The organism is Streptosporangium sp. NPDC000509 (assembly GCF_042898365.1).
GTDB lineage: Bacteria > Actinomycetota > Actinomycetes > Streptosporangiales > Streptosporangiaceae > Streptosporangium.
In genome coordinates, this window is record NZ_JBIAYX010000002.1 from 338,114 (window position 1) to 393,760 (window position 55,647).

Genomic DNA, 55,647 nt, shown 5'->3' on the forward strand with positions numbered 1-55,647 from the left:
TCCAGGACCTCGCCGGGAACCCGGCGAGGTGTCCGGGCGCGGAGAACCCGGGTCCGGGCGGACGCCCCGCCCAGGCGTGACCGTACGTCCCACCCGGGCGTGACGAGAACCGGCTACCGCCGTCGGCCCGGCCTAGGCCGGCTTGCCGTCGGCGGGGTGTTCGACCAGGGCGAGAATACGGCTGGACATGAAGCGGGCGGTGCGCACGGCCGTTCCGCTCCGGGTGACCTCGCTCACCTCGACAACGCCGCCTCGGGCGTTGGCCACCTCAACGCGGCGCCCCGCTCTGGTAGCGCTGACCTCGTAGGTACGGGAACTGTCTCCTGCGTCGATGACAACCTCGACTTTGTCACCTTTCATACCTGAATAAGTACCCGGTAGCAGGCAGGTTCACCCGTACACCAGTTTGACTATCGCCACGATCCCGACGCACACCACGAACCAGCGCAGCACCGGGGCCGGCAGTCGCCTGCCGATCTTCGCGCCGAGGAAACCGCCGATCGCGGCGCCCAGCGCCACCATCAGGGCCGCCAGCCAGTCGACCTCCGCGACCACGATGAACAGCAGCGCGGCGCACGCGTTGACCAGCAGCGCGAGCACGTTCTTGGCCGCGTTGATCCGCTGCAGGCCCTCGTCGAGGAAACTGCCCATCAGCCCGATGAGCAGCACCCCCTGGGCCGCGCCGAAGTAGCCGCCGTACATGCCGCACACGAGAACGCCGCCCCAGAGCCAGGGACCGCCGTGCGGATGGGGACGCTCCCGCCGGGCGCTCAGCCAGCCGTTGAGCCTCGGCTGGATCACCACCAGCACGCACGCCAGGGCGATCAGGACGGGCACGACGACGTCGAACGTCTCCGCGGGAAGGTACAGCAGGAGCACCCCGCCGATCAGCGCACCGACCAACGCGGGAACCCCTAGCCTGATCAGCCGCGGGCGCTGCCCCCTCAGCTCCTCCCGGTAGCCGAACGCGCCGGTCAGCGACCCCGGGACCAGGCCCACGGTGTTGGAGACGTTCGCGATGACCGGTGGCATGCCCAGCGCGACCATCGTCGGGAACGTGATCAGAGACCCGGAACCGACGACGGCGTTGATGCCCCCCGCCCCGACGCCGGCCACGAAGATCGCGACCGCCTCCCACGGTGTCATGCGCTTCCCCTCACTCGTCAGGCTCGCGCCCATGGGCAGGTGCACGGCCCTCACCGGATGGTAGGAGGAGATCGGGATCACCCGATGGCGGGGGTGTCCTTAACGGGACCGCCCTTGACCGAGGTTCCCTTGACCGAGGGCTCCCACGTGCCCGGCACCTCTTCCTCGCCCGAAGGTCGGTGTCCGCCCGGCCCGTCCTCCCTGACCGAACCGCCCGAAGGCACACCTCCGTCGGACTCTCCGGAGGGCTCGTCCCCGTCCGGGAGAAGGTCCGCGAGGCTTTCGAGGGTCCGTCTCAGGTCCGGCGGGACGATCCACAGCTTGCCCGCGTCCCCCTTGGCGAGCTCGGGGAGCGCCCGCAGGTATTCGTGGGCGAGAAGCTCCGGGTCGGGCCTGCCGTCACGGGCGGCGCGGAAAAGCATGTCGATCGCGTCGGCCTCCGCCCTGGCCCGCGTCGCCCTGGCTTCGGCGTCGGCCCGCGCCTTGAGCACGGTCGCCTCCGCCTCGCCGCGAGCGGCCAGTACGGCGGCCTTTCTCCGCCCCTCGGCGGCGAGGACGGCCGCCTGCTTCTCCCCCTCGGCCGCGAGCAGCGCGGCCCGCCTGTCGTGGTCGGCGCGGGAGTGCCTCTCCATCGCCTCCTGGATCGAGACGGGCGGGTCGATCGTCTTCACCTCGACCCGGCCGACCCGCAGCCCCCACCCGCCCGCCGCGTCGTCGAGCGCCCGGCGCAGCTCGGCGCCGATCTCCTCACGGGAGCCCAGCACGCGGTCCACGTCCATCCCGCCGATCACGTCGCACAGCGTGGTCGCGACGAACTGCTCGACGGCGACCAGGAAGTTGGCGATCTCGTAGGTCGCCGCGCGGGCGTCGGTCACCTGGAAGGAGACGGCCGTGTCGACCGAGACGACGAGGTTGTCGGAGGTGACGACCGCCTGCGGCGGGAAGGCGACGACCTGCTCACGAAGATCGACCATGTCCTTGATCCGGTCGATGAACGGCACCACGAGGTTCAGCCCGGGACCGAGCGTCCTGTGGTAGCGCCCCAACCGCTCCACGACACCCGCCGTGGCGTGCGGCACGACGCGAACCATCCGATGGACGGCGAACACCGCCACGACCACGATGACGAGTGCGGCGACAAGCGCTTCCATGAACCACCCCGGGCGGTCGAGTCACGTGGAACTCTTGACCCGGCAGGATATTTGCTTTTCCCTTCACCGGCCTTTGAACGACCGAAACGATCTCGGAACCTCTCGGGTCCCCCTCAGAGCTGGTGCGCCCGCGCGTACCAGCGGCCCTCGCGCCCCCGATCGAGGGTGAGCGGGACGCTGAAGGTGTGCGACAGGTTCTCCGCGGTCATCACCTGGTCGATCGGGCCCTGGGCCACCACCGAGCCGTGCCGGAGCAGCAGGGCGTGGGTGAACCCACTGGGCACCTCCTCCACGTGGTGGGTGACCAGCACCATGGTCGGCGCCTTCGGGTCGTGCGCGAAGGTCGCCAGGCGGCGCACCAGGTCTTCGCGCCCGCCCAGGTCGAGGCCCGCGGCGGGCTCGTCCAGCAGCAGCAGCTCCGGGTCGGGCATGAGCGCGCGGGCGATCTGGACCCGCTTGCGCTCCCCTTCCGACAGCGTGTTGAAGCGGCGCCGGATCAGGTGGGCGCAGCCGAGCTGGTCGATCAGCTCGACGGCACGCGTCACGTCGTGGGAGTCGTACTCCTCCGTCCAGCGGCCGAGAATGGCGTACGAGGCCGTGAGAACCAGATCGATGACCTTCTCGTCCGGTGGCACCTTCTCCGCCAGCGCGGCGCTCGCGAGCCCGATGCGGGGCCGCAGCTCGAAGACGTCACTCTGGCCGAGCCGCTCGCCCAGGATCTCGACGACGCCCTCGGTGGGGAACAGCATCGCCCCGACCACCTGCAGCAACGTCGTCTTTCCCGCGCCGTTGGGGCCGATGACGACCCACCGCTCGTCCTCGTGAACGGTCCAGTCGATCTCCCGCAACAGGACCGCTCCGTCCCTGCGGACGGTGACGTCCTGTAGCCGAAGCACCTGACCGCCCATCCCTTACGCCTCCTTGTGAATCGCTCGAACAAAACCTATTGCAGGACAAGCGCATATCGTGGATCGGTGCACCCTGATTCACCGATCTCGGCCACCCTGGTCTGCTGGGGCAACGCCTGGCTCGCCGGACAGGTCGGCCTCGACGAGGCCGCCGACCGCGTGGAGCGGCAGGCAGGCCCCCAACTCGTCGCCGGTGAGACCGGCGACCTCGCCCTCCGCGGATTCCTCGCCGACCTGCGGATCGAGGGCATGAAATCGCTGCGACTGGCCCTTCCCGTCGCGGGCGACCCACTCGGTCTCACCGGACCGCCCCCTTTCAACTCCGCGGCCATCGAGGCCGGGCAGGCGGCGACAGCCGTGCTTCCCGACAGATGTCTCGGCCTGATACCGGTAAACGACCGCCGCGGGTCATCGTACGCCGGGGTTCGCTGGACCGTGCTGGAGGCCCGTACCACGGCCCCCGACCTGCCCTCCCTCGCCGAGGCCGAGCACGAGCTGACCCGCGCGATGCGGGTGGCCACCGACGCCCTGCTCGGCGTGGAGGGTCCGGCCCAGGGCCACCGGCGGCTGAAGATCGTGGACGACGGCCTGGCCCCCGGCTACCCCGCCAGGGCCCACCGGGTCGCCGCCCTCGCCGCCCGCCTCGCCGCGGTGCTCCGCGTCGCCGACGACCGCGGGCTCACCTCGGGCCAGATCGCCGTACGCGGTGAGGCCCTGCGTGAGCTCGACCGCGCGGTGCGCCGGGCCAGGGTGGTCGCCCACCACGCCATCACCGAACTGGTCTGAGAGCCGGCCCGAGGGCCGGTCCGAGGATCCGGCCGCCGGGACACCGCCGTCAGGCCAGACCGTTTCTCACCGCGTAGAGAGCGGCCTGGGTCCTGTCCTGCACGCCCAGCTTCATCAGCACGCTGGAGACGTGGGTCTTCACCGTCTTCTCCGCCACCGCGAGCTGCCTGGCGATCTCCCGGTTGGAACGGCCCGAGGCGATCAACGCGAGCACCTCGCGCTCCCGGTCGGTCAGCGGCGCCACATACCTGTCCTCCTGTCCGCCCTCCCGCGCGGCCCGGACAGGTTCGGGACCGGCCAGCATCGCCTCGGCCGCCTCGGGGGCGAGCAGCACCTGGCCGCCGTACACCGCCCGGATCGCGCGCACGAGCGCGGCCGGTTCGATGTCCTTGTAGAGGAAGCCCGCCGCACCCGCTCGCATCGCCGGGGCCACGTCGCCCCTGTCGCTCACCGAGGTCAGCACGAGCACCCTCGGCGACAGCCCTCGCTCGTCCAGCAGCAGCAGCGCGCCGAGCCCGTCGAGCACCGGCATCTTCAGGTCGAGCAGCAGCACGTCGGGGGCGAGAGACTCCACCAGGGCGACCGCCTCGGCGCCGTCGGCGGCCTCGCCGACCACGTCGAGATCCTCCTGCAGGTCCAGGAAGGTGCGAAGGCCCTGCCGCACGACCGGGTGGTCGTCGGCGATCAGGACGCGGATCACCCGGTCGTCGCCGTCAGGACCGCGTACGGCCGACCCCGAGGACCCACCCGGGCCACGGACCGGACGACCACCGTCAGGACCGCGTACGGCCGACTCCGGCGACTCACCCGGGCGACGGACCGGACGACCATCGTCGGGACCGCCTACGGCAGACTCCCCAGGGCGACGGGTCGAACGATCATCCTTCTCCGCATCACGGGTCACGCGGGCACCTCCAGCCGGACGAGTGTGCCCCGTCCCGGCTCCGAGGTCACCCGCACGTCGCCGCCGACGGCCTCCGCCCTGTCGCCCATCGAGGCGATCCCCAGCCCTCTCCCCGCGGCGGCGGTCACGTCGAAACCGGCCCCGTCGTCACTCACCTCAAGAACCACGCGCCCGCCCTCGCAGCCCAGCCGCACCTCGACCACACGCGCAGCCGAGTGTCTTGAGGCGTTGTGCAGCGCCTCCTGGGCCACCCGCAGGACGGCCACCTCGATCACCGGTTCGAGCTCGCACACCGGGGACTCCTCGAACGAGAACGAGGCCGGGTGCAGCCGGTCGAGCAGACGGACGTGCTTGCGGAGCGTCTCGGCCAGGCCGTGCCGGTCGAGGTCGGCCGGGCGGAGCTCCACGATCACCGCGCGCAACTCGGCCAGTGCCTCCCCCGCCAGCCGTTCCACCTGGCCGAGCTCCCGCAGCGCCCGTACGGGATCGTCGACGACCAGCGACGCGGCGGCCTGCGCGGTGAGGCGCAGCGAGAACAGCTTCTGGGTCACCGCGTCGTGCAGCTCCCTCGCCATCCGGGTGCGCTCCTCCACCAGCGTGAGCTCCCGGCCGCGCTCGTACAGGCGGGCGTTGGTGAGGGCGATCGCGGCGTGCGCGGCGAACATGGTGAGCAGCCGCTGGTCGGCCTCGGTGAAGCCTCCGGGGGCCCGCTTGTTGGACAGGAAGATGATGCCGAGCACCTCGTCCCCGTCGAGTATCGGCACCCCGAGGAAGTCCTTGAGCACCGGATGGGCCCGCGGCCAGTATTCGAACCTGGGGTCCCTGCGGATGTCGGGCAGCCGGACCGGCGTGCCCTCGCGCAGCATCGCGCCGAGCATGCCGTGCTGGCGGGGCATGGGCCCGATCGCGTCCCACTGCTCGTCGGAGATGCCCTCGGCGACGAACTCGGCGAACGCCCCCTGGTCGTCGGGCACGCCCAGCGCGGCGTAGCGTGCGTCCAGCAACCGCCGCGCCGACCGCACGATCACCTGGAGCACCTCCCGCACCGACAGGTGCCTGGTGACCGCGAGGACGGCCGAGCTCACCGCGTGCAGCACGGCGTCCCTGTCCTCGCTCTCGGAGTTCACGAGACGACTCTAGGCGGCGGCGGACGCCCGCCGCCTACTCCATCGGTCCTAAGCCCATCGGCCCACCTCCGGCCAGGTCCGGCGGCCGATGTACGGCGGGCGCGCGGCTCCTAGCGTCGAGGCATGACGAAGACCGCACTCATCACCGGCGCCTCCCGCGGCCTCGGCCTGGCACTCGCCCGCTCCCTCGCCGCCGACGGCTGGCGGCTCGTCCTCACCGCGCGGGGTGAGGACGCGCTGCGATCCGCCGCGGACGAGCTCGGTGCCCTCGCCCTGGCCGGAGACGTCGCCGACCCCGCCCACCGGGATCGGCTGGCGCGGGCCGTACAGGAACACGGCGGGCTGGACCTGCTGGTCAACAACGCCTCAGGGCTGGGCGCGGTCCCGCTGCCGCCGCTGGCCGGATACCCGCTCGACACGCTCCAGGAGTTGTTCCAGGCCAACGTACTGGCCCCGCTGGCACTGATTCAGGCGAACCTGCGCGGGCTCAGGGAGCGGCGCGGCGCGATCGTGAACATCTCCTCCGACGCGGCGGTGGAGGCGTACGAGGGCTGGGGCGGATACGGCGCGACCAAGGCCGCCCTGGAGCGGCTCTCCCACGTGCTGGCCGTCGAGGAACCCGACGTCGCGGTCTGGTGGGTGGATCCGGGCGAGATGTCCACCGCCATGCTCGCCGACGCCGTCGGCGCCAAGGAGGCCGAACAGGCCCCGGCCCCGGAGAGCGTCGTTCCCACCCTGCTGCGGCTGATCGCCGACCGCCCGGACAGCGGCCGGGTGAGGCACGGATGAACGGGCGGGGCACCGAACGAGGAGGACCTGTGAGAACGGCGACGGAATCCGTGCGTGCGTACGGGGAGGGGACGTGAGCGCGCCCGCGGCGGACGCGATGGCCGCGGACTTCGTGCTCCCGCGCGAGCTGGAGGCGCACGAGCCCCCGGAGGCCCGAGGGCTGGCCCGTGACGGGGTACGCCTGCTGGTCTCGGAGCGGGGCACCGGACAGATCGGGCACCACGCGTTCGCCGACCTTCCCGGTCTGCTCGGCCCCGGCGACCTGCTCGTGGTGAACAATTCCGGCACGCTTCCCGCGGCCGTCCGGCTCGATCGGCTCGCGGTGCACTTCTCCACCGAGCGTGAGGACGGTACCTGGCTGGTCGAACTCCGCAGGCTCAGGGAGCGGACGGGCCTCGCCGGAGGCCCCGGGAGCACCGAGACGGCCGGTGAGCCCTACCGGGGCGGTGCGGACGGGGAGTGGCTGCCGCTGCCGGGTGGGGCGACCCTGCGGCTCCTGGGACGCGAGACGCCGCGGCTGTGGCGGGCGAGGCTGGACCGGGAGGTCACGGGCTACCTCCGCCGGTACGGCGTGCCGATCCGATACTCGTACGTGGACAGGGACTGGCCGCTCGCCGACTACCAGACCGTGTTCGGCGTGCGGCCGGGCAGCGCGGAGATGCCCAGCGCGGGGCGGCCGTTCACCACCGGGCTGGTGACCTCCCTGGTGTCGCGCGGGGTGGGGATCGCGCCGATCACCCTGCACACGGGGGTGGCGTCTCCGGAGAAGGACGAGCCACCGTATCCGGAGCGGTTCGAGGTGCCCGAGGCCACCGCGCGGCAGGTGGAGCTCGCTCGCGAGTCGGGCGGCCGGGTGATCGCGGTCGGCACGACCGTGGTCAGGGCGCTGGAGACGGCCGCGCTGGCCACCGGCCGTGTCCGGGCCGCGGACGGCTGGACCTCGCACATCGTCACCCCCGAGGTCGGAGTGAGGGCGGTGAACGGCCTGCTCACCGGGCTGCACGAGCCGCGCTCCAGCCACCTGCTGATGCTGTCGGCGATCGCCGGCCGCGATCTGCTCTCGCGGTCGTACGCGGAGGCGCTCGGAGAGGGCTATCTCTGGCACGAATTCGGCGATGTCCACCTGATCACCGGTTAGCGGATAGTCAATCGCAAGAGGTTTACAAGTCGGATCTCCCATGATGATCCGTAATCAACGGGACGAAATCCGACTGGAGTAAAAATGCGCCGGCACCTGGCCGCCATCGCCGCCATCGCCCTGGCGGGAGGCATGCTGCTCACCCCCGCGACCGCGAACGCCTCGGCCCCCCCGATCACCGCACCGCAGAAGGTCGCGGGCCCGCCGCTCGCGCCGCTGAAGACGACCGTCTTCTACCCGCGCAAGGCCTGGGCGGGCGACTCGTACGTCTACACGCTGAAGGTCAAGAACGTCGGCAAGTGGTACACCGACATCGCCTACGTCGGCGGCCGTCTCTCCCCGCACATCTCCAAGATCCGCATCGTCGGCAAGCCCGCCGGCTCGTACTGCGAGATCTCGGGGCGTGAGGTGGGCTGTCTGCTCGACACCCTGAACCCCGGCAAAACGGCCACCCTCAAGGTCAAGGTCTGGCTGAAGAACGGTGCCCGCGGCACCGCGACCGCCAATTTCGGCTCGGTCTCGATCGACGTCCCCGCGGGCGGGCTGGACACCTTCGACATCTACGGCATCGACATCGGCACCGACATCAAGTACGTGCGGGTGAAGACCCGAGTGCTCCGCTGACCACGCGTTCCGCGCCTCGCACCTGCTGACCGTCCGCCTCTCCCTCTCCCGCTCCCGTTCCCGGTTCCGGAACCGGTTGGTTCCGATCTCGCCACCGGTTTCGGTTCGTTCCGCTCGCTCCCGCCACCGGCTCCGTTCCCGGATCCCGACGACGGCGACGAGTGCGGGCAACCTCATGTACACGGCACCCGCGCACCGTGCAGGATCTCCCCATGGCGGTTCCGGGCGGTGCGCGATCCATGGCTGAACTGAGAGTCGTCCTGGCCGAGGACCACTACCTGGTGCGTGAGGGCACCCGCAGGCTCCTGGAGACCTCCGGCGAGATCGAGGTGGTCGCCGCCGTGGGCACCGCGGACGACCTGCTCGACGCCGCCAGACGGCTGCGCCCCGACGTGGTCGTCACCGACATCCGGATGCCGGGCTCGGCCGATCTCGTCCGCCCGGGAATGGAGGGCATCGACGCGGCGCACCGCATCCGCGCGGCCTCACGGGACATCGGGGTCGTGGTGCTCTCCCAGTTCTCCGACGCGATGTTCGCCCTGGATCTGTTCAGGGACGGCACCGAGGGGCGTGCGTACCTGCTCAAGGACCGGGTCGGTGACATCGACGAGTTGCTCGGCGCGATCAGGTCGGTGGCGGGAGGCGGCTCGGTGATCGACCCCAAGGTGGTGGAGGGCCTGCTGGCCAAGCGCGGGGTACGCGGCGGCCCCCCGCCCGCGGAGCTCACCCCCAGGGAACTGGACGTGCTCAGGGAGATGGCACACGGCCTGTCCAACGGAGGAATCGCCCGCGCCCTGCACCTGTCGGTCTCCGCCATCGAGAAACACGTCAACTCGATCTTCATGAAGCTGGCCCTGGAGAACAGTCCCGACACCCACCGCAGGGTGGCGGCCGTCATCACATACCTGGGTTCGGCCTAGCCGGGGCCAAGGCTCCGAGGTCGGATCAGGCCGCGGCGGGAACACCGTGCGCGGCCCCGGCGACCAGCACAGAGGCGACGGACGACTCGGCCGTCCAGGCCAGCTCCCCGCGGTCGCGTCCCCGTACGGGGGGCAGCATCGTCACCTCCACCGTCAACCGCCGGACGGCCACCACGCGGCGGATCGACGCCCACAGGAGGTCGTCACCGACATAGACGGGTCCGCTGGCCAGGACGTCCTCCCCCTCCAGATATCTGATCGCGACCGGTCTGACCGGGGCCCCCGCGTCCAGGGCCGCCTGGAACACGGCGGGCCTGAACGAGCCCATCCCGCGCCCGCACCAGGTCGTCCCCTCGGGGAAGGCCGCCACCGGATGGCCGGCGGCGAGCGCCGCGGCCACGTCGGCGACGGTCTCGGGCAGCGCGGAGAGCCGGTCCCTGTCGATGAACAACGCGCCCGAGCCCGTCGCGAGCAGGCCTACCACCGGCCACGCCCGGACCTCCTGCTTGGCGAGCACCCGGCACGGCAGGACCGCCGCCATCACGAGCGGGTCCAGCCACGACACGTGGTTGGCCACGACCAGCGGAGCGGCCCCGGACGATCCGTCGGCGACCGGATAGGGCCCGGCGACCGAGCCGGCCATGAACGCGAACCCCCGCCTGACCTCGATCCGTACGCCGACCGCCCGCAGCACCAGCTGGGACCAGGCGCTCGTCAGCCGGATCCTGTTCGTCGTACCGAGTCCACGGGCCACGAGCGTGAGGACCACTCCCGCCAGGACGACCAGCCCGACCGCCGCGAGTCGCAGCGCCCTGCGCGGCGCCTCGGCCCTCGATCCCGGTGGGGACAGGCAGCCGGCGGGCGTGCACGGCGCCACGGGTATCCACGGGCTCACGATGCGGCTCCCAGGAAGTGGCGCAGGTAGCGGGGGTCGGCCTCGGCCATCGAGAGCAGGACGAAGAAGTCGGCCGTACCGAAGTCGAGGTCGTGGGCGGGCGGGCCGCAGACCCAGGCGCCCAGCCGCACGTACCCGCGCAGCAGCGGCGGCAGCGTCGCCCGTCCCTGGTTGGCGGCGGGGCTCGTGGCGGCCGTACGCTTCGAGGCGTCCTCCCGCGGCGACCGCGCCGCTCCGGTGCCGATCGGGAAGACCGGCACGGACCCGGAGGCGGCCGAGGGGCCCGACCTCCCTCTCCGGCGAGGAGAGCCGGAGACCGGGCCCGCCCGCCAGGGAAGGTGCGGCGTGACGCGGTAGCCCGGCGGTGAGAGCGGCACCCGCTCCATGATCCCGGCCGCGTCGGCCACCGGCACCGAGCAGCACCCGGCCAGCCAGCCGTACCCCCCGGCCGTCATGTAGCGGGCGATGCCCGCCCACATCAACCCGAGCACCGCGCCGCCCCGGTGTTCCGGGTGTACGCAGGCCCTGCCGGTCTCGACCATGTTCCCCCGGATACCGGCCAGCGCGCTGAGATCGAACTCGGAGTCGGAGTAGAGGCGATCGGCCCTGCGGGGGCCGAGCAGCCGGTAGGTGCCGACGACCTCACCCGTGTCGTCGCACCTCACCAGGAGGTGATCGCAGTAGGCGTCGAGCGGATCGACGTCCAGGCCGGTGATGGGACTGTCCAGCCGGGCGCCCATCTCCTCGGAGAAGACGCGGTGGCGCAGGCGCTGGGCCTCGCGCATCTCGACGGCGGTAGCGGCCAGCCCGACACTGTAGCGGGCGAGGCGCGACTCCACGGGAAGGGTCGTCATGAGGTTCATGAAGACATTCGCAGATGACGCGGGACCGGAGGGCCCCGCGAACTCCAGGCGTCCGGATGATGAACCACATTCACGGTCGAATCCGGAGCCAAGTACCGTAGGAACCGATGAACCAGCGCACGCTTCTGATCACGTTGAACGGCCCCGACCGACCGGGCGTGACCTCACGCCTCTTCTCGGTCCTGGCCGGCTTCCCCGTCATCGTCGCCGACGTGGAGCAGGTCGTCATCCGCGGCCGGCTCACCCTCGGCGTCCTCGTCTCGTACGCGGGCGACACGCCGACCGGCACCGGCGGCACCCTCGGGGCCCTCTGGACCGCCGTCGAGCGGGCCGCGGAGGACCTCGGACTCCACGTGGAGCTGTCCACCGGCTCCGACTCGAAGGAGAAGCGGCGCAGGGGGCGGCTCGACGTCACCGTGCTCGGCTCACCGCTGCAGCCCGCCGCCATGGCGGGGATCGCGGGGCGGATCGCCGCGGCCGGTGCCAACATCGACCGGATCGAGCGCCTGTCCAGCTATCCGGTGACCTGCATCGAGCTCTCGCTCTCCGGCGCCGACCCCGACACCCTCAGGGCGGAGCTGGCCGTCGAGGCGCACGCCCAGCAGGTCGACGTCGCCGTGCAGCGGACCGGCCTGCACCGCAGGGCGAAGCGCCTGATCGTGATGGACGTCGACTCGACGCTCATCCAGGCCGAGGTGATCGAGCTGCTCGCGGCGCACGCCGGCTGCCTGGAGGAGGTCGCCCGGGTCACCGAGGAGGCGATGCGCGGCGAGCTCGACTTCGCCGAGTCGCTGCGCCGCCGGGTCGCGCAGCTTGAGGGCCTCTCCGAGGAGGTCTTCGAGAAGGTACGCAAGGAGCTCGTGCTGACTCCCGGCGCCCGGACGCTGGTACGGACGCTCAAGCGGCTCGACTACCGGTTCGCGATCGTCAGCGGCGGGTTCACGCAGCTCACCGACGCCCTCGTCGAGGACCTCGGGATCGACTACTCCGCGGCCAACACCCTGGAGGTCGTCGACGGCGTGCTGACCGGGCGGGTCGTCGGCGAGATCGTCGACCGGCCGGGCAAGGCGCGGGCACTGGAGCGCTTCGCCCGCGAGGCGGGGATCCCGATCAGCCAGACCGTGGCCATCGGCGACGGCGCCAACGACCTGGACATGATCGCGGCGGCCGGTCTCGGCATCGCGTTCAACGCCAAGCCGGTGGTCCGCCGCGCCGCCGACACCGCGGTCAACGTCCCCTACCTCGACTCGATCCTCTACCTGCTGGGCATCCCGCGCGCCGAGGTGGAGGACGCCGACGCCGAGGACGGTGTCACCGCCGCCGAACGTTGACCATGATCGGTGGGGTGGGCCACCCGCGAACGCGATCACCGTACGGCTGTCCCGAGGCGTCGCCGAAGAGCTGAGACGGTCACTCGTGTCTCAGCTCTCGCGTGGGTTCTCAGTGCTTCCTGGGGGTCCAGTGGACGATGCCGCGGCCGGTGTCGAGCTCGGCCCACTCGCCGTCGACCCCGATGACGGCGAACGCGCCGGGCGGGAACCCGGCGTCGCCGTCGGCCGAGGTGAGCTGCATGACAAGCTCCTGAACCCCGGGGTTGTGGCCGACCAGGACCAGCGTGCGCGCCTCGGGATCGCTCCGCCGGATCAGCGTGAGCAGCTCGTCGGGATATGCCTCGTATATGGCCGGTTCGATGAGGGTCTCCACACCGGGGAGTGCCAGGTCGGCGGTCCGCCTGGTCCGTACCGACGGCGAGCAGAGCACCAGGTCGGGGGTGAGGTTCATACCGACGAGGGCCGCGCCGACCTTGAGGGCGTCGCGCTCGCCGACATCGGTGAGGGGGCGTTCCCTGTCGGCGAGGCCGGAGGTGTGAGCCGCCTTGGCGTGGCGCAGGACGACGAGCGTGCGCGCGGTCATCGCGACGCCCACACGGCCAGACCCACGATCACCGCGAACATCGCGGCCATCGCCAGCAGGATGAGGACGAGTGTCTTGCCTCCGGAAGGCTGCTGTTCCATACGGGCCAGTTTCCCACCGGGGTGGCCCGCACACGCCGAAGGGGTGCACGTGGCCCGTGCACCCCTCCGTCGAACGTTTCCGTCGAACGTTTCCGTCGAGCGTTCGCTCAGCTGGAGACCTGCTCCGGCTCCCGGTCGGAGTTGCTCTCCTCCGTCGGGGCGATGCCCGCCGAACGACGCTTGGAGAAGACGACCGCGGCGACGACGATGCCGACCGCGACCACCGTGATGCCGATGCGCAGCGTCGGGTTGTCGGCGTAGGTCACCACGGCGGGGGCGATCAGCAGCGCCACGAGGTTCATCACCTTGAGGAGCGGGTTGATCGCCGGTCCCGCGGTGTCCTTGAACGGGTCGCCGACGGTGTCACCGATGATGGTGGCCTCGTGGGCCGGCGAGCCCTTGCCACCGTGGTGGCCGTCCTCGACCAGCTTCTTGGCGTTGTCCCAGGCACCACCGGAGTTGGCCAGGAACACCGCCATGAGCGTGCCGCAGGCGATGGCACCGGCCAGGAACGCGCCGAGCGGGGCGTACCCGAGGGCGAAACCGACGGCGATCGGGGTGAGGACGGCGAGCAGGCCGGGCGTCGCCAGCTCCCGCAGCGAGTCGCGGGTGCAGATGTCGACGACCCTGCCGTAGTCGGGGAGTTCCGTCCCCGCCATGATGCCCGGCTTGGTGCGGAACTGCTCGCGCACCTCGAAGACCACCCGTCCGGCCGCGCGGCCGACCGCCATGATCGCCAGGCCGGAGAACATGAACACCACCGCGGCGCCGATGATCAGACCGACCAGCACGTTCGGGGAGTCGACGCTCAGGCTGAACGCGCTGAACGAGCCCAGCGCCTCCTTCACGCTCGCCGTGGCACCCACCAGCTCGCCCTCGACCGCCGTACGGAACGCGCCGAACAGCGCGGTCGCGGCGAGCACGGCGGTGGCGATCGCGATGCCCTTGGTGATGGCCTTGGTGGTGTTACCGACGGCGTCCAGCGAGGTGAGGACCTGAGCGCCCTCGCCCTCGACGTCGCCGGACATCTCGGCGATGCCCTGGGCGTTGTCGGAGACGGGACCGAAGGTGTCCATCGACACGATCACGCCGACCGTGGTCAGCAGGCCGGTACCCGCCAGCGCCACGGCGAACAGCGCGATCGTGACGTTGCCGAAGCCGAGCAGGAAGGCTCCGTAGACGGCGGCTCCGATGATCAGCGCGGAGTAGACCGCCGACTCCAGACCGACGCTGATGCCGGACAGGATGACCGTGGCGGGGCCCGTACGGGAGCTCTCGCCGATGTCCTGCACCGGGCGGCGGTTCGTCTCGGTGAAGTAGCCGGTGAGGATCTGGATGGTGCTCGCCAGGACCAGGCCGATGAGCACCGCCCCGATCGCGATCAGACGCGGGTCCGAGGTGACCGCGGCGATCTCCGGGCTCACATTGGTCAGACCGGAGAAGCTGGCCGGCAGGTAGAGGTAGGCCGCGCCGGCGACGAGGACCGCCGAGATGGCCGCCGAGATGAAGAAGCCCCGGTTGATCGCGGCCATCGCGTTGCGGTCGCCGGCGCGCGGGGCGGTGACGAAGATGCCGATGATCGCCGTGATCACACCGATCATGGGCACGATCAGCGGGAACACCAGTCCCTCGACGCCGAAGGCCACCCGGCCCAGGATCAGGCTGGCGACCAGCATGACCGCGTAGGACTCGAACAGGTCGGCGGCCATGCCCGCGCAGTCACCCACGTTGTCGCCGACGTTGTCGGCGATGGTGGCGGCGTTGCGCGGGTCGTCCTCGGGAATGCCCTGCTCGACCTTGCCGACGAGGTCGGCGCCGACATCGGCGGCCTTGGTGAAAATGCCTCCGCCGACTCGCATGAACATCGCGAGCAGCGCGGCACCGAAGCCGAAGCCCTCCAGCACGGCCGGGGCTTCGCCCCCGTAGGCGATCACCACCACGGCCGCGCCGAGCAGGCCGAGGCCAACGGTGATCATTCCGGCCACGCCACCGGTGCGGAAGGCGATCCGCATGGCGACCTTCTCACCGGACGTGCGGGCGGCGGCGGCGACACGGACGTTGCCGCGGACCGCGAGCCACATGCCGATGAATCCGGTCAACGCCGAGAACAGCGCGCCGACGACGAAGAACGCCGACCTGCCGATCCTCACGCTGGTCGTCTCGGCCGGGAGAAGGTACAGCAGGAACGGGATCAAAATGACGAATAGCGCGAGCGTCCGGAACTGTCGCGCGAGATACGCGGAAGCCCCCTCCTGGACGGCTCTCGCGATGTTCTGCATACGTTCGGTGCCTTGGTCGGCGGACAGCACCTCCCGCACCAGTGTGCCGGCGACGGCGAGTGCGAGCAGGGCGACGGCGGCGACCACGATGACGATGGTGAAGTGGTGACCACTTAGGGAAACCGCTGGCTCCGCAGCGGCGAGATGGAGCACAGACATCCGACTCTCCTTGGCAAGACGGGAACACGTCCTGCCCGGAGTGCGCTGCGGTGATTGTCAGGCGGCTGAGGCGGCGCACTCCGGGATGGTGGGCAGTGCCGCTTCCAGTTGCAGACCCCCGCGGAGTACGGCTCGCGTGACGGGCCGCTCCGAAGGATAAACCTTGGCCGGTCCCGGGAGTCTACGCAGCGACGACGCGGATATGAAGCCTCTGCCCCCGCCCAATTGACGACGCGAGCGGCCCCCTTTGACAGCCGACCTGCTTATGGGGTCATTTCACCCGTCACATCCACCCCTCAGCTCCTGTTTCCTCCCAGTTTCAGTCAAGAAACAGCCACGTTAAGTTTTGACCGAAATTGAAATCTCCTCGGGGAACGACCGGGCTCGCCCACCGGACATCACGGACGATCTTCCGGGCCCCCTCCCTCCGCCCTCAACTCTCAGCCGGGTAAACGGCGGCGCAGGCCGGGATGATCTTGCCGCACCGGGTCTCGGCGGCCCCTCTCCCCACCCTCAGCCCCCAACCCACAGCCCCGGTATACGGGCGAGGCAGGCGGAACGACGTTGCCGCGCCGGGTCTCGGCGGCCTCTCTCCCCGCCTCGGCTCCCAGCCCCGGCGAACGGCGAGGCGGGCCCGGCGAGCGCCATCGGCGGCCCGTTGGCGAGGCGAGATCATCCGGCCTCCGGACACGTCTCCAACGAACACACCTCGGGTCGATGACCGCCACACCACGGACGCCACGGACGACACAGACGGATGCGACCCCGGCACGGATGTCATCACAGACGATCTTGTGGCCGCGCACTCCCAACAAAAACAGCCGGGCGTGTCCATATGGACACGCCCGGCTGTCGAAGTCTGCTTTTCAGACCGGAGACATTCCGTTCGTCGCCGCCGGCCAGCTCATGCGAATGCACATGCCCTTCTGGCTTGGGTAGACCTGAACGTCGTCGGCCAGCCCCGCGATGACCGCGATGCCGAAACCGGCCATCAGGTCATCGGGAAGCTGCCCGAACGGATCGTCGAACCCCAGAAGGGCCCGATCATGTTCCAGCTCATCACTAGGGGCGGAGTCGGTGACTGTCACCTCAAAACGCCCTAAGTCATCACGTAGCTCGATCCGGATCGGCTCTCCCGGACAGTGGAGGCGATGTGCCTCCACAGCCCGCGAGCACGCCTCTCCAACAGCGAGCCGTACCTCGTCCAGCAACGACTCCTGTACGCCGGTACGCCTGGCGATGGCCGTGGCCACCAGGCGTGCCGTCCGCACATGCGCGGGGAGAGCGCTGAACGTCAGCTCGACGGTAGCCACGACTACTTGTCTCGACCGTGAGCTTCCTTGGCCTCGTCGACCGAGGCGTAGATCCCGAAGACCTTCGTCAGTCCAGTGATCCGGAAAATCTTCAGGATGCGCTCCTGGGTGCAGACAAGCTCCAGTGAGCCATCGTGCGCCCTAACTCGCTTGAGCCCGCCGACCAGGACACCAAGGCCCGTGGAGTCAAGGAAGTCGACCTTCTCCATGTTGACGAGCAGGTGGAAATTCCCCTTGTTGACCAGGTCGATCAGGAGCTCACGCAATCTGGGCGCGGTGTAGACATCGATCTCACCCTCAACCTCAACGATGGTGAGACGGTCCTCGGAATGGTGGTCCAACTTCAGATCCACAGATCCTCCAGCGCCTTGCCTGCGAAAGTACCGATTCGAGCATGCCTTCCTGGGACCGGGTGACCCCCGGACGACAAGCCCCGACGCGCGGCATTCAACCATGCGTACGCTCAGTGTCTATACGAAATCACGATTCCCGGCGACTCTGCCCACAGATGTGAGACTGGAAACCAGTGACCCCGCCCTCATCCTCGCCCCTCAGCGCGGGCACCGCCCTCAGCCGCCTCCTCGACGTTCCCGCACGTCGGGCGCGTGTTACCCATGTGGAGCACGTTCCCGCACGTCAGGCCGGTGATACCCGATGGCCCGACTGGGTCGACCAGCGGCTGGTTACGCGCTGGGCGAACCTCGGTATTTCCGGCCTGTGGCCACATCAGGCCGAGGCCGCGGATCTGATCCACCGTGGCCAAAACGTGATCATTTCCACGGGGACGGCGTCGGGCAAGTCCCTCTCTTACCTGGTCCCGGCACTCTCCTCGACGCTCGACGGCGGCACGGTCCTCTATCTGTCGCCCAGCAAGGCACTCGCCGCCGACCAGCTCCGCGCGCTGCGCGAGCTCGACCCTCCCGGCCTCCGCGCCGCGACCTATGACGGCGACACCTCCTTCGAGGAGAGGGCATGGGTGCGCAAGCACGCCAACTACGTCCTCACCAACCCGGACATGCTTCACCGCAGCCTGCTGCCCCGTCACGCTCAGTGGTCGCTCTTCTGGCGGCGGCTCCGAATGGTCGTCGTGGACGAGTGCCACGGTTACCGAGGCGTGTTCGGCTCCCACGTCGCGCAGATCCTGCGCCGCCTACGCCGGATCTGCGCGCGTTACGGCTCCCGCCCGGCGTTTCTGCTCTCCTCGGCGACGGCCAACGAGCCCGGAGTCTTCGCGCAGCGCCTGACAGGCCTCCAGATGGCCGAGGTGACCACGGACACCTCTCCTCGGGGCGCGACCACCTTCGCACTGTGGGAGCCACCCCTGACCGATCTGCGCGGCGAGGGCGGCGCCCCGGTCCGGCGCCCCGCGACCGCCGAGAGCGCGGATCTCCTGGCCGATCTCGTCGCCTCCGACGTGCGGACCCTCGCCTTCGTCCGCTCCCGCAGGGCCGCCGAGACCGTGGCCCTCACCACCCGGGCCAAGCTCCAGGACCTCGTCATCGACGGGGAGGCGCCCCCGGAGCTGCCCGGCAAGGTCGCGGCCTATCGGGCCGGATACCTCGCCGAAGATCGCAGGAACCTGGAAAGGGCCCTGCGCTCCGGCGAACTGCTCGGTCTCGCGACGACCAACGCGCTGGAACTCGGCGTCGACGTCTCCGGGCTGGACGCCGTGCTCATCGCGGGGTGGCCCGGGACCCGCGCCTCTCTCTGGCAGCAGGCCGGGCGGGCGGGGCGAGACGGGCAGGACGCGCTGGCGGTGCTGGTCGCGAGGGACGACCCCCTGGACACCTACCTCGTCCACCATCCGGAAGCCCTGTTCGGCCGTCCCGTGGAGACGATCGTGCTCGACCCCGGCAACCCGTACGTGCTGGGGCCCCATCTGTGCGCGGCAGCGGCCGAGATCCCGCTCACCCACGACGAACTGGACATCTTCGGCCCGACCACCAAGGAGGTGCTCGCCGATCTGGTCGGGGACGGCCTGCTCAGGGAACGCGCCACAGGCTGGTTCTGGACCAGCCGGGAACGCGCCACCGACCTCGCCGACATCAGAGGGGCGGGCGCCGCGCCCATTCAGGTCGTCGAGATGTCCACCGGACGGCTGCTCGGCACCGTGGACGAACCTTCGGCCCACTCGGCCGTGCACACCGGCGCCGTCTATGTGCACCAGGGAGAGACGTTCCTGGTGGCCGAACTCGATCTGGAGGCGGGGGTCGCGCTGGTCGAGGCGGGAACCCCCGACTACACGACCTTCGCCAGGGATGTCACCGATATCTCGGTCATCGAGTCCCTTCGCTCGCACCCTCTCGGTCAGGGAGAGCTCCATTTCGGCGCGGTCGAGGTGACGAGCCAGGTCGTGGCCTATCTCAAGCGCCGAGCCCAGAGCGGTGAGCTCATGGGGGACGAACCTCTCGACCTGCCCCCGCGCACGCTACGGACCCGGGCCGTCTGGTGGACGCTGCCCACCTCGGCGATCCTTCCCCTCGCCGAGGTGGGCCTGGACCTCGGCGGCGCCGCGCACGCGGCCGAACACGCCTCCATCGGCCTGTTGCCGCTCTTCGCGACCTGCGACCGCTGGGACATCGGAGGCGTCTCCACCGAACTCCATCCCGACACCGGGGTGCTCACCGTCTTCGTCTACGACGGCCACGAGGGCGGCGCCGGCTTCGCCGAACGCGGTTACGCCCGCGCGCGCGACTGGCTCACGGCCACCCGCGAGGCCATCGCCTCCTGCGAGTGCGAGCGCGGCTGCCCGTCGTGCATCCAGTCTCCCAAGTGCGGCAACGGCAACGAACCTCTCGACAAGGCCGGAGCCCTCCGCCTTCTCGCCGTCCTGCTCTCCCCCGAGCCCACGGACACACCCCCGCTCCCGCAAGAGCCCGCGAACGCCTCCCCACTCTCCCGGGAGCACACGGACATGCCCTCGCCCCTCCCGGAACCCTCGGATACGTCCCCCCTCCCGCAACAGCCGGTGAACGTGTCCTCGCTCCCCCAGGACTCTGCGGACGTGCCCCTGCTTTCCCAGAAAACTCAGGACACTTCGGATGTGACGGGTGGGAGAGCCGCCGGGGCGGCGGACGGCGGATGAGCTCTTCCCCGCTGCTCTACTCGATGCCGCTTTACTCGATGCCCTCACCGTTGTTTTGCTCGATCCGCCGTCAAGGTCCTGGATCAGCGATGTGAACAGGTCCCGCACGTGCCCTGGAGGTGATCGCCACCGGCCCTTTCAAAGGTAGCGAGACCTCCATGACCACCTCGATGTCCGCGACGCCACCCTCGCTGAGAGAGCAGCGGGTGATCCTGGCCTTGTTGCCCGCGGCGAGCGAGGAGGCCCTCAGGCAGCTCCGGTCCGGATCCGCGAAGGCGAGCCGGGCGGCGGCGAGCGCGCTCAGGTCGGCGGCGCTCTGCGCCCGGTGGCGCGCGACCCTGGCCATGCCCGCGAACACGACCGCCACCGCGACCGCGAAGACCAGCGCCATGAGCCCGACCGTCCAGATCGTCGCCGACCCCCGCTGTGCGTTCCCCCTCCCCATACCGGCCATGCCCGGCCTACCGTTCCAGACCTGGCTCGGTGACGGACACGGCGGTCGCATGGACGATCACGCTCGGGAGCGAGGCACCCCATCGGGGTTTGACGTTCGCGGACACCTCCACCCGTGTCACCTCCGCGCTCCGGGTCACCGTGACCACGGCGCCCGGCGGAGCCACGGACAGGACACCGCCCCGAACCCGCTCAAGGGACTCGCCGCGCGAAGCGGCCCTGGCCCCGGCTCGCGCGGCGTCCACACACTCCAGTCGCGCCTCGACCGCCGCCACGGCCCACAGCCCGGCTCCCAGAACGACCATGAGGGCGGGCAGCGCGGCGGCCGTCTCCGCTGTCACCGAGCCCCTGGACCCGCGGGAATCCGACCGGCGGGAGGAGACCGACGATGTCGTGAGGATCATCCGGCCACGGTGAGCGCTCGATTGATCAGACCTGTGATCATCTGTTGGACGTCGGAACTCGTCACCACCTTGAAGAGGAGGGCGGCGAAAGCGCAGGCGGCGATCGTCCCGACCGCGTACTCGGCGGTGGACATGCCCTGATCACGGTGCGCGCCGGCGACCAGCAGCGCCCATCGGGCGCGCAACCACCGCGACCGGTCGCGCCGCGCGTGAACAGCACTCGTTCGAGCCATCTGCTCCTCCTGGAGATCTCCGCCGGACCCACCGCCCGGCATCGGTGCCGCCAGGGTTCTCCATACGCCCGAGGCACCGCTGACCCGAACCGCGTTCTGGGGAAAGAGCCTCCGGTTATCCACAGCTCGGCAAGCGAAAAATGGTGTTAGGCAGCATGAAAGGCCCCTTCAACGGATGGGATTCTTTCCAGGTCCTCAATGAGGAAATTTCCGGACGTCTATCCACAGGCGACACCGCTTTCCTGTGGATAACCCCTTCTTGCGGGGAAAACCCTGTGGATAACTTAGGGAAGCGGCGCCTCACCGGCGACCCCCGCCGCGACGAGACTGCTCGTGAGATGGGTCCTGGCGGCTTCGAGTAAGGGTGCGAGCAGACGGTTGTCATCGCCTGCGCGAGTGGCGAGGACGACCTGGCTCGGATCCACACCATGCATGGGGATGCCGGTGACGTCGGGGTGGAGGGTCTCGGCGCGCAGGCCCGCCGAGACGATGGCCACGGCCTGCCCGGCCGCGATGAGTTCGAACTTCTCCTCAGGAGCCTCGACCAGCGGGCCGTCCGGCGCGGGAACGCCACCTGGTCGGGGGTCGATCCGCCAGTAGGCGTTCCAGGCCGTATCGCGCATCCGAGGCAAGGCTTCGTCGCTGATGTCGTCGAGGGTGACGTGCTCCCTGCCGGCCAAACGGTGATCGCGGGCAACGAGCAGGACCCGCGGCTCGTCGTAGAGGATCGTCACACGGAGCCCGTCGTCGCGGAGCGGCAGCCGGCACACCGCCACGTCCACCCGGCGTTCGAGAAGCGCGGGGCGCGGTTCGTTCCAGGCCAGCTGCACGACGCGTACGTCGGCGTCGGGATGCCTGTGGCGCAGCTCTCGCACCGCGGGCACGACGGGCACGTTCAGAGTGTGCCCGATCGTGATCCTGCTGGGATGGGCCGCGGCACGGGTGACAGCCGCCGCCTGAGCCGATGATCGCAGCAGCGCCTTGGCGCGGGGCAGGAAGACCTCGCCCGCCTCGGTCAACCGGGCGCCCTGCGGGGTGCGATCCAGCAGGCGGACACCGAGTTGTCGCTCCAGGCTGCGAATCTGACGGCTCAAGGAGGGCTGGGTGATGTGAAGGGCTTCGGCCGCGCGGCCGAAGTGCCGGTGCTCGGCGACGACCGTGAAGTAGCGCACCAGCCGTAGGTCCAGGTCCGGGGCTGATTCGGACATGTTTGCAGCATAGCTCCCCAGTTGACCTTGGGTGATGCCTCAAACGTATGAGAATGCCGCACAAGCCTTGGACTTCGCGCCCTCGACGTTACGACGATGGGGATGACCCGAATCCGTAGAGGCGGACGGCATTTCGCCTGGCTCGCGCGCTTCGTGCCGCAGGATCGTCCGGCTTCCAGCGCTCTGACCTGCGAGAGGCCGGGGTGGCGGCCCGTACGGCCCGGCCTCCTCGCGGACCTCGACGCCGACCACTACTTCGCAACGTGAGGTGAGCAACGTGCCAGAAACTTCCCGGCGTACCGTGCTCAAAGCCGGTGCCGCCCTCGCGGCGGTCACGGCCGCTCCGGCGCCCGCCGCGCCCGTGACCGCCGCCGGACAGATGGCGGTCACGCTGGTGGGACCCACGCGAGTCTCGTTGAAGATCAATGGCGAGGCGCACGCCCAGGTGCTCGAACCGCGGGTGACCTTGCTCGACGCCCTGCGCGAGCGGATCGGTCTCACCGGCACCAAGAAGGGCTGCGACCGCGGTGAATGCGGCGCCTGCACCGTGCTCGTGGACGGGCGGCGGATCAAGTCGTGCCTGACCCTCGCGGTGATGTGGCAGGGCAGCGAGATCACGACCATCGAAGGCCTGGCCCACCGCGACGGGCTCCATCCCGTACAGAGCGCCTTCATCGACAACGACGGCTTGCAGTGTGGATTCTGCACGCCCGGCCAGATCATGTCGGCCGTCGCCTGCATCGAAGAGGGGCACACGGGATCCGATGAGGAGATCCGTGAGTGGATGAGCGGCAACCTGTGCCGCTGCGGTTGCTACCCGAACATCGTGGCCTCGGTACGGCAGGCGGCCAAGCATGGATGACTTCCTCTACACGCGAGCCGACCGCCCGGAGACCGCGCTCCGCCTGGCCGCCCAGCCGGGGGTACGGTTCATCGCCGGTGGCACCGATGTGCTCAACCTGATGAAAGACGGCGTGGAGCATCATGACCACCTCGTCGACATCAACGCGCTGCCGCTGTCCGGTGTGCGGGACGCCGACGGACGGATCGAACTCGGCGCGCTGAGCCGGATGAGCGACGTGGCCGGGAACCCGGCCGTACGCGACCGCATGCCTGTGTTGTCACAGGCGCTGCTCGCCGCGGCCTCACCTCAGGTGCGCAACATGGCCTCGCTCGGCGGCAACCTGATGCAGCGCACGAGGTGCTGGTATTTCAGGGACGCCTCGATGCCGTGCAACAAGCGGCAGCCGGGCAGCGGATGCTCGGCGATTCGCGGCCAGAATCGGTGGCACGCCATCCTCGGCGGCAGCGACCACTGCATCGCGGTCCACCCGTCGGATCTGGCCGTCGCCCTGACCGCGCTGGACGCGACCGTGGTGACGCACCAGCGACGTATCGCCATCGCCGACTTCTACCTGCCTCCCGGTGCCACACCGCACCTGGAGACCGTCCTGCGCCAAGGCGAGCTCATCACCAGGATCGATGTGCCCGTCACGCCCTTGGCCAAGATTTCGCGGTATCTGAAGGTGCGGGACCGCGCGACGTTCGAGTTCGCCGTTGTCTCCGTCGCGGCTCTGGTACGGCTTGACGACGGCGTGGTCCACGAGGCACGACTGGCTTTTGGTGGTATCGCCCCCCAGCCCTGGCGCTCACCGGCGGTCGAGCGGGCGTTGATCGGGCGCCCACTCGACGAGGCCTCGATCAAGGCGGCGGGCGAGGCGCTGGTGCGCGGAGCCGTGCCGCGTGAACACAACGCCTTCAAGGTCTCGCTGGTCCAGCGTGCTCTCGCGGAGGTTCTCTCATGAGCGTCGGCAAGCCGATCTCCCGAGTGGACGGCATCGCGAAGGTCACCGGTGCCGCACGGTATGTCGCGGACGCGGAAGCCTCCGGGATGACCCACGCCGTCACGGTCATGAGCACGATCGCCCGCGGACGCGTCACCGCCGTCGACACGACACGAGCCTCCGCCGCCCCGGGCGTGCTCGGGGTGTTCACGCATCGGAACATGCCCCGCATCGCCCTGCCGAGTGGAGAGGCCCGCTACGTGAAGGGCTTTCTGCCTGTGCAGGACGACCGGATCCGGCACGCGGGACAGCCCGTCGCGGTGGTGGTGGCACAGACCCTTGAGCAGGCCCAGCACGCGGCCACCCTGGTCGCGGCGAGCTACCGTGCCGAGGCACCGCAGGTCTTACTCAGTCTGGACGAGGCGTACGTGCCTGAGCCCGGCCCGTTCGGCCCACCCACCTACGCACGTGGCGACGTCACCTCCGGGCTCGCGTCCGCGCAGGTCAAGGTCGAGGCCACCTACACGACTCCGCTGCAGGAACACAACCCGATGGAGCCGACGGCCGCGGTCGCCGGCTGGGACGGCGGCAGGCTGACCGTGTACCTGTCGACCCAGTCCATCACCGATGTCCAGAACTCGCTCATGGAGGCGTTCGGGCTGCGCAGGGAGAACGTCCGGGTGATCTGCCCGTATCTGGGCGGCGGGTTCGGCGGCAAGGGACTGTCGTGGCCGCAGCCCATCCTGGCCGCGGCGGTCGCCCGGCAGATCAGGCGACCGGTCAAGCTGGTGCTGACACGGGCGGACACCTACACCAGCCACGGCCACCGCTCGGAGACCCATCACGCGCTGCGCGTGGGCGCCACCCGTGAAGGAAGGCTCACCGCGATCGACCACACCCTCACCCAGCACGTCTCGCGCACCGACGAGTCCATGTGCAACGGCACCGAACCGACCAAGATCCTCTATGCCTGCCCGAATGTGCGGACGACGATGCGGGCGGTCCGCTCCGACCTGCCGACCGCCGGCTTCGTCCGCTCGCCGGAGAGCGTCGCGAACCACGCCCTGGAGTCAGCGCTGGATGAGCTCGGTTACGCGCTGGACCTGGATCCTGTCGAGCTGAGGATTCGCAACTGGTCGGATACCAACCAGGAGACCGGTGAGCGCCACGGCAGCAGCTACCTGCGGGAATGCTACCGGCAGGGCGCGGAGCGCTTCGGGTGGTCACGACGGAATCCCCGGCCCGGCTCCATGCGCGACGGCGACGAGCTGATCGGCTGGGGAATGGCCACCGCCGCCCACGTCTCGGGTGGTCTGGCGGGAGCGGGCGCCGCCGTGACCGTCACCGTGGACGGCACCGCCAGGATCCGGTCGGGCACGCAGGACGTCGGCACCGGCACCTACACGGTGATGGCGCAGGTCGGCGCCGAGGTGCTGGGCATGCCGGTGCGGAGCGTCCGGTTCTCGCTGGGCGATTCCGTCTTCCCACGGTCGGTTCCCGCCGTGGCGTCGACGACCGTGCCGAGCGTCGGCGCCGCCGTGGCGCGCGCGGCGGCCGAGGCGCGCAAGCGGGTGATAGCCATCGCCGTGGCCGACCGCCGAGGCCCGTTACGCGGCGTGTCACCCGATGAGGTACGAACCGAGGACGGCTACCTGATCCATCGCTCCAAGCGTGTCGGCTATCGCGAGGTGATGCGCCGCCACGGCCGGCCGATCGAGGTCACCGTCGAGCCACCGGAGCAGACGCCGATGAGCTACTCGGTCGGTGCCTACTTCACCGAGGTCCGCGTCCATCCCGGTCTTGGACGGATTCGCGTGCGCCGCGTCGTCGGTGTCTTCGATCCCGGCCGGGTGCTCAACCAGAAGACCGCACGCGGCCAGGCGATCGGCGGAGCCACCTGGTGCATCGGGCTCTCGCTCACCGAGCACGCCCTGGTCGATCCGCATCTGGGCCGCATCGTCACGCCGAACCTGTCCACATACCTCATCCCGGTCAACGCCGATGTGCCCGACATCGACGTCGACTTCATCGACCGTCCCGATCCCTCCAGCGACGCGCTGGGCGCCCGCGGTTTCGGCGAGGTCCCCTCGACGGGGCTGACCGCCGCGATCGGCAACGCCGTCCACCACGCCATCGGGAAACGAATCCGCGACCTGCCCATCACTCAAGACAAGATCATCCAAGCGCTCTCGTGACCGTTGACCGCATCCGGAAACCGAGGTCCAGCCCGTCCGGTCGGACACCTGCCGTACCAGGAGATGGAGAACCGCATGTCTGAGGCAACTCGCCGCGCTGTGCTGGGAACGACGATCGGTCTGTCGGCCGTACCGCTTCTGGCGGGTACGGCACGGGCCGCGTCGACCGCCCCCGACGAGGACCAGATCCTCCAGCAGATGGCCGACGCGTTCGGCCAGCAACTCCGCTCGCCGATCATGCATTCGCCCTCCGAGGAGAACCTCGACTACGAGGACGTCACCTTCCAGGCGATCGACGGTGTGCCCATCGAAGGCTGGTTCATCCCCGCTCGGGGATCCAACAAGCTGATCATCGCCAATCACCCGATGGGGTTCAGCCGGGCCGGACTGCCCGGCCATCTGGAACCGTGGAAGTCGATCTGGAGTTCCAGCGGCAACGACATCGAGGTGAACCTCGTCCGCGACTACAAGATCCTGCACGACGCCGGATACAACGTGCTCGCCTACGACCTGCGCAACATGGGACTCAGCGGAGCCGCCAACGGCGGAATCGCCTCCAGCGGGATCTTCGAGTCGCGTGACGTCCTCGGCTCGCTGCGGTACGTCCGCGAGCGCGGGGACACTCGGCGCATGACGATCGGCCTGTTCAGCCGCTGCCTGGGCTGCAGTTCCACGTTCTACGCGATGACCAGGGACCCGCGGGCGTTCGAGGGCGTGCGCTGCCTGGTGGGGCCGCAGCCGGTCACCATGGAGGTCATCATGGCGCGGCGGCTGGTCATGGCGGGCGTGCCCGCCGACCGCATCGACGAGTTGGAAAGACTTGTCGTGTTGCGCACCGGCATCCCGTTCGCGGCGCGGCGGCCACAGCAGTGGGCGAAGGGCGTCCGAGTCCCGACACTCCTCTATCAGGTGCACGACGACGTGCTGACCCACCCGAGCGACGTGCAGACGATGTTCGACAACATCCCCGTCTCCGACAAGAGACTCCAGTGGATCCGCGGTACCAACCGCCGCTTTGACGGCTACCTGGAGTTCCAGCGGCGCCCCCAGCCGATGCTGAAGTGGTTCGAGTCCCACATGAAGTCCTGAGATCTCCTCCCCTTGTGAACACGGAAGTCGTCGGCCACCGAGATCTCACCCGAGACGATCCGGGCGCGCAGGATGTCCGCCAGCTGAAGGTAGGGCGCCTGCACCCCCCTCGTGATCAATTGTCACGGACAAGAGGTTAGGCGGCCCCAGAAGGCCGAACATAGCCCCGGTCGGCCAGGGCCAAGTTGGCATACGGTTCCGTCAAGCGCGGCGGCAAACTCCCTTCCCAGGCGTGCGCCGCCGCGCTCATCACTCCCTGGCGGCGCCCTCGGGCCAGATCACGGTCACCCGCACGCCACGGCGGCGAGCATCCTCCACAGCACCCGCCGTCCCGCCCGCATCCACAGGCGCCTCGCCATCCCACACCGCCACGAGCTCGTCGACCGAACCCAACACCGCCTCGTTGGCCGCGACGTACGCGTCCCGGCCGGCGTGGTCGAAATCCATCACACGTACCCGGGCGGCCTTGCCCAGCAGCTGATCGAACTGCTCCGCGTGATCCGGCTTGACCTTGGCCTCCCGGTAGTCTCGCGACGGCAGGACGACTTCGAGCACGCCGCCGACCTGCAGAACGGCCTCAGCGAACAGCGAGTCGGCACCGCGGGCGATGCAAGACACTCCCGTCACGTCACCGGCCACCGCTTCCAGATGCGAGCGCAGCGCATCGGACACGAGGCGAGTCGTGTCCGGAGTCAGGTTCATGTGGCCGGTCACACCGATACGCACCATCAGCGTCTCCTGATCGACAGCGATCTTCTCAGCGCGCCAGTGTCTCCTGAAGGTGCTTCCTGAGGCCAGCCATCGCGGGGTCCCGCCGTGTTGCGATCTCCGCGTGCAGCTCGCGCATCTGGACACGGACCCGAACGGACTGCACCTGGCCGGCCGTGTCCGCGGCAGCACTTCCCACCGCGACCGCCTCGTCCAGGTCGCCGTTACGCAGGTGTGCCTGGGCGAGCCCGGCCTGGTCCAGGGCGAGGCTTCGCATGCTGGTCCGTCGGCGAAGTTCCAGCGCCCGGCCGATGTGGGTCACGGCGACGGCCGCATGCTGACTGCTGCGGCGCGACATCTCCAGATAGCGCCCCCCGGTGACACCGGCGAGCTCGGCCTCGTCGAAGTAGGTGATCCAGTCGGGGGCGGGATCCCCCGCGCGGATCGCGCCGAAGGCATCCTCGGCAGCATCCGTTGCCCGCCGGAACGCCTCAGGCCTGCCCAGTGCGGCGTACGCCCACGCCTCGCGGGTGTGCAGCATGGCCCGCAGCCTGGGGGTGCCGGCCACCTGCACCCCGTCCAGCGCCAGGCGGACCAGCTCCAGCGCGTCATGCGGCCGGTCGAGGTAGAGCAGTTGGCGGGCCATGGACGCCAGGACGCTGGCCCCGAAAGGTTTGTTCTTGGCGGGCTTGGACGCTTGCAGCGCCAGGACGTAGTACTTCTGCGCCGCGGTCTGCATGCCGCAGTCCCAGCTCATCGTGGCGGCGATCTTCGCGAGTTCGGCCATCACGTGGAACAGCCGCACCGTGATGTCCTGGCGCTCGCCCGCGGCACCCTCGCCCACCACAGGGCCCGTGTCGCGGCCCGCGCGCACGAGCACGGCGCCCCGCCCCCGAGCACGGGCCGGGAGCCGACCGCCCGGCCGCCGCTCACCCTGCTGCCGGATCCTCCGGGGCAGCAACCTCAGACTCTCCGGCCGGGGCACGCCGTCGCCCCCGGCCGGGGCTACTCCCCGAACACCCCTTCACCCCGACGGCACCAGCCCCACCGCTGGAAGGTCGCAGCATGAACGCGACCTCACAGGACACCCCAATGAGCAGGCGCGGCAGTGCTCCGGTTTCCCAGGCGTATGCCGCCGCGCCGCCCACCGCGACCACGGGCGGACTGGCCGACACGCCTGGAGCCCCAATAGGCTCCTACCATGATCCGCGCTGTGGTCTTCGACGTCGGCGAGTGCCTGGTGGACGAGAGTCGCGAGTACGGCACCTGGGCCGACTGGCTCAACATCCCCCGCCACACCTTCAGCGCCGTCTTCGGTGCGACCATCGCCCGCGGCCTGGACTACCGCGAGACGTTCCAGGTGTTCCGGCCCGGCTTCGACCTCTACGAGGAACGCGGCAAACGCGCCGCCGCCGGACAGCCGGAGACCTTCAGCGAAGAGGACCTGTACGCCGACGTCCGGCCGGCCCTCGCCGCCCTACGCGACGATGGGCTCTGGCTTGGGATCGCCGGCAACCAGACCGTGCGCGCTGGCCGCATCCTGCGCGAGCTGTTCACCGCCGATGTCGACCTCATCGGCACCTCCGACGACTGGGGTGCCTCCAAGCCGGACCCGGAGTTCTTCAAGCGGGTCGCCGACGTCGTCCCCTTCGAGGCCCACGAGATCCTCTACGTCGGCGACCGTCTGGACAACGACATCCGCCCGGCGATCGCAGCCGGGATGCGCGCCGCGCTGATCCGGCGCGGCCCGTGGGGGGTAATCCAGCAGGCCGACCCGGACGCCGACCTCCTGCCCTCGCTGCGGATCGACTCCCTGGCCGAACTTCCGGACAAGGTTCGCGCGCTCAACGCCGCAGTGCGATGAGGGTCGTACGCCATTCGTACAGCCGATCGTCCAGCTGCGTGACGCACTCGCGGTCACCCCACGGCTCCAGAGCCCGCCGGACCTCGCGGATCCGCTCCATGCCCGTCGCGTACCAAGTGATCGACAGCTGATCGAGCGCCTCACCCGCGCGGGCACAGGCGGCCTCCGGATCCTCCTCGGCTGCGGCGACCGCGGCCAGGTCCCCGAGCACGACGGTGCGCTGCTTCCTGTGCTCCTCGGGCAGATTCTCCAGGGCCTGCAGCAGCGTCTGCCGGGCCTGGGGAAGGTGGCCGGCCTTAAGCTGGGTGTTGCCTTTGAAGGCGGCCAGCCGGATCGGTGAGAACCAGTCGAACCACTCCGGCAGCGGGGTCTCGTCAACGCCGACCAGGGTGTCCTCGGCGTGGTTGACGGCGCGCAGTGCCTCCCGGTGCTTGCCGCATCGCGTCTCGCACTCGGCTTCCACCGCGTACAGCCACGCCGTGAACAGGGCGGGCACCGCATCGGCGCGGCGCGCGTAAGCGCGGGCGGCACGTAGCCGCTCGGCCGCGCCGTCCCGGTCCCCTGCCCACCCGGGCACGAACGCCGAGTGCCCCAGGATGGCGGCACCGAGCAACTGGTCGTCAGCGACACCGGCCGCCTGCAGCGCCTCGATGAACCTGGAGTCGGCGTCTGCCGGCTGCCGCAGGTCGAAGAACTCGATGCGTCCCACCAGCAGCAGCGATTCGGCCAGGGCCGCCGCGAGATCTCGGCGAGGCCTGCCGCCCATCTCGCTCAGGAGCTGGATGCCGAACCTCGCGTGCTCCGCTGCGGCGGAGCGGATCAGGGGCGGCTGGACACGCCAGTACAGCCGTCGGTACGCCTTGGTCACCGATGCGTAGTCCACCGCCACTACGGCGGGCTGCGTCGCGGTCGTCGGGGTTGAGGGTGGCAGCGGCAGCACGACAGGGCGAGTGGCCGCCCCGGATCGGACCGGCGTGGCCTGGCTGGACTGTTCGCCCCAGGGTGGAGTGAACCCGAGCTGGTCGACCGGCATCCCGAGCGTGTGCTCCAGCAGGCGCTGATGGACGGCGTGCGGCCATGGTGGGGTGGCGCTCTCCCAGCGCCGTACCTGTCGAAGGCTCACCTCCGCGCCGGCCACGCCGAGCTCATTGCCGGCGCGAGCGAGCGCATCGGCAAGGGCCTGTTGTGAGGCGTATCCGGCGTGCTGGCGAGCCGCCTTGAGCTTGACGTTGCCTGACTCTCGGGACACGGCGGCCTCCACGGTTAATCCATTGAAGGACTTCAGAGTACCCAAAGGGCCTCTCCGTGGACAGAAGTGATACCTATGCGACCTATGCAGGTCCTATAGAAGTCCTCTTGGCGGCCTTCCGAAGGCCGTGTGGTAACTCCAGCATTACAGACAGCGAGTTCCATCGTCTACAAAACGAGCCCGTCCGGCGCTGCACACGACCGAACGGGCTCTTGATCAGGAAGGTTCTCCTGACCCGTGAACAACCCTAATGCTCCGGTTCTCGACCGGGTTACGGTGGGTGGCTGCGGCTGCTTCGCCGACGCGCAGCCCCTGCCGATGGGGTGCGCCGTCTGCGGACACGCCCCCTACGCCCACCACTGCCCCGACCAAGCCGCCGACCACGAGTACATGCAGCCGACCGGCACGCTGATGGCCCAGCGTCTAGAAGCGCGCCGCCGCACCGGCCCGCAGCCCTTCCCTCGCGTCGAGCGGCCCATCGCTGTGGCGCCCGCCGAGGTCATCCCCTTGGTCCCCGCGCAGCGGCGCTCCGAGCCGCCCGCTCCGGCCGCTCCCACCGCACCCACGCCGCTACCCAAGCGGACACCGCGCCCCTTCCCCCGCCCGGCAGCACGGCCCGCCGCCACCACACCGGCCCGACGCGACGACAGCCGGCGCCCCGCACCCCGCCCGGTCGAAACCACCGAAGACCGCACGGTCCGCCTGGCGCTCGCCCGCGACCCCCTCGCCCACCGCAGGGCCCGCATCGCGGCCCGCGCGCATGAACGTGGCGCCCCGCCCCCGAGCACGGGCCAGGAGCCGACCTCCCGACCGCCGCTCACTCTGCTGCCGGATCCTCCCGGGCAGCAACCTCAGACTCTCCGGCCGGGGCATGCCGTCGTCCTCGGCCGGGGTCGCTGCCCGAGTGTCCCTCCACCCCAACGGCACGAGCTCTGGCGGGAGGCTGCGGCATGAACGCGACCCCGCAGGGCGGCACCCCCACAAGCAGGCGCGGCGGCAGTCCCGTCTCCCAGGCGATCGCCGCCGCGCCGTCACCCCCAGCCGAGCAGTCGGCCGCCGTCCAGCTCGCCGAGAAACTCGCCGCCATCCTGGGCAATGTCTACGGCATCTCGGCCGACGTCCACCCCCTCGCCTCCGGCAACGCCATCGTCTCCGTCTTCCTCGGCCTGCTCGCCTACACCGACGGCGAGAACTTCTGGTGGACCAGCCCCGAACGCAGCCACTCCGGCTCACCCCTGCTCAGCTCCGCGCTGACACTGCCCGTGGCCGCGGCCCAGCTCGCCGAGCACTACCGGATCCTGCGCGCCCGCCCCGCCGCCAGCCTCCTGGAAAGTGAGCTGCCGCTGCTGGCCGACGTGATCCCGGCACAGTATGTTGTCCCGCGCTGACGCCGACGCCACCCGCGCCGCCAAGCAGGTGCAGCAGTACGCGCCGACCTGGCTGGTCATGTGGAGCCTGCGACACCGCCGGTTCGAGGCGTGGCAGTGCGCCGACCCGCGCGAATGCCGCATCATCCACGCCCAGAGCGCCGCCGAACTGTGGGACCTCATGCAGCAGGCCGACGTCGAGTTGGAGCGAATCTCGCCACCGCCGCTGCTGGCCCTGGGGCTCGTCCCCACCCCCGCATCCTGCCCATAGGGCCGGGCGAACGAGTCCCACCCTCCGGCATATCCGAAGACGCAGCGAGGCGACAGTGAAGACGTACGTCGAGGCGTTGCCTCGCAAGCCGTACATCACCCCGTACGAGGAGGAGAGCCTGGATCTGCCACTCGCTTTCGAGTGGGCGGACGGGCTGCCCCGGCTGACCTACCGTGACGCGCTCCCGCAGGAGCGAATGTTTGGGGCGCTGTGGGCTCGCTGCGGCACCGCACGGGAGGGAAGGATCCAGTGGAACCTGGTGCACACGCTGCGCCAACGCCGGTGCATGCTGAAAGGGTTGTGCCGGGTGTGCGGGAAGTCGGCGGCCGACCCCGACACCGGGCGCGTCTGGTGGATCATGCCCTCCGCGTTGGCCGGCGGCCTCCGCTCACCCTGGCCCACCGCTCACCCGCCCACGTGCAGGGCGCACGTGGGCGAGTCGCTCGCTTCCTGCCCGTACCTGCGCAGAGAGGCATCGGTCGTCTGCACAGTCGGCGACTACTCCCCAGTCGGGGTGCTGGCCAACCTGTACGGCCAGGACGACGGCGGCCGGGTGGCGGAGATCCACCACCAGACCCCTGTCCGCTTGGGTGAGCGCCACCTGCTGCAGCGGGCGCTGGCCACCCAGCTCATCGTCCAGGTCACAGACCTCCAGCTCGCGGATCGGGGCCGAGAGACATGATCATCGAAGCGTTCAGGAGAGTCTTCGACGCTGTCACTGTGACCTTCCTGCTCACCATCGCGACGTTCATCGTTGACTCGTTCATTCGGGACTGGCGCAACAGGTGGCGGCCCTGGCACTGGGACTCCTGACGCAACCCCTGAAGCTCCCCGCGGGCGGTGGTGCACCACCAGGGGCCGCTCGCGGGGGACAGGTACGAGCGCGCAACACCCGGCGGTCGATCCGTGACCTACCAGAGGAGAAGAAATGCCCTACTGCGGAAATTGCGGCGACACCGGAGTCGTCACCGTGGACGGAGAGGAAAGGACGTGCCTCTGCACGACTGAGTAAGACAACCCACCCTCTCCACCGGAGAAGCCCCGCTATCTCCGACACCCCCGCGGGCGATACACCACCAGGGACCACCCGCAGGGGCAGACGCGACCGTACGACCTCCTGCTTGGAGGGGTGTGAACCTCGGTCGAAATGATGGTGCCCCGTCAGCCCTTTCCAGCGGGGCACCATCCGATGGCAGTCAGCGTGCGCCTTCCCTCCACAGATAGTCACACTTTGCGATCAGAGTCTCACCGGAAGGAAGAGCTTCGCCGTGACCGACGTACTCCTCAACCGATTCGCCGACACCCCACTGCAGATCGGCACCCGCACCTCCACCCTGGCCAGGATCCAGGCTGGCCATGTCGCCGATATGATCATCAAGCTCGCGCCCGGCATCCCCATCGAGACTGTGCCGACGCAGGTCGGCGCCGACCTGTGGCCCGGCGACCTGGCCGAGATCGGCGGCAAGGGAGCCTTCAGCAGGGAAATCGACAGCGCCCTGACCAGTGGCCGGATCGACATCGCCGTCCACTGCATGAAGGACGTCCCTGGCGACGTCCCCCTCGCGGAGGGGACCGCGTTCGGCGCCTACCTGGAGCGCGACGACGTCCACGACGTCGTGGTTACCCGCGACGGCGTCGCCCTGGCCGAGCTGCCCGCCGGATCCCTCATCGGCACCAGCTCCGTACGGCGTCGCGCCCAGCTCAGCATCCACCGGCCCGACCTGCGTACCGAACGCATCCGCGGCAACGTCGACACCCGCCTCGCCAAGCTCGACGAGGACGGCGAGTACGCCGCGCTGATCCTGGCGCGCACCAGCCTGAGCCGCCTGGGAATCCTGGACCGCCACCACGAGGTGCTGCCCCTGGAGTTCCACAGCAGCGGCGAAGGCGTGTCCATGGTGCCGCCCGTGGGCGCCGGCGTCATCGGCATCCAGGCCCGCCGGTCCGACACCCCCGTCATGCGGCTCCTGGACGAGCTGAACCACCGGGTGACCGCCCGGTACATCCTCGCCGAGCGGACCATGCTGCACATGCTGCGTGGCCACTGCAACTCCCCGATCGCCGGACACGCCTCCACCACCGCTGACGGGCAGTTGTCCCTGTTCGGCATGGTGTTCAACCGCGACGGCAGCGCGTTCGTCCGCTCCCACGCCTGGGGAGATCACTCCGACCCCGCCACCCTCGGCGCCCGCGTCGCCGCCGACCTGCTCCACCAGGGCGCCCGCAACCTGATCACCGCCACCCGAAAATGACCTCGGCGGACGCACGGCCCGTCCCCGAGCAGGGGCCGTACGGCTGCGCTGTCACCGCCCACCTCCTTGCACTCGACGAGGTGGGCCGGTGGCTCATCCTGCGCACCACCAGCGACCACAGCCGATGGCAGCTCCCTGGCGGACGCGTCCGCCGCGGCGAGAGCCCTGCCGCTGCGGCGACCCGCGAAGCCCGCGAGGAGACCGGCTTGCTGGGTATGCAGACCCGCCGCCTTATCACCGTCGCGTGGATACCGGCCAGCAGCCCCGCCCGCCACGACCGGCTCGCCTTCGTCTTCGCCACGCGCACCCTGCTGCCCGAGGACCTAGCCGCGCTCACCCTGCAGACCGAGGAGGTTGACGACTGGCTGCTGTTGCCCGCGCAGCACGCGAGCACCTGGCTGCACCCCCTGGTCGCCGAACGACTCACCGAAGCCGGTCGGCACGGTCCAGGGCACTACATCGACCAAGACCCAGCATCGAGGCGCGAGAGGACCCTGATGCCGTGATGGCTGCGGACACCCTTACCCCCGCTCTTACCCCCGTCGACCTCGCCATGGTTCTCCTGGTCAGAGACGACCGCGACCTCACACGACGGCCCATGCCGACCATCCAGCTCAGGGAAATCAACGCCGCGATAACAGCCCTCACCCGTGGCGGGCATGTGATTGATCGGGAAACCGAACGCCGCACTGTGGATAACCCCTCCCTGTGGGGAAAAGCCTGTGGATAACTCAGGGGAGCAGCACCTCACCGGCGAGACCGGCCACGACGGGGATGATGCCCAGGAAGACGAACGCGGGCAGGAAACACAGTCCCAGGGGAGCGACGGCCTGGACCCCGACCCGTTGGGCGGCCGCCGCGGACGCGGCGCGGGCGACACGGCGGGAGTCGTCGGAGAGTCTGGTGAGGACGTCGGCCACCGGTGCGCCGCTCGACGCGGCCCGGCTCATGGCACGGGCCAAAAGGGCGAGCGGGCGCTCGGAGGCCAGAGCCCGCCAGGCGTCCTCCGGTGCGGCTCCCAGCCTCAGCTGGCCACTCACCCAGGCCAGTCTCTCGCCCAGCGGTCCCCCGATCGCCTCCACCGTGACATCGATGGCTCCGGTGATCGGCTGACCGACGCGCAGACAGGCGACCATGAGGTCGGCCGCCAGCGGCAGATCCGCGGTCAACCGCCGGCGCTCCTCACGGACTTCGGGTGGCTCCCGCCTGCGCAGGACCACCAGTGCGATCCAGAAACCGGCGACGCCCATGACCACTCCCGGCAGGCCGCCCACTGTCAGGAACGCCACCAGCCCTGGAGCCACGGCGGTCGCGAGTTCAACCCGGCCCGGCCGTCGCCTCTCCCGCGGCTCCCGGGCCGTGCCCTCTCTCGGCTCTCGGAGCATCCCCGCAGGTCCTCGGGCCACCTCCGCAGGCCCTCGGACCGTCCCCGCAGAGGAAAACGCGGGTGTTTCCGCCTCTTGCCGCACCCGAGGGAACCCAGTCGGCTGCCCCACCCCGGGGAACCCGGCCGGGTGAGGTGAACTCCGCACATGACGGAGCCGGTCGGATTGTTCTCTCCGGGTGCTCCACAGTCGGCCGGCGATTCCGGCGAGCACCACGGCCAGCAAGATGATCATCATCTTTCCTCCCCACGTCTTCACGTTCTGCCCACGTCTCCACGTCCTGGTTTTCGCCTCCGTCGGCCTCACGTCACGGCTTCCTGAACCCCCCTGGCCTCATGTCCTGCCTTCCTCACTCCTGGACACGGGCCTAACCCCTGAACACGGGCCTCGGCCAGCCCGGGGTTGCGGGTCTGGCCTTGCCCGGCAGGCGTGCTACGAAGGGCGACGAGCTCCTTCCCTGTTGGCGACCGAAAGGCGTGCTGGGACCCGGGGTGGGCGATGTGGGGGGGACCTGTGCAGGTCGAGGGTGGTGGGCAACCCGCACGGGGCACTCACCGGCCAGACCTCTGAGCACGTGGCCGTCAGATCCGCTGGGCACGAGTGACCAGACGGTGGGTCCACCACAGACCACAGGCGTCGAGCGCGAGGCCGACGACCAGGCAGCCCGCACCTGCCGGGCCGCCGAAAAGGAAGTGCAGCGGGCGCATGCCAAGACCGGCTGCCATCAGCAGACCGAGAACGGGCAGAGCCGCCAGCAGCCGGGCCGTGGCGCGGGGACCGGCGAGCTGGGCGGCGACCTCGTGACGATGAGCCTGGGCCTCTCGCAGCGAACCGGCGACACGGTCGACGAGAACGGCCAGACCCGCCCCGGCGGTCACGCTCGCCTTCCAGCAGGCGGCCAGCCCCCGGAACGCCTCGCCGCCGTGTTCGGGGGCCACGGCCAGCAGAGCGGCGGAGACGTCACCTCCGTCTCTCGCCGCCACGACCAGCGGGCGCAGGGCCACGGGCTCGGGAAAGCCCGCCGCCCCCACGGCCCGCGCCAGCGCCTCGCCCGCCGTCCGTCCCGCCGCCAGCTCGGCGGAGAGCCCCTGGCACAGCTCGATCGACGCGATCCGCCAAGCGTCCGCACGCTTGGAAGGCCGTGCCCGCGCGATGAACCTCTCGTGGAGGGAACCCTGCACGATCGGGCGGCGACGCCCCATCCGGCGCAGGCGAGCGGCGCCAAGGTCCGCCCCCATCCATAGCCACGCCGCCACAGCGGCGAGGACCAGGGCGGTCGCCATCATGTCGTCGGCCGTGACATCGACCGTGGCACCGACCACGCCCTCGGCTCGTCAAAGTCCCGATCACTCGGATCACTCGGCGCGTCCGGGGAGGCCTCCCGGCGGCGACAGGACGCGGACACCGCCTGACATGAATCGGCGACGCCGGGGGCTCGGGCCGCGAGGGCCGGCAGACCTGGGCCGGGGGTCACCTGCCCGTCCGGAGCGAAGGTGAGGGCAGATTCGGCCTCGACCAGCCCCGAAGGGCGACGGACCAGCATGCAGATCTCGGCGACCCGGCGACGTCCGTCGGCACGGTCACGAACCAGATGGACGACAACGTCCAAGGCGGCGGCGATCTGGCTGTGGACCGCCTCCCGGCTGAGACCCGCCGCGCACCCCAGCGCCTCCAGACGGGGTGGCACATCGGTCGCGGTGTTGGCGTGCAGAGTGCCACAACCTCCCTCATGACCGGTGTTCAAAGCATTAAGAAGATCAACTACCTCGGCTCCCCTCACCTCTCCGACGACAAGCCGGTCGGGGCGCATCCGCAGGGCCTGACGGACGAGATCGCGCAGGCCGACACCGCCCGCACCCTCAAGGTTGGCCGGGCGCGACTCAAGGCGGACGACGTGGGGGTGAAGCGGTCTCAGCTCCGCCGAGTCTTCGACGAGCAGCAGCCTCTCGCCGGGGTGAGCCAGGGAGAGCAGGGCGGAGAGCAGCGTCGTCTTGCCCGTACCCGTGCCGCCCGTGACCAGGAAGGCGAGCCTCGACTCGATCACCGCCGTGAGAACGGAGACGCTGTCGGCCCTGATCGCGCCCGCTTCGACCAGGTCGGTAAGGGTGAAGGTGCGTCTGGGCGGGAGCCGCAGGGAGAGACAGGTGCCGTTGGGCGCCACGGGCGGGAGGACGGCGTGCAGCCGGACACCTCCGGCGAGGCGGGCGTCGACGTACGGGCACGCGTCGTCGAGGCGCCTGCCCGCGGCGGAGGCGAGGCGCTGTGCCAGCCGCCGGAGAGCCTCTTCGCTCGGGAAGACGATCGACGTCAGGCGTAGCCCACCGCCGTCGTCGACCCACACCTCGCGCGGGCCGTTCACCAGCACGTCGGTGACCTCGGCCTCGGCCAGCAACGGCTCCAGAGGACCGGCCCCGATGAGATCGGCGCACAGGACCCGGGCCACCGCCAGGATCTCCGCGTCACCGAGCATCGCCCGCTCGGCTCGCAGCGCGACCGCGACGTGCGCGGCACTGGGCTCGACGCCCGTTCGAGCCAGTCGTACGCGGACCGCCTCCACCAGCTCCGGCGAGACCGTCACGGCTGTGTCGGCCCGCTTCACGCGTCCGGCCCGAACAACTCGTGCAGGAACGCGAAGCAGAACCGCCCGAGAGAGGTGCGGCGGCCGAGCGGGGGGACCTCCCCCCGCTCGAGCGCGACGGCCAGACGAGGCTGGTCGGGGAGGCTGCCGCCGTGCGGGATGCCGAGCGAGGCCGCCACCACGTCATCGTTCAGGACCCCGCTGCGCACGACGGCCCGCACCTCACCCGTGTGCCCGCGCAGCCCGGCGAGCACCTGGGCGGCGGCGAGCACGCCGCGCACGTCTGCGGTGACGACCAGAAGGGTCGTGGCGGCTCGTCCGAGCGCCTCCACCGCGGCCTCGTCGAGGTGGCGCGGCAGGTCGACGACGACCAGGTCGAAGCCCCTGCGGCCCGCCTCAAGAACCGAGCGCATCGCCTCGGCCGGGATCGGATCGACCTCGCCCCGGTGAAAGGAGAGCAAGGTCAGCCCGGCGAAGGTCGGCAGGGCCGCCTGGAGCGCGGTATGGCTCACCCTGCCCTCACGGGCGACCAGGTCCGACCAGCGCGCCCCGTCGGACTCCTCCTGGCCGAGGAGGAGGTCGAGACCTCCACCGAGCGGATCGGCGTCGACGAGGAGGGTGCGGATGCGCCGCCGGGACGCGGCCATTGCCAGCGAACCCGCCAGGACGCTGGCTCCCGCTCCTCCCCGCCCTCCCGCGACACACACCACGGAGCCGGGTGTCGCGGGCGGCTCGACGGCGTCGGCGAACTCGTCGACCAGCTGTCGCTCCGCGGCGGGCAACTCCAGCACGCCCTGAGCGCCGACCGCGACGCACTTGCGCCATGTGTCGGGATCCTCGGAGGTGTGGGTGGCCAGGAAGACGCGGGAGCGAGGTGGCGGGCCGGTCGCGGCCAGGGCGTCGGCCACGTCGCCCCCGACGACGACCAGCGGAGCACGGTTCCAGTAGGGCCGGGCGTGCGCGGGCACGTGGGCGACGTCGAGCTCGGCTCCGGCCGCGGCGGCGACACGAAGCAGGTCGTCGAGCAGATCGTGGTCTTCGGTGATGATCAGCGGACGGTCCACGGATGCCTCCCTGGGGTGCGGGGGCTCCACTTTCCGCGACGACCTCCCCTTCAGGGGAAACCGAACGCCGCACTGTGGATAACCCTTGCCGACAGGGAGAACCTGTGGATAACCGGTCGTCGGCCGGAAGGTCGGGGAGTCATGCCGCCGGGGCAGAGGGCGCTCGAAGAAAAGGGCGACCCCCGCCGGGGGGGGAGAGAGCGGGGGTCGCCAACCGGTCCGGCTCTGGGGGGGTAGAGCCGGTCCCGTTTCGGAAGAAAGCCTTCAACAACCGACCGGAGCACAGCGAGAGGGTCGTGTTGCGACCTGCGCAGTTACTCCGGTTTGGGGAGATAACACCTCATGCTGCCCGATCAACTTGAGTTCCGTCGAGGAGTAATCCTGGATTTCCACCAGTTTTTTTAATGCAACGGTCCAGTCTCCGGACACGGTCCCGCCGAGGCGCGCGCCACGCACACACGAACGACGGTGACGCTCGGTAATCGCCACCGAGGCGTCACGGCACCCGTCGGACGCCACACCGGGCATGCGTAGCGGAGCATAAAACGATACAAGAGGGGATTCGTCCATTAATGTCCCCTGATCCGTAAAGGTCTTGCTCCCAGGGGTTCCCATCTGCGCGGATCGGACGTACAAAGGTTTTACGGACCAGTTGTCCGGGCATGGCCGCCGAGTACCCACGTACCGTCAGCCGCGGGAGGCGCGCTGAGTCGGGCTTGCCCCGCTTCAGCGATTATCAGGTGCACGCTTGGTAACTCGGTCGGGACATGTCGGCGACGGCGCCCCCACACCAGGGGCGCCGTCGGTATGTACGGCCGATCCCGCCGGATGTCCGCAATCAGTGACGTTCGGTGATCGAACACGCGGTCAGTCGTCACTCAGCGGCACCGGTGAGTGGGTAGGCGGGCAGGCCACGGGTGCGATCGAGCCGATCCCGGGGCAGGTCGGACGCGAATGCGCGGACGGGCTCAGGGACGCGGGCAAGTGTCCTCGCGCCGCCCCGCCGACCCCACTGCCCTCGCACCGACCCGCTGAGCTCACGGCCGGTCCGAGGTCAGCCGCGCTGCATGGCCTCGCAGATCGCCGTGGCCTCTCGTACGCCCAGCGTGACCGCCGACGCGCAGTGCCGCACCCACGCGGCGACGCCCTCGGGGGTACCGCTCAGATACGACCGCAACCCCTCCCCGTAGGCGGAGCCGAGTTCGAGGTGACCCACCTCGACGGCGACCAGCGACTTCGGGTCGAGGCCGAACTCCACGAGCGTCAACCGCTCCGCCGCCCGCGCGACCACACCGTCCGCCGTGCCGAACGGGCGCAGCACGGCCAGTTCCGCGTGTACGACGGCGGCGAGCACCAGGGCGGGGGCCTTCGACGAGGCCGTCACCAGCCGGACCAGCCCGTCCACCCGTGCCACCGTCTCCTGCGGACCGGGGGCGGCCCCCAGACCGAGCGGGTCGGGCGCCTCCGCGACGGCCCTGGGGCGGCCGAGGTCCCCCGTGCCCCCGCCGTCTCCGACGAGCCCCGAGGCCGCGAGCGTATGCAGCCTGGCCAGCACCTGGCGGGGCGCCGACCGCCAGGTCGCGCCGAGTCGCCCGAGTTCGGCCGAGACCCGCAGCGCGCCCTGTACCACGGGATCGGTGACCTCGGGGATGGCTTCGAGGGGCACGTCCACGCCCTCCAGGGCTGCTGACGCGCGTGCGCCGCGCAACGCGGATCTGGCCGACACCTCCGGACTCTTACGTCGCAGCACGCGGTGCCCGTAGAGCCGGTCGACGGCCTTGCGCGCGTCGGTGACCGCCTCGGGCACTCCGGGCATTCCCGCGATGACAGCCAATGGGTCGCTCACGCTGCCCGACCCTATCGGGGCCGTTCGGCGGGACTTCGGCCAGACCATGCGGCACTTCGGGTCGCGTCTCCGCCCGTCCGGAGGAGCCTCCCCGCGGGAAACGACCCTTGAGAGGCCGTGAGATGCGTGGGAGACCGCCCGGGAAGACCCTTTCTGAGGACCTCGCCGCTGAGAGACCACCCACGGAGACCTCCTCGGGAGGCCGCCTTCGCGGGAGAAGGCGGCCTTCGCGAGACCTCCGGGAAGACACCTCCTTGGGGCACCCCGTCCTCGGGAGCCCTCACAGGGAGCCCTCTCTCAAGAGGCTCAGGAGGCTTACCGGAGGCGGCTCGGGAAACACGGCGTGCGAACCGTTCACCGAGCGCATGGCACCGTCCGGCGCACCACCTCGCCACCGCACGTTGAACAACGCCGTCCACATTCCTACGGTGTCGAAAACGCAGCGTTCCATGGGGAGAACTCCCTAGAAATGAGGCGTTTGACCGTATATGGCCCCTCATCACCGGTTGGTACAGACCTGTCTAGACCTCTTGTGGTGGACACATGTGGCCTGGTGAAGTGGGACACGACCGTCGATAGCAGTATGTGAGGAGTGCGTAGTGGCCCCGGAGAACCCTGGTTCCAAGTCGCGTGAGACCCAGGAGACGCTGTCGAACCTGCTGCAGGAGACGCGGCGGTTCGCACCTCCCGCCGACCTGGCCGCGGCCGCGAACGTGACCGCCGACGCCTACGCGGAGGCCGAACGGGACCGCCTCGCCTTCTGGGAGAAGCAGGCGGACCGCCTGACCTGGTCGAAGCGCTGGGACACCACCCTTGAGTGGAACCCGCCCTTCGCCAAGTGGTTCGTCGGCGGCGAGCTCAACATCGCCTACAACTGCGTCGACCGCCACGTGGAGGCGGGCCGCGGCGACAAGGTCGCCTACCACTGGGAGGGCGAGCCCGAGGGCGACACCCGTACGCTCACCTACTCCGACCTGCTGCGCGAGGTCTCCAAGGCCGCCAACGCACTCACCGAGCTGGGCGTCGGCAAGGGCGACCGGGTCGCGATCTACATGCCGATGATCCCCGAGCTGCCGATCACGATGCTGGCCTGCGCCCGCATCGGAGCGATCCACTCGGTGGTGTTCGGCGGATTCTCCGCGAGCGCGCTCAGCGGACGGATCCTGGACGCGGACGCCAAGCTCGTGGTCACCGCCGACGGCGGCTACCGCCGTGGCGCGCCCAGCGCGCTCAAGCCGACCGTGGACGAGGCCGTCAAGGAGTGCCCCGGCATCGAGCACGTCCTCGTCGTGCGGCGGACCGGCCAGGACGTGGAGCAGACCGACAAGGACGTCTGGTGGCACGACGTCGTGGACCGGCAGTCCGACGTCCACGAGGCACGGCCGAACGACGCCGAGGACCCGCTCTACATCCTCTACACCAGCGGGACGACCGGCAGGCCCAAGGGCATTCTGCACACCACCGGTGGCTACCTCACCCAGGCCGCCTACACCCACAACGCGGTGTTCGACCTCAAGCCCGACACCGACGTCTACTGGTGCACCGCCGACATCGGCTGGGTGACCGGCCACTCCTACATCGTGTACGGCCCCCTCGCCAACGGCGCGACGAGCGTCATCTACGAGGGCACCCCCGACACCCCGCACCGGGGCCGGTTCTGGGAGATCGTGCAGAAGTACGGGGTCACGCTGCTCTACACGGCCCCGACGGCCATCCGTACGTTCATGAAGTGGGGCGACGACATCCCCGCGAAGTACGACCTGTCGTCCCTGCGGATCCTGGGCAGCGTCGGCGAGCCGATCAACCCCGAGGCCTACATCTGGTACCGCGAGCACATCGGCGGCAACCGTACCCCGGTCGTCGACACCTGGTGGCAGACCGAGACCGGCGCCGTCATGATCAGCCCGCTGCCCGGTGTCACCGAGGGCAAGCCCGGCGCGGCCATGCGCCCGCTGCCCGGCATCACCGCCGACGTGGTCGACGACCAGGGTCAGAGCGTGGGCAACGGCGGTGGCGGCTACCTCGCGATCCGCGACCCGTGGCCGTCGATGCTCCGCACCATCTGGGGCGACGACCAGCGCTACATCGACACCTACTGGTCCCGCTTCGAGGGCATGTACTTCGCGGGCGACGGCGCCAAGAGGGACCAGGACGGCGACATCTGGCTGCTCGGCCGGGTGGACGACGTCATGCTCGTCTCCGGGCACAACATCTCCACCACCGAGGTCGAGTCGGCGCTGGTCTCCCACCCGAAGGTCGCCGAGGCGGCCGTGGTCGGCGCGACCGACCCGGTGACCGGGCAGGCCATCGTGTCGTTCGTGATCCTGCGCGGCAACGCCGAGGAGGACGAGGACATCGCGGCCGAGCTGCGCGCCCACGTGTCCAAGGCCCTCGGCCCGATCGCGAAGCCGCGCCAGATCCTCGTCGTCCCCGAGCTGCCCAAGACCCGCTCCGGAAAGATCATGCGACGCCTCCTGCGTGACGTGGCGGAGAACCGCAGCGTCGGCGACGTCACCACCCTCGCCGACAGCACGGTGATGAACCTCATCTCGGAGAAGCTGCCCAGCGCCAAGAGCGAGGACTGAGCCGACCGGAACACCCGGGTGGGCCGAAGACGCCGAAGGCGCCGAAGACACGGCCCACCCGGAGCTTTTGAGCACTCCGAGCCCTCGTGAGAAGCCCTCCCCGGGGGCCTCCGGCGAACTCACGCGGTCTCCCGGTCCCTCGCCGTCGCGGACCTTCAGTGATCTCACGTGATCTCGCCGAAAGGCTCCCCGTGGTCCCTCGACGTCGCCGGGCCTTCAACAGGCTCCGGTGACGGCGGCGTCTCCCGGTCCTCCCGCCGGTCTCCGCGGTGACGGGGTCCCTCTCGCCCGGAAGCCTTTTCTCGTCGACTCTCATCGGCCCGGCGATGTTCACCGGCCCCCCGCCGGGGTAGCACCCGGCCCGTTGAACATCATCTTCACGGCCGAAGGCCGCCGTAGCCCGCGGGAACCGGGAGCTCCTTCCCTCAGGGGACGGGAGTCGCCCCGGCGGTCGCCGTCCCGGTCAGGGGTCCGACGGTCCCGCAGCGGCTTCACGTGCCGTCCGCCCGGCGGCGGACCCGCGGTGCAGGTTCTCACCACCGAACAGCCGAGACCTCACCAAACGGGTGCAGCCCCACGCCTCCCTTCCGCCTCAGGACTAAAGTCGGAAGTCTTGATGACGCAGGTATTTGATGACACGTACGCGATCACCCCGGCGTGCTCGCGGCGCCGGTTCCGCTGCGGGTGTGCGTGCGCGACCACCTCGACGCGCAGCATGATGTTCGACAAAGGCCCTCGATAGGAGATCGTCCATGACACATATCCCGCCCGCGGAACCACAGGAGGAGTCACTGGGCGCGCTGGTCGCCGCCGCCAGCGACCACATATCCACCCTGGTACGCGCCGAGATCGAGCTCGCCAAGGCCGAGTTCAGGTTCGACGCCAAACGGGTCGGTACGGCGGCCGGGCTCTTCGGCGCCGCGGCGTTCATGGCGCACCTGTGCCTGATCCTCGCCTCCTTCACGATCGCCTACGCCCTGGTCGCCGCAGGTGTGTGGACCTGGCTCGCCTTCCTGATCGTCACCGTGTTCTACCTGCTCGTGGCCGCGTTGCTGGTCTTCGTCGGCATACGGCGGCTCAAGGGCCTGACCGGGATGAAGCGGACGCTGCGCTCGCTCAAGACCATCAAGAGCGGCGGGCACGACCCCGCTCTCGACACGGCTCCGGCCACGGCCGGCCAGACGGACGGCCATCGCGACCCGGTGAGACCGAGCCAGTGAGCAGGCCCGACGAGTCCCTGGTCAGGATCGACGGCCCGTGGACCCACCGTTCCGTCCACGCCGGCGGCACCCGCTTCCACGTCGTGGAGGCCGGTACGGGCCCTCTCGTGCTGCTGCTCCACGGGTTCCCGCAGTTCTGGTGGAGCTGGCGCAACCAGCTCGTCTCGCTCCCCGCGGCCGGCTATCGCGCCGTCGCCGTCGACCTGCGGGGCTACGGAGCCAGCGACAAGCCTCCGCGCGGCTACGACCTGCACACCCTGGCCGCCGACGCGGCAGGGCTGATCCGGGCGCTGGGCGAGACCGGTGCCGTCGTCGTCGGCCACGACTGGGGCGGGTTGCTCGCCTGGACCATGGCCGTGACGGATCCCAAGGCGGTCCTGCGGCTGGTCCCGGTCTCGGCACCGCACCCCCGGCGTCTCCGCACCACGCTGTTCACCGAGCCCTTCGGCCAGTTCAGGGCGGCCCGCTACGCGCTGGGCTTCCAGCTGCCGCTGCTCCCTGAGCGGCGTCTGACCGCCGACTCCGGCGCCAGGGTGGGGCGGCTGCTCGATCAGTGGTCGGGGCCCGGCTGGCCTGAGGAGGACGTGGCGAAGACCTATCGCGACGCGTTCCGCATTCGCAACGTCTCGCACTGCGCGCTGGAGTATCACCGCTGGTTCGGCCGCTCCCAGCTCCGCCCCGACGGGTGGCGCTACGCGAAGACCATGCGCACCCAGGTCAACGCGCCGACCTTGCAGTTGCACGGCGCGCTCGACGGGCACATCCTGCCGCGCACCGCCCAGGGCTCCGGCCGCTACGTCGCCGCCTCCTACCGGTGGCGGCTCATCGAGGGTGCCGGGCACTTCCCGCACGAGGAGCGCCCCGAGGAGTTCGACGCCGAACTCGTGGCCTGGCTGTCCGACCCGGAGCCCGACCGATGAGTGGACGCGACCGGGATCCCGACGGCAGGCCGCGCAACCAGCGCCCCCGCGACGCGTTCGGCCGCCCGCTGCCCCACGGCGCCGAGGGCGTGGAGCGCATCCCCGACGACTACGCGCCGAGCGCCGAGGAGGCGATCTCCGAGGCGCGCCGCCTGCTCGGCGAGGGGCGGCCGTTCCACGCCCACGAGGTGCTTGAGGGCCGCTGGAAGAACTCCCCTGAGGAGGAGCGCGAGCTCTGGCAGGGACTGGCGCAGATCTGCGTCGGCCTCACCCACCTGCAGCGGGGCAACCGGCGCGGGGCCGCGACGCTGTTCGTGCGGGGCGCCGACCGGATCAGCCGCTACGGGATGCCGTACGAGTTGATCGCCAGGACCGCCCACGAGCTCGACGACCTGGAGGCCGAGGTGGCCATCGCCAGGATCGAGGCCCTTCTCTGACGTCGCCCCTCCGCGCGGCGGTGAGGGCGAGGCCGTGACGGTCCGCGAAGGGCTCCGGGAGCCGTTCGCGGGTTCTCGTCGACGGGCTAGTTCTGGTCGCACTCCTGGGTGTCGACCTGGTTGAAGAGCTTGGAGCCGTCCTCGGCGTCCGGCGCGACCTCCGCGGCGGTGAGCACGTAGCCGGTCTCCTGCTGGTCGAGGGCCGCGGCGAAGACGACACCGTAGACCTTGCCGTCGGTGGTGAGCAGCGGGCCACCCGAGTTGCCCTGGCGGACCAGGCCGCGGATGGCGTACACGTCGCGGACGACGGACTTGCGCTCGTAGATGTTGAGGCCCTTCGCCTTCTGCTGCACCCGGATGCGGGCCACGTTCATGGTGTAGCCGTGGCCGTGCGGGAATCCGGCGACGATCGCGTCGTCACCCTTCTGCGCGGTGCCGTCGAAGCGCAGGATCGGCATGTTGAGCCCGGGGACGTGGAGGATGGCGATGTCCCGGTCGGGGTTGTAGAGCACGACCTTGGCCGGGTGGGTCTTGTTGAGGTAGTCGGTGACCTGCAGGCCCTGGTTGACCCCGGCGACCACGTGCGCGTTCGTCATGATCTTGTTCTGGGCGTAGACGAACCCGGTGCCCTCGATGTGCTTGCGGCAGCTCGTGGCGACGCCCTGCACCTTCACGATGCCCCGGCGTGCCCGGGTGAGCTGCTTGTTGCCCTTCGCCACGCTCTGGTCGGGCGGCGAGACGTCGACGAGCTGGCCGCCCCCGATGGCGTCGAACACCTTGGGGAAGCCGGAGGTGTTGATGAAGTTCTTGAACGGCACCTGCAGGTCCTTGGCCGCGCTGGGCAGCGTCTGGTCGACCGTGCTCAGCAGCAGGGACCTGTTGACCTGCTCGCTGATCAGCGTGAACTGCGACGACGCCACCAGCGAGCCGATCAGCCACGCGATGATCAGCACGGAGAAGGCGCTGGCGAAGGTGCCGCCGACCGCGTCGACGACCTTGGCGGGCTCCCAGGTGACATGGCTGCGGACCACCGCGCCGATCGTGGACGAGGCGAACTGCCCGACCGTGGCGGTGAGGAAGACGATGACGATCGCGAGCAGGGCACGCTCGGTCTCGCCGTCGACCACCGCCCCGGCGAGGGGTGGGGCGATGAACATGCCCAGCAGGCCGCCACCGACAAAACCGACAAAGCTCAGGGCCCCGATGATGAACCCCTGGCGGTATCCCGACACCGCGAAGGCCACCATCAGGGCGATCAGGATGAGATCGAGGAGATCACCGCTCACTCCCTTACGGTATCCAGCCACCGCCCCGCGCGTGCACCCCTTCCGTGAGCTCTCTGCGGTTATCGTGGCCAGATGGCGATGATCGGAGGGGCGGCGGTGGAGTCTCTCATCGAGACCGCGCTGCGAGAACGCGATCAGGAGGGTGCGGCACGCTGGCGCGCGATCACCCAGCTGCAGGAACGCGGCGATCTGGAGACCTTCACCGCGGCACGGAGGTTGTGCTCGGGGAAGACCGCCGCCGAGCGGATGCTCGGGGTCGACATCCTGGGACGGCTCGGCTTCGTCGACCGGACGCTGCCGGTGCTGCGGGCCATGTCCGTCCGGGAGGACGACTGCCTGGTCCTCTACTCGGTGCTGATCGCCTTCGGCCATCTCAGGGACCGCCGCGCGCTGCCGTCGGTGATCGCCCTCGCCGAGCACGACGATCCCCGGATAAGGTACGGGGCCGCGTACGCGCTGCCGAACATCATGGGCAGCCCGCCGGACCCGACGGGTCTGGCCGCGCTGCGGCGGCTCACCCTCGATCCCGACGAGGACGTGGCCGACTGGGCCCGCCTCGGCCTCGCCCTGTCAACGGGACGCGAGGTTGAGGACGTCGGGCGGGATGTCCTCGACCCGTGACCGGTCCCAGGGAAGCTCGAAGCCGGAACCGCCGAGCACCCCGTCGAGCACTCCCGCGGTGAACCCCCACACCAGCAGCCCGCGCACCCGGAACGCCGGCCCCTGGTGACCGCTCGGGTGGCGCAGGACGATCCGGTTGGCCGGGTCGACGAGCTCGCGGATCGGGACCCGCTCCACCGACTCCACCTCGTCGGGCGAGGCCGCGTGCACCGCGCAGGGGGTGTGCCACCAGCCCAGCACCGGGGTCACCCGGTTGTCGCTGTGGCTCAGGTACAGCTCGGGCATGGTCCCCAGCACCCGGACGCCCGCCGGATCGAGACCGGTCTCCTCGCCCGCCTCGCGCAGCGCGGCACCGATCGGGCCGTCGTCCTCGGGATCCACCCCGCCCCCCGGGAACGCGGGCTGTCCCGCGTGCGTACGCCCGCGCGAGCTGCGCTGGATGAGCAGCACGTCCGGGCCGAGCGGCCCTTCGCCGAAGAGCAGGAGGACCGCCGCCCGCCGCCCGCCGGACACCGGAGGGCGGAGCAGCGGTGTGGGCGACATCCCCATGACCCGCTTCGTCAGCGTTTCCAACCACCCTGGGACCTCTTCCACGGGCACACCTCCGGTTCTCTGCAACACGATGCCCCGCCCCGCGCTTCCCGGCCTTCGCGGATCCACCGACACCGGGAGACACCCAGGAGACACGGGGAGACGCAGGCCGGGCGGTCATCCGGCGACGGGCAGGGGGGAGATCACGAGAAAGGCCCTGGACGCACCAGCTTGGCGGCCTGGGCCGCGTCGACGGGGCCGATGCCGTACGACGGGCAGAGCGCGGCGAGCGGGCAGACCCCGCAGGCCGGTTTGCGCGCGTGGCAGATCCGGCGGCCGTGCCAGATCAGGCGGTGGGACATCATCGTCCAGTCGCGCTTCGGGATGAGCCCGGCGACGACCTGCTCGATCTTCACCGGGTCGGTCTCCGAGGTCCAGCGGAAGCGGTGGACGAGCCGCTGGAAGTGGGTGTCGACGGTGATCCCGGGCACCCCGAAGGCGTTTCCGAGCACGACGTTGGCGGTCTTGCGCCCGACTCCGGGCAGGGCCACCAGGTCCTTGAGGCGGCCGGGAACCTCGCCGCCGTGGCGCTCGCACAGGGCCTGGGCCATGCCGATGATGCTGGTGGTCTTGGCGCGGAAGAAGCCGGTCGGCCGGATGATCCCCTCAAGCTCGGCCCGGTCGGCACCTGCGTACTCCTCCGCCGTAGGATATTTTGCGAAAAGGGTAGGAGTGACTGTATTGACCCTTTTGTCCGTGCACTGGGCGGACAAGATCGTCGCGACCAGTAATTCGAGAGGATCACGGAAGTCGAGTTCGCAGTGGGCGTCAGGATAGGTTTCCACCAGAATCCGATCCATTCGACGAGCTCGACGGACCAGGGCAAGCTGGGATTCACCACCGGGGCTGACGTTGCGAAGCACTCCGACAGCCTACGCTCAAGGCCCTCTGGAGAGTGGCGCGGCGGGATGGGTCACAATGACTGCGTGAGCCGTGAAACAGGAGGCACTGTGAACTCCGACGACGTGCTGGGCAAGGCCCCTCTGTTCGCCGCGCTCGACCGTGAGAGCGCCGCCGCGCTGCGCACGAGCATCTCGGAGGTGGAGCTGCCCAAGGGACAGACCCTCTTCAGCGAGAACGAGACCGGAGACCGCCTCTACGTGGTGCTCGAAGGCAAGATCAAACTCTCCCGCACCTCGCCGGACGGCCGGGAGAACCTGCTCAGCGTGCTCGGCCCGGGCGAGATGTTCGGCGAGCTGTCCCTGTTCGACCCCCGTCCCCGTACGGCGTCGGCCACCGCGCTGACCGACGTCCGCCTGGCCGGGCTCGGACACGACGACCTGCGACCCTGGCTGACCGGCCGCCCCGAGGTCGCCCTCCACCTGCTGCGTGCCCTCGCCCAGCGCCTGCGCCGTACGAACGACGTGCTGGCCGACCTGGTCTTCACCGACGTGCCGGGCCGGGTGGCCAAGGCCCTGCTCGACCTGGCCGACCGCTTCGGCCAGCGGATCGACGACGGCGTACGGGTCCACCACGACCTCACCCAGGAGGAGCTCGCCCAGCTGGTCGGCGCCTCGCGGGAGACCGTGAACAAGGCGCTGGCCGACTTCGCCCAGCGAGGCTGGCTGCGCATCGAGGCCAAGGCCGTGGTCATCATGGACCTGGAGCGGCTGCACAACCGCTCGCGCTGACCCGGCGGAGACAGGAAGTGCGCGCGGAGGGTGGTTCGCCGGAAAAAGGACCGTTCCGAACGGGGTCCCCCAACGGAGCGGACCGCCCTCCGAGGCCGGTCCGACCGTCTCCGGCCGTCGAGGACCGTCTCTAGTCGTCGAGGTAGGCGAGCTGCGCGCGGACCGACATCTCGGCGTAGGGCCGGAGCGCCCTGTCCACGTCCGCGTAGACCATCTCGACGATCTCCGAGGGCGTCGTCGCGCCCCGCCGCCGCGCCTCCCGGATCTGGTCCAGTCTCCGCCGCCGGTGCGCGATGTAGCCGTCGAGGGCGCCGATCGGGTCGGGTAGCACCGGACCGTGGCCGGGCAGCAGCGCCTCGGCCCCGACCCCCTCGGCCTTCGCCCGCAGCAGGTCGAGGGAGCGCAGGTAGTCGGCCAGGTCGCCGTCCGAGGCGATCACGGTGGTACCCCGGCCGAGCACCGTGTCGCCGGTGAGGATCGCCCGGTCCTGTGGCAGCCAGAAGCAGAGCGAGTCGAACGAGTGGCCGGGTGTGCCCACGACGTGAACCTCCAGGTCCCCGGCCGTGAGCACGTCTCCGTCACCGAGCCCCTCCTCGCCCAGCCGGTGCGCGGGGTCCAGCGCCCTGACGGGCGCGCCGACCAGGCCGGCGAACGTCGCGGCGCCGCCGCTGTGGTCGTGGTGGCCGTGGGTGAGCAGGATCGCGGCGACCCGGCGGCCCGCCAGGTGCCCGGCGACCCGCGAAAGGTGCTCGTGGTCGTCCGGTCCCGGGTCGACGACGAACACCTCCTCCGCGCCCGCAGGAAGGCCGATCACCCAGGTGTTCGTACCGTCCAGGGTCATCTCGGAGGGGTTGGGGGCGAGGAGGTTGAACGCGTGGTCCGTGCCGGCGCCGTCGGGCCCCTCCAGGGGGATCCGCAACCCGCTCATCGCGCACCGAACCGGTAGTCGTCGTCGAGCACGATGCGCATCTCCCCGTCCACCTCGGCGATCTCCGGCATGAACGTCACGATCTCACGCTCGGCCGCGAGCACTTCGGGCACCCTCTCGTAGGCGCTCAACTCGGTGAGCGTGCGGTGCGTCGGGGGCATCAGGAAGATCTGGCCGGTCTCGCCCTGGCCGAGCGCGTCGGCGGGCCGCACCCAGGCGACCTGGTCGGCCTCGCCGCCGACGTCGCGGGTGAGCTGGCCCGGCGGTAGCGCCGCGACGAAGAACCGGGTGTCGAAGCGCCTGACCTCGACCTCGGGGGTGATCCAGTGCGTCCAGGGACGGAGCAGGTCGGCGCGGAGGACCAGGCCGCGCCTGTCGAGGAAGTCGGCGAAGGAGAGGGTCTTGCCGATCAGGGCGAGCCGGTCGGCCTCCCAGTCGTCGCCGGTGGTGTCGGACACGACGGACTCCGCGGACGGTCCGGCGAGCAGCACCCCCGACTCCTCGAACGTCTCCCGTACGGCGGCGCACACCAGGCCCCTCGCGGTCCGCTCGTCCGCGCGGAAGATCTCGCCCCAGGCGGCGGGCGGGGGACCGGCCCAGGCGATCACCTGGTCGGTGTCGCGCGGGTCGACCGACCCGCCGGGGAACACGTAGGCCCCGGCGGCGAAGGCCATGCTCGCCCTGCGCCGCAACAGGTAGACCTCCAGCCCGCCGGCGTCCTCGCGGAGGACGACCACGGTGGCGGCGTCCCTGGCCGGGACGGGGGCCACCCGCCCGGCCAGAATGTCGCGTGCACGTTCGCCCAGCTCACCGGGGAGCGGGATACCGCCCATTTGACACCCTCCACCAGAACATCGCTCGGTTTCAGGTCCATCATGTGGCACGGCCGCCGCCCCGGACAACCACGGCACCACTCGGACAATCGTGGTTCCATCCGGCTAAACCCAGATAAAACAGCCTTGCTTCGACAGATTCAGCCTCATCCGGATAAAAACCGGCATGCGGCGGGCTGTCACCGGCCCGCGGCGCCGCCCCGCCCGGCGGGCGCACCCACACGGCTCCGACGGGCCCTCACCGCGCCCGTACGGCCCCGCCGAGCCTCATCCACCCTGAGACCTCAGCCGCCGCCGGCGAAGCCCACCGGGCCGTCAGGGGCCCTTCTCGACTCCGGACCCCCTGACGACCTTCAGCGAACCTCGGCGATCACCTCGACCTCGACCGGCGCGTCCAGCGGGAGGACGGCGACGCCGACCGCGCTACGGGCATGCCTGCCCGCGTCGCCGAGCACCGCGGCGAACAGGTCGCTCGCGCCGTTGACGACCTGCGGCTGCCCGGTGAAGTCAGGGGCGCTGGCCACGAAGCCGACCACCTTGACGATCCGCACGATGTTCGACAATCCCCCGGCCGCCGACGCGACCGCGGCGAGGGCGTTGAGCGCGCACACCCTCGCGAGCGCGTAGGCGTCCTCGACGTCCACCTCGGCGCCGACCTTCCCGGTCGCCATCAGCTTGCCGTCCACGATCGGGAGCTGCCCCGAGGTGTGGACGTGGTTGCCGGAACGCACCGCCGGGACGTACGCCGCCAGCGGCGGCACCACCTCCGGCAGGATCAGGCCGAGTTCGGCCAGTCTCTCCTCGCCTGTCACTGCTTGGGCCGCTTCAGGTAGGCGACCAGCTGCTCGGGGTTGGGGCCGGGCACGACCTGGACGAGCTCCCAGCCGTCCTGCCCCCAGTTGTCGAGAATCTGCTTCGTCGCGTGAACCAGCAGCGGCACCGTCGAGTACTCCCATTTCGTCATGCGGGACACATTAGCGAGACCGCTCGCGGCGAACGGCCCACCGCGCCCTCTCGGGCGTCTCGCCTCCCTCACCCGTCCCCGGGCGGGCCCGGACCGATGATCAGGACGGTCCCCCCGGGAGGCTGTGAGAATCTGCATATTTACTTTCCGCATCCGATCGATTAGCGAGACGGCGGCGTACGGTTCACCGGGCCGCGCGCCGGGTCCGGCTCCGACGCCCGCGACCCGCTTCACCCCGACAACCAGCGGAAAACGGTCACACGCCCGCTCGGCGGCGGCACTCCCGAGCGGGTGGCCATCCGGGCCGGTCCGCCCTCCTCGGGTGGGGAACGGTGCGGGTGCGCGGCCTCCGGAGGAAGGCGCCGAGGAGTTGTCAAGTACCGGTTGGGTAGCCTTCGAAGAGTGAGAGCTCGCGACACCGATTGGGACGGCGTACGCCTTCACGTCGTCACAGGCAAGGGCGGGACCGGCAAGACCACGGTCGCCGCCGCACTCGCGCTCGCCCTCGCGGCGGGTGGTGGAAAGGTCCTGCTGGTCGAGGTCGAGGGCCGCCAGGGGATCTCCCAGGTCTTCGACCTGCCACCGCTGCCGTACGAGGAGCGCAAGATCGCCGTCGCGCCCGACGGCGGGGACGTCTACGCGCTGGCCGTCGACGCCGAGGAGGCCATGCTCGAATATCTCGAGCTGTTCTACGGCATGCGCAGGGCGGGCAGGGCGCTCAGCAAGATCGGCATCGTCGACTTCGCCACCACCATCGCCCCCGGCTTCCGCGACGTCCTGGTCACCGGCAAGACGAGCGAGGCCGTCCGGCGCAAGGGCAAGAACGGCAGGAGGGTCTACGACGCGGTCGTGCTGGACGCGCCGCCGACGGGCAGGATCGCACGCTTCCTCAACGTCACCAACGAGGTCGCGGGGCTGGCGAGGGTCGGCCCGATCAAGAACCACGCCGACCTGGTGAACGGCGTCGTGTCCTCCCCGGAGACCGCCGTGCACTTCGTCACGCTCCTGGAGGAGATGCCGGTCCAGGAGACCCTGGACGGCCTGCGCGAGCTCCGCGCCGCCGGGCTTCCGCCCGGTGGGATCTTCGTCAACATGAACCGCGAGTCGCTGCTCCCCGCCCCGGTCCTGGAGGCCGCCGCCGAGGGCAGGTTCGACCCGAGCGAGCTGGCACTCGGCCTCAAGGCCGCGGGGCTCACCGACGGCGGCTCCGCCGCGGTCACGGTGGCCGAGGCCCTGAGCGAGGAGATCGCCGAGCACGCCCACCGCACCGAGCTGGAGCGGCAGGAGAGACTGGCGCTGGACGAGGCCGCCCGCCCTCGCTACGACCTGCCGCTGCTGGCCGACGGGGTGGATCTGGCCGGGCTGTACGAGCTGGCGGAAGCGATCCGCAACCAGGGAGCAGCGTGAAGACCCCCCCGTTCCTCGACCTCGACGCGATCATCGACGACCCGAACACCCGCATCGTCGTCTGCTGTGGCTCCGGCGGTGTCGGGAAGACCACCACCGCCGCGGCGCTGGGACTGCGTGCGGCCGAGCGGGGTCGTTCCGCCGTGGTGCTCACGGTCGACCCCGCGCGGCG

58 protein-coding genes (1 of these 58 running past the window's edge) are annotated in these 55,647 nt (G+C 70.3%); 27 read left to right on the plus strand and 31 right to left on the minus strand.

All coding sequences use genetic code 11. The annotated features are described in order from the left end of the window. Nucleotides 1-132: 132 nt before the first annotated feature. The 4 genes from ACFY3D_RS05070 to ACFY3D_RS05085 form a co-directional block, all read right to left on the minus strand. Nucleotides 133-360 carry a hypothetical protein gene (locus ACFY3D_RS05070; protein WP_329088968.1) on the minus strand — a complete coding sequence of 76 codons (228 nt, stop codon included), beginning with the start codon at nt 358-360 and terminating at the stop codon, nt 133-135. A gap of 30 nt (nt 361-390) precedes the next feature. Further along, on the minus strand, nt 391-1,146 hold the full coding sequence (locus ACFY3D_RS05075; RefSeq protein WP_389975638.1) for a sulfite exporter TauE/SafE family protein: 756 nt from the start codon (nt 1,144-1,146) through the stop codon (nt 391-393). Between the two features lie 77 nt (nt 1,147-1,223). Further along, the gene (locus ACFY3D_RS05080) at nt 1,224-2,297 is read right to left on the minus strand and encodes an SPFH domain-containing protein (protein ID WP_389975067.1); all 1,074 of its coding nucleotides are present in this window, start codon (nt 2,295-2,297) and stop codon (nt 1,224-1,226) included. Between the two features lie 113 nt (nt 2,298-2,410). Beyond that, complete coding sequence (locus ACFY3D_RS05085) at nt 2,411-3,205, minus strand: ABC transporter ATP-binding protein (RefSeq protein ID WP_350942557.1); 795 nt, start codon at nt 3,203-3,205, stop codon at nt 2,411-2,413. A 66-nt stretch (nt 3,206-3,271) separates the two neighbouring features. On the opposite strand from ACFY3D_RS05085, the gene ACFY3D_RS05090 reads away from it, so the two are divergent. Next, on the plus strand, nt 3,272-3,991 hold the full coding sequence (locus tag ACFY3D_RS05090) for a hypothetical protein (RefSeq protein WP_389975070.1): 720 nt from the start codon (nt 3,272-3,274) through the stop codon (nt 3,989-3,991). Nucleotides 3,992-4,040: 49 nt separating this feature from the next. On the opposite strand, the gene ACFY3D_RS05095 is transcribed toward ACFY3D_RS05090, so the two are convergent. After that, nucleotides 4,041-4,691, minus strand: a complete 651-nt coding sequence (locus ACFY3D_RS05095; protein WP_389975073.1) for a response regulator — start codon at nt 4,689-4,691, stop codon at nt 4,041-4,043. A gap of 200 nt (nt 4,692-4,891) precedes the next feature. Beyond that, nucleotides 4,892-6,022, minus strand: a complete 1,131-nt coding sequence (locus ACFY3D_RS05100; protein ID WP_389975075.1) for a GAF domain-containing sensor histidine kinase — start codon at nt 6,020-6,022, stop codon at nt 4,892-4,894. 123 nt (nt 6,023-6,145) lie between these two features. Here ACFY3D_RS05100 and ACFY3D_RS05105 point away from each other — a divergent pair, with 123 nt between their 5' ends. From ACFY3D_RS05105 to ACFY3D_RS05120, 4 genes are all read left to right on the plus strand, one after another. Continuing rightward, nucleotides 6,146-6,811 (plus strand): SDR family NAD(P)-dependent oxidoreductase, encoded by a 666-nt coding sequence (locus tag ACFY3D_RS05105; RefSeq protein ID WP_362926371.1) that lies wholly within the window; start codon nt 6,146-6,148, stop codon nt 6,809-6,811. Between the two features lie 73 nt (nt 6,812-6,884). After that, on the plus strand, nt 6,885-7,949 hold the full coding sequence (locus ACFY3D_RS05110; RefSeq protein ID WP_389975079.1) for an S-adenosylmethionine:tRNA ribosyltransferase-isomerase: 1,065 nt from the start codon (nt 6,885-6,887) through the stop codon (nt 7,947-7,949). An 84-nt stretch (nt 7,950-8,033) separates the two neighbouring features. Then, nucleotides 8,034-8,573, plus strand: coding sequence for a hypothetical protein (locus ACFY3D_RS05115; RefSeq protein WP_389975082.1), 540 nt, complete (start codon nt 8,034-8,036; stop codon nt 8,571-8,573). A 239-nt stretch (nt 8,574-8,812) separates the two neighbouring features. Further along, nucleotides 8,813-9,493, plus strand: coding sequence for a response regulator transcription factor (locus ACFY3D_RS05120; protein WP_350942549.1), 681 nt, complete (start codon nt 8,813-8,815; stop codon nt 9,491-9,493). Nucleotides 9,494-9,518: 25 nt separating this feature from the next. Here ACFY3D_RS05120 and ACFY3D_RS05125 read toward each other — a convergent pair whose 3' ends face one another. Together ACFY3D_RS05125 and ACFY3D_RS05130 are read right to left on the minus strand one after the other, a co-directional pair. Then, nucleotides 9,519-10,388 (minus strand): lysophospholipid acyltransferase family protein, encoded by an 870-nt coding sequence (locus ACFY3D_RS05125; RefSeq protein ID WP_389975085.1) that lies wholly within the window; start codon nt 10,386-10,388, stop codon nt 9,519-9,521. Beyond that, complete coding sequence (locus tag ACFY3D_RS05130; RefSeq protein WP_389975088.1) at nt 10,385-11,242, minus strand: GNAT family N-acyltransferase; 858 nt, start codon at nt 11,240-11,242, stop codon at nt 10,385-10,387. Before ACFY3D_RS05130 ends, ACFY3D_RS05125 begins: the two co-directional genes overlap by 4 nt. 116 nt (nt 11,243-11,358) lie before the next feature. Between ACFY3D_RS05130 and serB the strand changes: the two genes are divergently transcribed. Continuing rightward, on the plus strand, nt 11,359-12,582 hold the full coding sequence (serB, locus tag ACFY3D_RS05135) for a phosphoserine phosphatase SerB (protein ID WP_350942546.1): 1,224 nt from the start codon (nt 11,359-11,361) through the stop codon (nt 12,580-12,582). Between the two features lie 109 nt (nt 12,583-12,691). On the opposite strand, the gene ACFY3D_RS05140 is transcribed toward serB, so the two are convergent. From ACFY3D_RS05140 to ACFY3D_RS05155, 4 genes are all read right to left on the minus strand, one after another. Beyond that, nucleotides 12,692-13,165 carry a SixA phosphatase family protein gene (locus ACFY3D_RS05140; protein ID WP_389975091.1) on the minus strand — a complete coding sequence of 158 codons (474 nt, stop codon included), beginning with the start codon at nt 13,163-13,165 and terminating at the stop codon, nt 12,692-12,694. Between the two features lie 208 nt (nt 13,166-13,373). Next, nucleotides 13,374-15,704, minus strand: coding sequence for a sodium-translocating pyrophosphatase (locus tag ACFY3D_RS05145; protein WP_350942544.1), 2,331 nt, complete (start codon nt 15,702-15,704; stop codon nt 13,374-13,376). Nucleotides 15,705-16,570: 866 nt separating this feature from the next. Then, on the minus strand, nt 16,571-17,017 hold the full coding sequence (locus tag ACFY3D_RS05150) for an ATP-binding protein (RefSeq protein WP_350942543.1): 447 nt from the start codon (nt 17,015-17,017) through the stop codon (nt 16,571-16,573). 2 nt (nt 17,018-17,019) lie between these two features. After that, nucleotides 17,020-17,370 (minus strand): STAS domain-containing protein, encoded by a 351-nt coding sequence (locus ACFY3D_RS05155; RefSeq protein ID WP_030916965.1) that lies wholly within the window; start codon nt 17,368-17,370, stop codon nt 17,020-17,022. A 263-nt stretch (nt 17,371-17,633) separates the two neighbouring features. Here ACFY3D_RS05155 and ACFY3D_RS05160 point away from each other — a divergent pair, with 263 nt between their 5' ends. Beyond that, complete coding sequence (locus tag ACFY3D_RS05160; protein ID WP_389975095.1) at nt 17,634-20,102, plus strand: DEAD/DEAH box helicase; 2,469 nt, start codon at nt 17,634-17,636, stop codon at nt 20,100-20,102. A gap of 70 nt (nt 20,103-20,172) precedes the next feature. Here the strand turns inward: ACFY3D_RS05160 and ACFY3D_RS05165 are convergent, their stop codons facing one another. The 4 genes from ACFY3D_RS05165 to ACFY3D_RS05180 form a co-directional block, all read right to left on the minus strand. Continuing rightward, nucleotides 20,173-20,556: an Rv3654c family TadE-like protein gene (locus ACFY3D_RS05165; RefSeq protein WP_389975098.1), complete on the minus strand. Its 384-nt coding sequence runs from the start codon at nt 20,554-20,556 to the stop codon at nt 20,173-20,175. Between the two features lie 7 nt (nt 20,557-20,563). Further along, complete coding sequence (locus ACFY3D_RS05170) at nt 20,564-20,896, minus strand: TadE family type IV pilus minor pilin (protein WP_362926367.1); 333 nt, start codon at nt 20,894-20,896, stop codon at nt 20,564-20,566. A gap of 59 nt (nt 20,897-20,955) precedes the next feature. Beyond that, nucleotides 20,956-21,192, minus strand: coding sequence for a DUF4244 domain-containing protein (locus tag ACFY3D_RS05175; RefSeq protein WP_389975102.1), 237 nt, complete (start codon nt 21,190-21,192; stop codon nt 20,956-20,958). A gap of 284 nt (nt 21,193-21,476) precedes the next feature. Then, complete coding sequence (locus tag ACFY3D_RS05180) at nt 21,477-22,400, minus strand: LysR substrate-binding domain-containing protein (RefSeq protein WP_389975105.1); 924 nt, start codon at nt 22,398-22,400, stop codon at nt 21,477-21,479. 102 nt (nt 22,401-22,502) lie between these two features. On the opposite strand from ACFY3D_RS05180, the gene ACFY3D_RS05185 reads away from it, so the two are divergent. The 5 genes from ACFY3D_RS05185 to ACFY3D_RS05205 all read left to right on the plus strand — a co-directional run bounded on the left by ACFY3D_RS05185 (nt 22,503) and on the right by ACFY3D_RS05205 (nt 27,468). After that, nucleotides 22,503-22,667 (plus strand): hypothetical protein, encoded by a 165-nt coding sequence (locus tag ACFY3D_RS05185; RefSeq protein ID WP_389975108.1) that lies wholly within the window; start codon nt 22,503-22,505, stop codon nt 22,665-22,667. A 10-nt stretch (nt 22,668-22,677) separates the two neighbouring features. Then, nucleotides 22,678-23,262, plus strand: a complete 585-nt coding sequence (locus tag ACFY3D_RS05190) for a (2Fe-2S)-binding protein (protein WP_389975111.1) — start codon at nt 22,678-22,680, stop codon at nt 23,260-23,262. Continuing rightward, nucleotides 23,255-24,205, plus strand: coding sequence for an FAD binding domain-containing protein (locus ACFY3D_RS05195; protein WP_389975114.1), 951 nt, complete (start codon nt 23,255-23,257; stop codon nt 24,203-24,205). The genes ACFY3D_RS05190 and ACFY3D_RS05195 overlap by 8 nt, the downstream gene beginning before the upstream one ends. Then, entirely contained in the window at nt 24,202-26,379 is a 2,178-nt protein-coding gene (locus tag ACFY3D_RS05200; protein ID WP_389975117.1) for a xanthine dehydrogenase family protein molybdopterin-binding subunit, read from the plus strand. The genes ACFY3D_RS05195 and ACFY3D_RS05200 overlap by 4 nt, the downstream gene beginning before the upstream one ends. A gap of 75 nt (nt 26,380-26,454) precedes the next feature. Continuing rightward, nucleotides 26,455-27,468 (plus strand): alpha/beta hydrolase, encoded by a 1,014-nt coding sequence (locus tag ACFY3D_RS05205; protein WP_389975120.1) that lies wholly within the window; start codon nt 26,455-26,457, stop codon nt 27,466-27,468. Between the two features lie 249 nt (nt 27,469-27,717). Here the strand turns inward: ACFY3D_RS05205 and ACFY3D_RS05210 are convergent, their stop codons facing one another. Together ACFY3D_RS05210 and ACFY3D_RS05215 are read right to left on the minus strand one after the other, a co-directional pair. After that, a complete protein-coding gene (locus ACFY3D_RS05210) occupies nt 27,718-28,197 on the minus strand; it encodes a hypothetical protein (RefSeq protein ID WP_389975123.1) in 480 nt (159 codons plus the stop codon). 28 nt (nt 28,198-28,225) lie between these two features. Further along, nucleotides 28,226-29,056, minus strand: a complete 831-nt coding sequence (locus tag ACFY3D_RS05215) for a hypothetical protein (protein WP_389975126.1) — start codon at nt 29,054-29,056, stop codon at nt 28,226-28,228. 321 nt (nt 29,057-29,377) lie between these two features. Between ACFY3D_RS05215 and ACFY3D_RS05220 the strand changes: the two genes are divergently transcribed. After that, nucleotides 29,378-30,040, plus strand: a complete 663-nt coding sequence (locus ACFY3D_RS05220; protein WP_389975129.1) for an HAD family hydrolase — start codon at nt 29,378-29,380, stop codon at nt 30,038-30,040. On the opposite strand, the gene ACFY3D_RS05225 is transcribed toward ACFY3D_RS05220, so the two are convergent. Then, nucleotides 30,021-31,289, minus strand: a complete 1,269-nt coding sequence (locus tag ACFY3D_RS05225) for a transcriptional regulator (RefSeq protein WP_389975132.1) — start codon at nt 31,287-31,289, stop codon at nt 30,021-30,023. The two genes, ACFY3D_RS05220 and ACFY3D_RS05225, sit on opposite strands and share 20 nt — an antisense overlap. 237 nt (nt 31,290-31,526) lie before the next feature. Between ACFY3D_RS05225 and ACFY3D_RS05230 the strand changes: the two genes are divergently transcribed. From ACFY3D_RS05230 to ACFY3D_RS05255, 6 genes are all read left to right on the plus strand, one after another. Continuing rightward, nucleotides 31,527-32,243 (plus strand): hypothetical protein, encoded by a 717-nt coding sequence (locus ACFY3D_RS05230; RefSeq protein WP_389975135.1) that lies wholly within the window; start codon nt 31,527-31,529, stop codon nt 32,241-32,243. Beyond that, the gene (locus tag ACFY3D_RS05235; protein ID WP_389975138.1) at nt 32,240-32,677 is read left to right on the plus strand and encodes a hypothetical protein; all 438 of its coding nucleotides are present in this window, start codon (nt 32,240-32,242) and stop codon (nt 32,675-32,677) included. The genes ACFY3D_RS05230 and ACFY3D_RS05235 overlap by 4 nt, the downstream gene beginning before the upstream one ends. Further along, nucleotides 32,661-32,927 (plus strand): hypothetical protein, encoded by a 267-nt coding sequence (locus ACFY3D_RS05240; protein ID WP_389975140.1) that lies wholly within the window; start codon nt 32,661-32,663, stop codon nt 32,925-32,927. Before ACFY3D_RS05235 ends, ACFY3D_RS05240 begins: the two co-directional genes overlap by 17 nt. A 55-nt stretch (nt 32,928-32,982) precedes the next feature. Next, a complete protein-coding gene (locus tag ACFY3D_RS05245) occupies nt 32,983-33,609 on the plus strand; it encodes a hypothetical protein (protein WP_389975143.1) in 627 nt (208 codons plus the stop codon). Between the two features lie 586 nt (nt 33,610-34,195). Further along, the gene (gene hemC / locus ACFY3D_RS05250) at nt 34,196-35,179 is read left to right on the plus strand and encodes a hydroxymethylbilane synthase (RefSeq protein WP_389975147.1); all 984 of its coding nucleotides are present in this window, start codon (nt 34,196-34,198) and stop codon (nt 35,177-35,179) included. Then, the gene (locus tag ACFY3D_RS05255; RefSeq protein WP_389975150.1) at nt 35,176-35,685 is read left to right on the plus strand and encodes an NUDIX domain-containing protein; all 510 of its coding nucleotides are present in this window, start codon (nt 35,176-35,178) and stop codon (nt 35,683-35,685) included. Before hemC ends, ACFY3D_RS05255 begins: the two co-directional genes overlap by 4 nt. Before the next feature lie 225 nt (nt 35,686-35,910). Here the strand turns inward: ACFY3D_RS05255 and ACFY3D_RS05260 are convergent, their stop codons facing one another. The 5 genes from ACFY3D_RS05260 to ACFY3D_RS05280 form a co-directional block, all read right to left on the minus strand. Next, on the minus strand, nt 35,911-36,564 hold the full coding sequence (locus ACFY3D_RS05260; RefSeq protein ID WP_389975153.1) for a type II secretion system F family protein: 654 nt from the start codon (nt 36,562-36,564) through the stop codon (nt 35,911-35,913). 581 nt (nt 36,565-37,145) lie between these two features. Next, nucleotides 37,146-37,886 (minus strand): type II secretion system F family protein, encoded by a 741-nt coding sequence (locus tag ACFY3D_RS05265; protein WP_389975156.1) that lies wholly within the window; start codon nt 37,884-37,886, stop codon nt 37,146-37,148. Further along, nucleotides 37,847-39,163 (minus strand): TadA family conjugal transfer-associated ATPase, encoded by a 1,317-nt coding sequence (locus tag ACFY3D_RS05270; protein ID WP_389975159.1) that lies wholly within the window; start codon nt 39,161-39,163, stop codon nt 37,847-37,849. The genes ACFY3D_RS05265 and ACFY3D_RS05270 overlap by 40 nt, the downstream gene beginning before the upstream one ends. Then, nucleotides 39,160-40,206 (minus strand): septum site-determining protein Ssd, encoded by a 1,047-nt coding sequence (gene ssd / locus ACFY3D_RS05275; RefSeq protein WP_389975162.1) that lies wholly within the window; start codon nt 40,204-40,206, stop codon nt 39,160-39,162. Before ssd ends, ACFY3D_RS05270 begins: the two co-directional genes overlap by 4 nt. A gap of 1,054 nt (nt 40,207-41,260) precedes the next feature. Then, nucleotides 41,261-42,052 (minus strand): oxidoreductase, encoded by a 792-nt coding sequence (locus tag ACFY3D_RS05280; RefSeq protein ID WP_389975165.1) that lies wholly within the window; start codon nt 42,050-42,052, stop codon nt 41,261-41,263. A gap of 599 nt (nt 42,053-42,651) precedes the next feature. Between ACFY3D_RS05280 and acs the strand changes: the two genes are divergently transcribed. From acs to ACFY3D_RS05300, 4 genes are all read left to right on the plus strand, one after another. Continuing rightward, nucleotides 42,652-44,637: an acetate--CoA ligase gene (acs, locus tag ACFY3D_RS05285; protein ID WP_389975168.1), complete on the plus strand. Its 1,986-nt coding sequence runs from the start codon at nt 42,652-42,654 to the stop codon at nt 44,635-44,637. Between the two features lie 752 nt (nt 44,638-45,389). Continuing rightward, on the plus strand, nt 45,390-45,857 hold the full coding sequence (locus ACFY3D_RS05290) for a phage holin family protein (protein ID WP_389975171.1): 468 nt from the start codon (nt 45,390-45,392) through the stop codon (nt 45,855-45,857). Then, complete coding sequence (locus tag ACFY3D_RS05295) at nt 45,854-46,777, plus strand: alpha/beta fold hydrolase (RefSeq protein ID WP_389975174.1); 924 nt, start codon at nt 45,854-45,856, stop codon at nt 46,775-46,777. Before ACFY3D_RS05290 ends, ACFY3D_RS05295 begins: the two co-directional genes overlap by 4 nt. Further along, nucleotides 46,774-47,214, plus strand: a complete 441-nt coding sequence (locus tag ACFY3D_RS05300; RefSeq protein WP_350942485.1) for a DUF309 domain-containing protein — start codon at nt 46,774-46,776, stop codon at nt 47,212-47,214. The genes ACFY3D_RS05295 and ACFY3D_RS05300 overlap by 4 nt, the downstream gene beginning before the upstream one ends. 86 nt (nt 47,215-47,300) lie before the next feature. On the opposite strand, the gene ACFY3D_RS05305 is transcribed toward ACFY3D_RS05300, so the two are convergent. Further along, complete coding sequence (locus ACFY3D_RS05305; RefSeq protein ID WP_350942484.1) at nt 47,301-48,500, minus strand: MarP family serine protease; 1,200 nt, start codon at nt 48,498-48,500, stop codon at nt 47,301-47,303. A 72-nt stretch (nt 48,501-48,572) separates the two neighbouring features. On the opposite strand from ACFY3D_RS05305, the gene ACFY3D_RS05310 reads away from it, so the two are divergent. After that, entirely contained in the window at nt 48,573-49,121 is a 549-nt protein-coding gene (locus ACFY3D_RS05310) for a HEAT repeat domain-containing protein (RefSeq protein WP_350942483.1), read from the plus strand. Here ACFY3D_RS05310 and ACFY3D_RS05315 read toward each other — a convergent pair. Next, entirely contained in the window at nt 49,071-49,715 is a 645-nt protein-coding gene (locus tag ACFY3D_RS05315) for an NUDIX hydrolase (protein ID WP_389975179.1), read from the minus strand. The genes ACFY3D_RS05310 and ACFY3D_RS05315 overlap by 51 nt on opposite strands. A gap of 140 nt (nt 49,716-49,855) precedes the next feature. After that, a complete protein-coding gene (gene nth / locus ACFY3D_RS05320) occupies nt 49,856-50,575 on the minus strand; it encodes an endonuclease III (RefSeq protein WP_389975182.1) in 720 nt (239 codons plus the stop codon). Between the two features lie 45 nt (nt 50,576-50,620). On the opposite strand from nth, the gene ACFY3D_RS05325 reads away from it, so the two are divergent. Further along, on the plus strand, nt 50,621-51,343 hold the full coding sequence (locus tag ACFY3D_RS05325) for a Crp/Fnr family transcriptional regulator (protein WP_362896881.1): 723 nt from the start codon (nt 50,621-50,623) through the stop codon (nt 51,341-51,343). Nucleotides 51,344-51,473: 130 nt separating this feature from the next. On the opposite strand, the gene ACFY3D_RS05330 is transcribed toward ACFY3D_RS05325, so the two are convergent. The 4 genes from ACFY3D_RS05330 to ACFY3D_RS05345 form a co-directional block, all read right to left on the minus strand. After that, nucleotides 51,474-52,271 (minus strand): MBL fold metallo-hydrolase, encoded by a 798-nt coding sequence (locus ACFY3D_RS05330; protein ID WP_389975185.1) that lies wholly within the window; start codon nt 52,269-52,271, stop codon nt 51,474-51,476. Continuing rightward, entirely contained in the window at nt 52,268-53,104 is an 837-nt protein-coding gene (locus ACFY3D_RS05335; protein ID WP_362896882.1) for an NUDIX hydrolase, read from the minus strand. The genes ACFY3D_RS05330 and ACFY3D_RS05335 overlap by 4 nt, the downstream gene beginning before the upstream one ends. Before the next feature lie 353 nt (nt 53,105-53,457). Further along, on the minus strand, nt 53,458-53,916 hold the full coding sequence (locus ACFY3D_RS05340) for a RidA family protein (RefSeq protein WP_389975188.1): 459 nt from the start codon (nt 53,914-53,916) through the stop codon (nt 53,458-53,460). Next, entirely contained in the window at nt 53,913-54,068 is a 156-nt protein-coding gene (locus ACFY3D_RS05345; protein ID WP_012887236.1) for a DUF4177 domain-containing protein, read from the minus strand. Before ACFY3D_RS05345 ends, ACFY3D_RS05340 begins: the two co-directional genes overlap by 4 nt. 402 nt (nt 54,069-54,470) lie before the next feature. Here ACFY3D_RS05345 and ACFY3D_RS05350 point away from each other — a divergent pair, with 402 nt between their 5' ends. Then, on the plus strand, nt 54,471-55,475 hold the full coding sequence (locus tag ACFY3D_RS05350) for an ArsA-related P-loop ATPase (RefSeq protein WP_389975191.1): 1,005 nt from the start codon (nt 54,471-54,473) through the stop codon (nt 55,473-55,475). Further along, nucleotides 55,472-55,647: the beginning of an ArsA family ATPase gene (locus ACFY3D_RS05355; RefSeq protein ID WP_389975194.1), read on the plus strand. It continues 952 nt past the right edge of the window; only the first 176 of its 1,128 coding nucleotides appear in the window; it begins with the start codon at nt 55,472-55,474; its stop codon lies beyond the right edge, outside the window. The genes ACFY3D_RS05350 and ACFY3D_RS05355 overlap by 4 nt, the downstream gene beginning before the upstream one ends.

What these genes read in the sequence shown, in the direction of transcription:
- ACFY3D_RS05235 (WP_389975138.1), top strand. Translation starts at nt 32,240, where the DNA reads ATGAACGCGACCCCGCAGGGCGGCACCCCCACAAGCAGGCGCGGCGGC.
- ACFY3D_RS05130 (WP_389975088.1), bottom strand. Translation starts at nt 11,242, where the DNA reads ATGACGACCCTTCCCGTGGAGTCGCGCCTCGCCCGCTACAGTGTCGGG.
- ACFY3D_RS05075 (WP_389975638.1), bottom strand. Translation starts at nt 1,146, where the DNA reads ATGACACCGTGGGAGGCGGTCGCGATCTTCGTGGCCGGCGTCGGGGCG.
- ACFY3D_RS05185 (WP_389975108.1), top strand. Translation starts at nt 22,503, where the DNA reads ATGACCCGAATCCGTAGAGGCGGACGGCATTTCGCCTGGCTCGCGCGC.
- ACFY3D_RS05080 (WP_389975067.1), bottom strand. Translation starts at nt 2,297, where the DNA reads ATGGAAGCGCTTGTCGCCGCACTCGTCATCGTGGTCGTGGCGGTGTTC.
- ACFY3D_RS05260 (WP_389975153.1), bottom strand. Translation starts at nt 36,564, where the DNA reads ATGCTCCGAGAGCCGAGAGAGGGCACGGCCCGGGAGCCGCGGGAGAGG.
- ACFY3D_RS05140 (WP_389975091.1), bottom strand. Translation starts at nt 13,165, where the DNA reads ATGACCGCGCGCACGCTCGTCGTCCTGCGCCACGCCAAGGCGGCTCAC.
- ACFY3D_RS05345 (WP_012887236.1), bottom strand. Translation starts at nt 54,068, where the DNA reads ATGACGAAATGGGAGTACTCGACGGTGCCGCTGCTGGTTCACGCGACG.
- ACFY3D_RS05335 (WP_362896882.1), bottom strand. Translation starts at nt 53,104, where the DNA reads ATGGGCGGTATCCCGCTCCCCGGTGAGCTGGGCGAACGTGCACGCGAC.
- ACFY3D_RS05290 (WP_389975171.1), top strand. Translation starts at nt 45,390, where the DNA reads ATGACACATATCCCGCCCGCGGAACCACAGGAGGAGTCACTGGGCGCG.
- ACFY3D_RS05330 (WP_389975185.1), bottom strand. Translation starts at nt 52,271, where the DNA reads ATGAGCGGGTTGCGGATCCCCCTGGAGGGGCCCGACGGCGCCGGCACG.
- ACFY3D_RS05070 (WP_329088968.1), bottom strand. Translation starts at nt 360, where the DNA reads ATGAAAGGTGACAAAGTCGAGGTTGTCATCGACGCAGGAGACAGTTCC.
- ACFY3D_RS05240 (WP_389975140.1), top strand. Translation starts at nt 32,661, where the DNA reads ATGTTGTCCCGCGCTGACGCCGACGCCACCCGCGCCGCCAAGCAGGTG.
- ACFY3D_RS05115 (WP_389975082.1), top strand. Translation starts at nt 8,034, where the DNA reads ATGCGCCGGCACCTGGCCGCCATCGCCGCCATCGCCCTGGCGGGAGGC.
- ACFY3D_RS05325 (WP_362896881.1), top strand. Translation starts at nt 50,621, where the DNA reads ATGGGTCACAATGACTGCGTGAGCCGTGAAACAGGAGGCACTGTGAAC.
- ACFY3D_RS05165 (WP_389975098.1), bottom strand. Translation starts at nt 20,556, where the DNA reads ATGGCCGGTATGGGGAGGGGGAACGCACAGCGGGGGTCGGCGACGATC.
- ACFY3D_RS05205 (WP_389975120.1), top strand. Translation starts at nt 26,455, where the DNA reads ATGTCTGAGGCAACTCGCCGCGCTGTGCTGGGAACGACGATCGGTCTG.
- ACFY3D_RS05120 (WP_350942549.1), top strand. Translation starts at nt 8,813, where the DNA reads ATGGCTGAACTGAGAGTCGTCCTGGCCGAGGACCACTACCTGGTGCGT.
- ACFY3D_RS05200 (WP_389975117.1), top strand. Translation starts at nt 24,202, where the DNA reads ATGAGCGTCGGCAAGCCGATCTCCCGAGTGGACGGCATCGCGAAGGTC.
- ACFY3D_RS05180 (WP_389975105.1), bottom strand. Translation starts at nt 22,400, where the DNA reads ATGTCCGAATCAGCCCCGGACCTGGACCTACGGCTGGTGCGCTACTTC.
- ACFY3D_RS05220 (WP_389975129.1), top strand. Translation starts at nt 29,378, where the DNA reads ATGATCCGCGCTGTGGTCTTCGACGTCGGCGAGTGCCTGGTGGACGAG.
- ACFY3D_RS05210 (WP_389975123.1), bottom strand. Translation starts at nt 28,197, where the DNA reads ATGGTGCGTATCGGTGTGACCGGCCACATGAACCTGACTCCGGACACG.
- ACFY3D_RS05300 (WP_350942485.1), top strand. Translation starts at nt 46,774, where the DNA reads ATGAGTGGACGCGACCGGGATCCCGACGGCAGGCCGCGCAACCAGCGC.
- ACFY3D_RS05085 (WP_350942557.1), bottom strand. Translation starts at nt 3,205, where the DNA reads ATGGGCGGTCAGGTGCTTCGGCTACAGGACGTCACCGTCCGCAGGGAC.
- ACFY3D_RS05195 (WP_389975114.1), top strand. Translation starts at nt 23,255, where the DNA reads ATGGATGACTTCCTCTACACGCGAGCCGACCGCCCGGAGACCGCGCTC.
- ACFY3D_RS05310 (WP_350942483.1), top strand. Translation starts at nt 48,573, where the DNA reads ATGGCGATGATCGGAGGGGCGGCGGTGGAGTCTCTCATCGAGACCGCG.
- ACFY3D_RS05175 (WP_389975102.1), bottom strand. Translation starts at nt 21,192, where the DNA reads ATGGCTCGAACGAGTGCTGTTCACGCGCGGCGCGACCGGTCGCGGTGG.
- ACFY3D_RS05255 (WP_389975150.1), top strand. Translation starts at nt 35,176, where the DNA reads ATGACCTCGGCGGACGCACGGCCCGTCCCCGAGCAGGGGCCGTACGGC.
- ACFY3D_RS05105 (WP_362926371.1), top strand. Translation starts at nt 6,146, where the DNA reads ATGACGAAGACCGCACTCATCACCGGCGCCTCCCGCGGCCTCGGCCTG.
- ACFY3D_RS05145 (WP_350942544.1), bottom strand. Translation starts at nt 15,704, where the DNA reads ATGTCTGTGCTCCATCTCGCCGCTGCGGAGCCAGCGGTTTCCCTAAGT.
- serB (WP_350942546.1), top strand. Translation starts at nt 11,359, where the DNA reads ATGAACCAGCGCACGCTTCTGATCACGTTGAACGGCCCCGACCGACCG.